We start from the raw sequence: 57,671 nt of genomic DNA, 5'->3' as shown, positions 1-57,671 counted from the left end.
AAAGAAGACTAACTTAAAGTGAGGAAACATTATGTCAAATGCAGTATTAGATGTTAAAGATAAACCGACCCCAGTCCAACTAGTGACATTAAGTTTCCAGCACATGTTCGCCATGTTTGGGTCAACGATCTTAGTTCCTCAGTTGGTTGGTCTTAGTCCAGCGATTGCTCTATTAACGAGTGGGATTGCTACACTGTTCTTCTTATTAATTACGAAATTTCAAGTACCTGCTTATTTAGGGTCATCATTTGCCTTTATTGCGCCGATTTTACTAGCGGCAGGTGGCTTAAATAAAGATGGTTCCAGTGTAAATCCTGGTCATGCAATGATTGGTGCTATGGCAGTAGGGATTACATATGGCATCGTATCCCTTATCATCTGGAAAAGCGGCTATAAATGGATTATGAAAATTTTACCACCAATTGTGGTGGGCCCTGTCATTATGGTAATAGGTCTTGGACTATCAGGGACAGCGGTCAATATGGCGATGAATGTAGATGGGAAATATAACTTTTTACACTTCTCAGCAGCGCTAGTGACTTTATTTACAGCCATTATTTTCACGATTGCCTTTAAAGGCATTTTAAGCACAATGCCAATCTTAATTGGCTTAATCGTAGGATATGTTTACTCAATGATGATCGACATAGTTGATTACTCACCAATTGCGAAAGCTGATTTCTTTGCACTACCTGACTTCTTAATCCCAGGTGTGCACTATGAGTTTGAAATCACAACAACGCTGCTCCTAACAATGGTGCCAATCGTTATCGTAACGATTTCCGAGCATATTGGTCACCAGTTAGTATTAGGTAAAGTGGTCAATCGAGATTATATTAAAGAGCCAGGCTTACATCGTTCGTTATTAGGGGACGGTCTTGGTACATTTATTAGTGCACTAATCGGTGGTCCGCCGAAAACAACTTACGGTGAAAATATCGGTGTCCTTGCGATCACTCGAGTTTACAGTGTGTATGTCATTGCAGGTGCAGCAGTCGTAGCCATTTTACTGTCATTCTTCGGGAAAGCAATGGCAGTTATTGCAACAATTCCAACAGCTGTACTTGGTGGGGTTTCCATCTTACTCTTCGGTATAATTGCAGCAAGTGGATTACGAATGTTAGTGGATAACCATATCGACTTTGGTAATAGTCGTAACTTGGTCATCGCCTCAGTTATTTTGGTCATCGGTATCGGTGGTGCGAAGTTCGTTGTTTCAGAATCACTAAGTATCGAAGGTATGGCATTAGCAGCGATTATCGGTGTTCTTTTAAATGCCATCTTACCAGGTAAAAAAGAAGCGGATATACCAATACCGTACAATCAAAATAAAAATTCATAAAAGTACCTTTTAATGAATTGTCCAGAGAGGCAAAAAAAGGGAAGTTGTAGACAGTCTAAAAGTAGGAATGGATCCTGCTGTAGTTTGTCGCGCCTCCTTATGCCTCGTTGATGACATCAACGGGGCTTTTATTTTAGAAAACGTTTCATAACGTTCATGAAACACACCCTACGGAGGTTACAATGAAGAACTTATTATCGATGGAACATTTAACAATTGAAGAAATTAACCACATTCTAGATCGTGCGCAAGCCTTTGAGAATGGTGAGGCATCATCGTTATCTCGCCCATACAACGTTGCAAATTTATTTTTTGAACCAAGTACGCGCACGAAAACAAGCTTTGAAATGGCAGAGCGCAAAGTTGGCTGTACCGTTATCCCGTTTGACGGTAGCTTTTCGAGCGTCTCTAAAGGAGAGACATTGTACGATACGGTAAAGACGTTAGAAATGATTGGTATAGACGCAGTAGTCATTCGCGCAAAGGAAGATGCGTATTACAATGAACTACTTGAAGGCATCGATGTGTCAATTATTAACGGAGGTGACGGCACTGGTCAGCATCCGTCTCAATCACTATTAGATCTTTATACAATCAAAAAAGAGTTTGGTTCTTTTGAAGGGTTAAATGTGACAATCGCTGGAGATATATGCCATAGCCGTGTAGCGAAATCGAATGCGTTAGCGTTACAACGACTAGGGGCAAATGTTCATTTCCTTTGTCCGGAAGAGTGGCAAGGAAGTTTCGAAGCGCATCATTCTTGGGATGATTTAATCGAAATAAGCGATGTGATTATGTTACTTCGTGTGCAGCATGAACGTCATAAAGTAAATAAAAGCTTCTCAAAAGAGGGCTATCATGAAGAGTACGGTTTAACAGTTGAACGTGAGAAACAAATGAAAGAAAAGGCAATTATCATGCATCCAGCACCGGTCAATCGTGATGTAGAAATTGCTTCGGAGCTAGTAGAATGCGAGCGTTCTAGAATTTTCGAGCAAGTTCGAAATGGTGTTTATACACGAATGGCTATTGTAGAAACAATTTTAAAGGGGAGAGAGTAACATGACAAAAGTTCTTCAAAATGTACAAATGGTAAATGAACAAGGCGAGCTACAAACAGTAAATATCGCGATGGTAGAAGGCAAAATTACTGAAATAGGTCAAAATGTAACTGTAGCAGGCGCAGAAGTAATCGAAGGAAATGGTTTAGTTGTTGCACCAGGCTTTGTGGATGTTCACACACATTTACGTGAGCCGGGCTTTGAACATAAAGAAACAATTGCTACAGGTTCAGCATCAGCAGCAAAAGGCGGCTTCACAACAATTTGCGCGATGCCAAATACAAAACCAGTACCAGATTCAGTAGAAAATATGCAGCTAATTAACGGTCTTATTAAAGAAAGTGCAGCAATTCGAGTACTTCCATACGGCTCATTAACAAGGGACATCTCAGGTGAGGTTCGTACAAATATTGAAGAATTAAAAGCACATGGAGCAGTCGCATTTTCAGATGATGGTGTTGGGATCCAACTTGCATCAACAATGTATGAGCAAATGAAGGATGCAGCACAGCACGATGTGGTTGTTGTCGCACACTGTGAAGATAACTCATTAATTTACGACGGCGTAATGCATGAAGGAAAACGTAATAAAGAGCTTGGTTTACCAGGAATTCCATCGATTTGTGAATCCGTTCAAATTGCCCGAGATGTTCTACTGGCAGAAGCAGCTGGAGCACGCTACCACGTATGTCACGTATCAACGAAGGAATCTGTACGTGCAGTACGAGATGCGAAAGCAGCAGGAATACGTGTCACAGCAGAAGTTTGCCCACACCATTTATTACTTGAAGAAATGGATATTCCATCGGATGATGCAAACTGGAAAATGAATCCTCCGTTACGTGGGATTGATGATAAAGACTCACTTCACGCAGCGCTGCTAGACGGCACGATCGATTGTATCGCTACAGACCATGCTCCACATACAGTAGAAGAAAAATGCTGTGGTATGGTTGGTGCACCATTTGGCATTGTAGGCTTCGAAACAGCATTCCCACTGCTTTACACGCAGTTTGTAGAAACCGGAAAATGGACTTTAAAACAGTTGATTGACTGGATGTCTGTAAAGGCAGCTCAAATTTTTGATCTACCATATGGCACATTAGAAGTTGGAGCTTCAGCAGATATGATTTTAATAGATTTAAATAAAGAGCAAACAATTGATGCAGAAGGCTTTGTATCAAAAGGACGCAATACACCATTCAATGGTTGGACTGCAAAAGGATGGCCGGTCCTTACAATTTTTGAAGGCAATATCGTATACCAGGAGGTAGAGTAATGAAAAAACGTTTACTTATTTTAGAAGATGGCACAGTATTTACAGGTACAGCGTTCGGTAGTGAGCGCGCTTCACAAGGTGAGGTTGTATTCACAACAGGGATGACAGGTTATCAGGAAACAATTTCAGATCCTTCATTCTACGGACAAATTGTAACGTTAACTTACCCTTTAATCGGTAATTACGGTATTAACCGTGATGATTTTGAATCAATCTCACCAGCTATTCGTGGATTTGTAGTCCGTGAATTAGCAAAAACACCTTCAAACTTCCGCTGTGACTTAACAGTAGATGAGTACTTAACATCCAAGGATATCCCAGGGATTGAAGGAATCGATACACGAAAATTAACACGCATTATTCGCAGTAAAGGTTCAGTAAAAGCTATTTTAACAGCGGCTGATGAAGAAGTGAATGTAGATGAAATCGTAGCGAAATTACAGGTAACACCTGAGATTACACATCATGTTCGTGAAGTATCACCGAAAGCAGCTTACCCATCACCTGGTCGTGGCAAACGCGTCGTATTAATTGACTATGGTATGAAGCACGGTATTCTTCGTGAGTTAAACAAACGTGATTGCGACGTACTCGTTGTCCCTTACAATACTTCAGCAGAAGAAATTTTAGCGTGGCTTCCAGATGGCATTATGCTGTCAAACGGTCCAGGTAACCCTGAAGATGTAGCAGAAAGCGTTGAAACAGTACGCAATTTAATCGGAAAAGTGCCAATGTTCGGTATTTGCTTAGGTCACCAAATCTTCTCGCTAGCATGCGGTGCGCGAAGCTATAAACTACCATTCGGTCACCGTGGTGGTAACCATCCAGTAAAAGATTTACGCACAGGCCGTACAGACTTAACATCTCAAAATCATGGTTATGCAATCGACATCGATTCATTAAAAGATACAGATTTAGAAATTACACATATTGCATTAAATGATGGTACTTGTGAAGGTGTACGTCACAAGAAATATCCAGTCTTCACAGTGCAATATCACCCAGAAGCATCACCAGGTCCAGAGGATTCAAATCACTTATTTGATGAATTTATCGAAATGATGGAAGTAGAAGCAGGGAAGGGGAAACAACATGCCTAAACGTACAGATATTAAAACTATTTTAGTAATCGGATCAGGTCCAATCGTGATCGGACAAGCAGCAGAATTTGACTACGCAGGAACACAAGCTTGTCTTTCTTTAAAAGAAGAAGGTTACCACGTTATTTTAATAAACTCAAACCCTGCAACAATTATGACAGATACAGAAATTGCAGACAAAGTATATATTGAGCCAATTACACTTGAGTTTGTATCAAGAATTCTACGTAAAGAGCGTCCAGATGCCATCCTACCAACACTTGGTGGTCAAACTGGTTTAAACATGGCCATCGAATTAGATAAATCAGGAATTTTAGATGAGCTTAATATTGAAATTCTTGGTACAAAATTAGAAGCTATCCATAAAGCGGAAGACCGCGATCTTTTCCGTAATTTAATGTATGAGCTAGGTGCTCCAGTACCTGAATCAGATATTATCCATAACTTAGACGAAGCGAAAAACTTTGTAGCGAAAATTGGTTACCCAGTAATTGTTCGTCCTGCCTTCACACTTGGTGGTACAGGCGGCGGTATTTGCTACAACGACCAAGATCTAGAGGAAATCGTTACATCTGGTCTAAAATATTCACCAGTAACACAATGTTTACTAGAAAAATCGATTGCTGGTTATAAAGAGATTGAATATGAAGTAATGCGTGATGCTGCTGACAACGCCATCGTTGTATGTAACATGGAAAACGTTGACCCAGTTGGGATTCATACAGGTGACTCAATTGTAGTAGCACCTACACAAACACTTTCAGATCGTGAAAACCAAATGCTACGTAATATCTCTTTAGATATTATCCGTGCACTGAAAATCGAAGGTGGCTGTAACGTACAGTTAGCACTTGATCCATATAGCTTCAATTACTATGTGATCGAAGTAAACCCTCGTGTATCGCGTTCATCAGCATTAGCGTCAAAAGCAACAGGTTATCCAATTGCTAAGCTAGCAGCAAAAATCGCAGTTGGTTTAACATTAGATGAAATCAAAAACCCTGTAACAGGTTCTACGTATGCTTGCTTCGAGCCAGCTCTAGACTACATCGTTGCGAAAATTCCACGCTGGCCATTCGATAAATTCGAATCAGCAAAGCGTAATCTTGGTACACAAATGAAAGCGACTGGTGAAGTAATGGCACTTGGTCGTACATTTGAAGAAGCTATGCTAAAAGCAGTGCGCTCTCTTGAAACAGGTCAAGTTCATTTAGAGCTGAAACACGCAGAAGAAAATACGGATTCTTGGATTGAGAAACGTATCCGCAAAGCAGGTGATGAGCGTCTATTCTTCATCGGTGAAGCACTTCGTCGCGGTGTAACAATTGAGCAAATCCATGAATGGTCTGCCATTGACTTATTCTTCTTAAATAAATTCAAAAACATCGTAGATATGGAGCAAACACTTGCTGACAATAAAAACGATAAAGAAGTGATGCGTACAGCAAAACGTCTAGGCTTTGCAGATAAGAAAATTGCCGAGCTTTGGGAAACAACACCAGAAGAGATTTATGCATACCGTAAAGAAAATGGCATTATCCCTGTATATAAAATGGTTGATACTTGTGCAGCTGAGTTTGAATCTGAAACACCATACTTCTATGGCACATATGAAGATGAAAATGAATCGATTAAATCCGATAAGCCATCAGTAGTGGTACTTGGATCTGGTCCAATCCGCATTGGTCAAGGGGTAGAGTTCGACTACGCAACAGTACACTCAGTATGGGCAATTCAAGAAGCTGGCTACGAAGCAATTATAATAAACTCGAACCCAGAAACAGTATCAACTGACTTCTCGATTTCAGATAAATTATACTTCGAGCCATTAACAATCGAAGATGTAATGCATATTATCGACCTTGAGCAACCAATTGGTGTAGTTGTACAATTTGGTGGTCAAACAGCTATTAATCTAGCTGATAAATTAGCTGCCAATGGTGTGAAAATCCTAGGTACAACACTTGAAGATATCGACCGTGCAGAAAACCGAGACAAATTTGAGCAAGCATTACGTGACTTGGACATTCCACAACCACAAGGTCAAACAGCTGTATCTACGGAGGAAGCTCTTGCGATTAGTGAACGTTTAGGCTTCCCTGTACTAGTTCGTCCTTCATACGTGCTAGGTGGTCGTGCGATGGAAATTGTCTACAACCAAGAGGAATTAAAACACTATATGGAGAACGCGGTTGAAGCATCTCCAGATCATCCAGTATTAGTAGACCGCTACTTAACTGGTCAAGAAATCGAAGTAGATGCCATTTGTGACGGTGAAAATGTATTAATCCCAGGTATTATGGAGCATATCGAGCGTGCAGGGGTTCACTCTGGTGACTCTATCTCTGTATACCCTCCACAAAAATTAACACAAGCGCAAAAAGATACGCTAGTGGATTATACAACTCGCCTTGCAAAAGGTCTTGGCATCATAGGCTTAATGAACATTCAATATGTTATTTCTAAAGGCGAAGTATTTGTCATCGAGGTAAACCCTCGTTCATCTCGTACAGTACCGTTCTTAAGTAAAATTACAAACATTCCGATGGCGAATATTGCAACGAAAGCAATTCTTGGGAAATCAATCGTAGAGCAAGGCTATCCAACAGGCTTAGCGCCAGAGCAAAATGGTGTCTTCGTAAAAGTACCAGTATTCTCATTCGCTAAATTACGTCGTGTTGACATTACACTAGGGCCTGAAATGAAATCAACAGGTGAAGTAATGGGTAAAGATGCAACATTAGAAAAAGCACTATACAAAGGCTTAGTTGCAGCAGGTATGGAAATTCGCACAGAAGGCACAGTATTGTTCACAGTGTCCGATAAAGATAAAGAGGAAGCAATTGCACTTGCAAAACGCTTCTCAACAGTAGGCTACCGTATTGTCGCTACTGAAGGTACAGCTCAAGCGTTCGAAGTGGCTGGTGTACGCACAGATGTAGTTGGCAAAATCGGTGCAAAAGGTGAAACGTTAATCGATTTAATTCAAAACGGTGAGGCACAGCTTGTTGTCAACACATTAACGAAAGGGAAGCAACCGGCACGTGATGGCTTCCGAATTCGCCGCGAGTCTGTAGAAAACGGCGTACCTTGCTTAACTTCATTAGACACAGCAGAAGCGATGGTTCGTGTTATTGAATCAATGACATTCACAGCAGAACAAATGCCAAAAGCGGAGGTAGTACATTAATATGATTCGTCAAGAGAAAATGACGGTCGTCTCTCAAAAGCAAATCGCGACAAACATTTTCGAATTGACACTTCGTGGAGAACTGGTTCAGGATATGACACCTGGCCAGTTTGTCCATGTAAAGGTGTCAGATTCAATGGAGCCGCTTTTACGTCGACCAATTAGTATTGCAAACATAGATAAAGACAACAACGAATTTACAATGATTTATCGCGCGGAAGGTCGCGGAACTAAAGTGTTAGCGACAAATCGTGAAGGGCAGCTTGTCAATGTCCTTGGTCCGATCGGTAATGGGTTCCCAGTAGAAGCAGTAAAAGAGGGAGGCACAGCTCTACTAGTTGGTGGAGGCATCGGAGTACCTCCATTACACGAGCTTTCCAAGCAATTGAACGCACGTGGTGTAAAAACAATTCATGTCCTTGGCTTTCAAACGGAAGATGTATGCTTCTATGAGGAAGAATTCAGTGCCCTTGGAGAAACGCATTATGTAACGGTTGACGGCTCTAAAGGAACAAAAGGCTTTGTGACAAATGTTTTAGAATCTCGAGCACCAGAGTTCGATGTCTTTTATTCTTGCGGTCCTCTACCGATGTTAAAAGCACTTGAAGGCTTCTATCCAGAAAAAGAAGGTTATTTATCATTTGAAGAGCGTATGGGCTGCGGTATAGGTGCTTGTTTCGCATGTGTATGTAAAACAACAGATCAAGTAGCAAAAGACTATGTCAAAGTATGCTCTGACGGTCCAGTTTTCCCGAAAGGTACGGTGGCATTATGAGTCGTTTAAACATTCAATTACCAGGTTTAGATTTAAAAAATCCAATAATGCCAGCTTCCGGCTGCTTTGGCTTTGGACGTGAATATGCACAGCTTTATGATTTATCAAAGCTTGGCGCTATTATGATTAAAGCTACGACTGTGGAAACACGTCCTGGCAATCCAACTCCACGTGTCGCAGAAACAGCGGCAGGGATGTTGAATGCCATTGGTTTACAAAATCCCGGCATCGAAAAAGTAATGAACGAAGAATTAAAGTTTCTAGAAGCATATGATGTGCCAATTATTGCAAATGTTGCTGGTACAGAGACAGCTGACTACGTAGAAGTAGCGCAACGCATTTCTACTGCATCTAATGTGAAAGCATTAGAGCTTAACATTTCTTGCCCAAACGTTAAATGTGGTGGTATTCAATTTGGTACAGACCCTGCAACTGCACGTGAGCTAGTGGCAGCTGTAAAAGCTGTTTCCGAAGTGCCTGTATACGTGAAATTGTCTCCTAACGTAACGAATATCGTAGAAATTGCACAAGCTGTTGAAGCGGGCGGTGCAGATGGCATTACAATGATCAATACACTAATCGGTATGCGTCTAGACGAGCGTACAGGTAAGCCAGTGATTGCCAATGGGACAGGCGGCTTATCAGGTCCTGCCGTAAAGCCAGTGGCGATTCGTATGGTCTATGAGGTGTATAAGGCTGTCAATATTCCGATAATTGGGATGGGTGGAGTGTCAGAAGCGCAGGATGTTATAGACTTTATGTCGGCTGGTGCATCTGCAGTTGCTGTAGGAACAGCAAACTTTGTAGATCACTTCGTTTGTCCAACTATAATTGATGAACTACCAGCAAAGCTCGATCAATTAGGAGTAGAGCATATTTCAGAAATTATCGGAAGGAGCCACCGTTCATGAATACAAAACCAATACTTGCACTAGATTTCCCTGGAGATACAGAAGTAGTCAACTTTCTAAAGCATTTTAATGAGCCTCTCTTCGTGAAAATTGGTATGGAATTATATTTGCAGGAAGGTCCAGATATTGTCCGAAAAGTAAAAGATCTAGGTCATGATATTTTCCTTGATTTAAAGCTACACGATATTCCTAATACAGTGGGCTCTGCTATGAAAGGTCTAGCAAAATTAGGTGTAGATTTAGTCAACGTTCATGCGGCAGGCGGACGTCCGATGATGGAGGCAGCACTTGAAGGGCTTGAAGCGGGTACTCCTGCAGGGCGTGAACGTGCGGCATTAATTGCCGTAACACAGCTGACTTCAACAACAGAAGAGCAAATGCAAGCAGAGCAAAAAATTGCTTTATCTCTACAGGAATCTGTATTACATTACGCAAGCTTAACCAAACAGGCTGGCTTAAATGGTGTTGTCTGCTCCGTACATGAAGCAAAAGCGATTGCTGAAGTGTGCGGTGAAGATTTCTTACGTGTGACACCTGGTATTCGATTAGCAGGTGGCGACGCACACGATCAAAAACGCATCGCAACACCAGACGGCGCAAAACGTGACGGTTCTTCGTTAATCGTCGTTGGACGCGCCGTTACAGGTGCACAAGATCCAGTAGCAGCATATAAAATCGTAAGTGAATTATGGGAGGCATAAATATGACATTACAAAATGAAATCGCACACGCTATGTTAAAAGTAGGCGCAGTCGAACTAAATCCAACAGAACTATTCACATGGGCATCAGGCATCAAATCCCCAATTTACTGTGACACACGCCTAACAATTTCTGACCCTGTAATTCGTAAGCAATTAGCAAACGGTCTAGCATCTCTTATTAAAGAAAACTTTGGACCAACAGAAATCGTAGCAGGTACAGCAACAGCAGGCATTCCACATGCCGCTTGGGTAAGTGATATTTTAGGTTTGCCAATGGTTTATGTACGCTCTAAAGCAAAAGAGCATGGCCGTGGTAACCAAATCGAAGGAAAATACGTAGCAGGTCAAAAAGTCGTAGTAGTAGAAGATATCGTTTCTACAGGCGGCTCATCGATCACAGCAGTAGAAGCCTTACGCGCAGCAGGCTGTGAAGTACTAGGCGTTGTATGTGTCTACACATACAATCTTCCACGTGCTGAACAAGCATTTGAAGAGGCAGGCATTCAATATGTATCGCTAACAAATTTCGATTATTTAATTGAAGCAGCAAATGAATCAGGTGCTATTCAAGAAGACGACATTCCATTCTTAAAAGACTGGCATGGAAAGTTAAAAGCAGGCGAGCTTTAATGAAAAAAAGGGTGGTATGATAATTTATTCATACCACCCTTTCATTTGTTGAAACGCTATTGAAATTAAGGTGTCCTGTTAAATAAAGTTAGTCCTTGATCAAAACGAGGGGTTGATTTCCGTTAGGTTCGGCGCATTGTTGATGTTGATCATTAATTTAGTTTTATCGAAACACTTTCAAGAATTATCGACCAAATTTTGAAGTTTATCACCCAACTTTTCATTTTTATCGACATCCACCGTCCAAAGAGCAAAATAGGATTCATACACAAAACTGTGTGTGAATCCTTTTAAATTTACAGTAGCGGAGAAATGAGTCGCATAAGAGATTCGAGCATGCGTTTTTGAATACTTCGCTTTTGAAATGTTGCCCATGTAGTTTCTATGGAGTCTTTAAAGTCTTGTTCAAAATCATTTTTAATATCTAGAACCGTGTTAGATTCATATAAGACTGCAATGAGTTCATAATTTAGCTCAAAACTACGAATATCCATATTTGCTGTACCAATTGTTGCAACTTCATCATCAACAAGTACAATCTTAGCATGCATAAAAGCATCTTTAACGCGGTAAATGGAGACACCTGCTTTTAAAAGTGGTGTAAAGTATGATTGGGATGCTTGATCACTAATGATACTATCGCCTTTCCCGGGATATAAAATACGGACATCTACGCCAGAAAGTGCGCTCAAACGTAGTAATGTTAATGTTTCCTGATCAGGAATGAAGTATGGAGTAGCAATCCAAATGGATTTTTTTGCAGAGCCCATAATTTTCAATAAAGCATTCCGAATACTTGTATCTTCTGAGCTAGGTCCACTTGCAACGATTTGTACGGCACCTTCTGCCTGATGAGTTCCTTGACTTGGAAAGTATGAGTTATCCATAAATTGATTCCAAGACTCAGTATTTAAACTACTAGTGGCATAGAGATAATCTTCTAAGAAAATGGACTGTAGTTTATATAATGCTTTTCCTTCTATTTTTAAATGGCTATCACGCCAAATAGGAAACTTCTTCGAACGACCAAGATATTCATCCCCGACATTGAGTCCACCTGTAAACCCAATTGCCCCATCTACAATAACAATTTTACGGTGGTTACGATAATTGACGGTTTCTAATAGCCAAGGTGAAAGAATAGAATCAAACTCGACTACTTCAATTCCTGCTTCTTTCATTGGTTGTAAGAAACTCCTACGTAATTTACTACTTCCAAGTCCATCGTAAAGAAAGCGTATGATCACACCAGATTTTGCTTTTCTTATTAAGGCATCTCGAATTGAAGTGCCGATTTCATCTGATCGATAAATATAGTATTGAATATGAATATGATGTGTAGCATTTTCAATCGTTTGTAGGATTTCAGTAAATGTTTCATCTCCGTTTGTTAAGAGTTTTGTTGCTGTCTCATTAGCAAGAGGACCGCCGCCAAATTTTTGGATAACTTGTGCTAAATAGGTGGATCGTTCATTTAAAGGGCAAGAGGGTTCTAAATTAAAACTTCTTCCTGCTAAAAGTTCACGGAATAACTTTCTTTTTTCTTCTGAACGAGATAAATGTTTCTTTCTTCTCCAGCGACTTCTTCCGAATAGTAAGTACAGAAGTAAACCGATAACAGGGAGAATGGTTAATACTAAAAACCAAGCCAATGTACTTTGCGGGGAACGATTTTCAATAAAAATAATGAAGGCAATCCCGATAAGTGTGATAGGCCAAAGTAAGCCGATTAAGGTAGATAAGGGAATAATGGACTTATTTAAAAATATGAGCATAATTGCTGCTATTGTAAATACAAATAGCAATTGGACAACGCGATTTTTCATATGTATACATTTCACCTATTCTTTCTTACATATAATCAAGAGAAAGTTGTACTTTAATAGCTTTATGATAAAATGTATTCTTTTTTTTTACAATATAGACATTTCTGCACTCTTTTATTGTTGGTAATGAGAAATCAATATTGCTAATTTAAAATGCCTCCACTACTGCAATATCAAAAAAAAATTATATTGATCATTCTGAATCTTTTAGCTCAATTATGCCTTGGTTTAATTAGGTGTCCGTAATCGGATTTGTGCTTGTACAAAGACCCCCTTTCTTTTTTATGGTGCCCAAAAGTTTGCAACATACTGATATTTGGTAAGTTAAATAACATGAAATTGGCTCATCAGAGGGGCCTCCTTTAAAAGCGGAAAAAGTTTCAGAAGTTAAGACAAATGATTGCCAAAGAATTTAAATATTCCTACCAAAATCAATGATGACATTCTTCAATACATTTGGACGAGATTAATGATTCGTTTAAAGGTATTTTTATAGATAAATTATGTAGTAGTAAAATCATACTTTAATTCAATGTTAGATTTATTTTAATTTCAATATTATTGATTTTAAGGTTCTTAATAATGTTAATAGTATGATAATGATGTTAAAGAACAATTTATGAACATTATCCATATCTCGTATTTTTGAAATTTTAAATGCTATAATGCCAATAATAACAACATTTGGTATTTTCGGAATTTTGAGTGTTGTTAATTTATTTGTGCTAGGAGGTGGAGAAATATGGCCAATGTAAAAGAATTACCAGAAGAAGTTATGCAAGAGTTAGAAGCATGTGCTTGCGGATGTGGCATGTTAACAGGTAAAGGTGGTGGATGATAAAATGAAATTTTAGTAAAGTGGAAGTAAATGACAAAAGTGAAAGAATAGCCTGAGGAAGTTGTGCAAGAATAATTATAAACATCCCACTTAAATGGTTAATGAAGAATAAATATAAAAATAATAATTACTACTATTTATTCAATAGTAGTAATTATTATTTATTAAGGGAATTTAGTTAGAAAATTTTAGGGTTTTAAAAGTGATGTATGACTTAAAATAGAAATTTCTGTGTAACTTACTCTTGATGAGTCCAATCAATTAATATAATAAATATTTTTAGAGGGAGAGAATCTGTGTGAAATTGTCCAATGATTTATTAGTAGTAAATAAAAATCAAGATTTTTTAATTTATAATTCAGAGTTTAATAAGGCTTTAATAATTAATAAAAAAACTTATGAAACATTATTTAATAATCAAAATGAACAAATTGATAGTACTAAATTATCCTTTTTAAGTGAGGGAGAAGTAAATATTTTAATTAAGAATGGAATTATAATTAAAAATCAACAAGAATATGAAGAGAACAAGTATATTAAAATTCTTAATAAGAGAGATAATAACGTAGGAATTAATGTTGTATATTTTCATGTTACTCAAAGGTGTAATTTAAAGTGTTCATATTGTTATAACAAAAACAACCTTAATAAACAGGATTTATTAACTACAAATGAAGTAAAAGAAATTTTGTTTAATCTTGCTGAAATAGGGGTAAAAGTAATTAATTTTACAGGTGGAGAAATTCTCTTAAGAAGAGATATTGAACAAATATGTGAATATGCTAAATCGTTAAATTTGCATATAGAAATTTTATCTAACGGTATGCTACTTAATAAAAGAATGGGGTTATTAAATTATGTAGACAAATTTATTATTAGTCTAGATACGTTAAATGAAAAAAATAATCTAAGAGAGGGATTAAATACTTCACTTCTTTTAAGTAACTTACAGAATATCCCACTGGAACATAAACAAAAATTTTCAGTACGCTCGGTATCTTCAAATAACAATGAAAATGACTGGAGAGAGGTGAAGGTGTACGCGGAAAATGTATTAGGAATGAATCACATTTTAGTACCTTTTATTCCGAATAAGGTTGATGAAATGGCTTATACACCAGATTTGAATTGTTTTCCATTAGATAATGAAGATTGTACTTTGAATAGTAGTCTTTGTGGTGCGTCGTATAAAATAATCGCTATTGATTCTGATGGTTCTATTTATCCTTGTCAAACTCTAATAAATCCTAAATATAAGATTGCTAATATAAAAGAAACAGATTGGCTTAAAAAATTGAAAAATTCTACAATTACTGCTCAATTCCAAAATAGAACTGTATTAAACATTAAAGGTTGTGAAACTTGTAGTATTAAATATTTATGTGGTGGTGGGTGCAGTGCCATCTCAGATAATTTTTTTGGTGATATAAATGTAAGTAACGAAGTATTATGTGATTTTCAAAAAAGAATAGCGATGAATAAACTTGAAAATTTATTAATAAAATATGCATGATACAATTAGAAGTATTTTGGAGAAATATTATTTATATAAATATCGCTATTCTGAAAATAATGACCCTATTCAAAATATATTTATCCAAAATGATAAATACTTGAAAATATCTGAAAACAATAATTTTTTTTGGAATTTTTTAGACTTATTGGCGATTGATTATAGAGTAGAAGACACAGAAGTTTATATTATTAAAAACCATTCAAATTATAGAGAATTAGTGGAAGGTTCAAGAATTCTTTCAATCAATAAAAGTAATAATATATTGTATGAACTTATTTCTCAAAAAAATTTTTATGATATTGTTATAGAAGATAAAAGTATGAATAGAAAAAATATTAGATTAAAAAATCCTATTATTAAGGAAGATCAAATAATTAATAACATTAAATTATATGGAAATGATCTTGTAGTTAAATTTCATGATTTAAACGATATAAGTTATATAAATGATTTATTTAACAAAATAGATTCAGTTGATTTATTCGTCTTGGATGTAAGAGATAATCAAGGTGGCTCTTTTACAAATGCAATAAGATTTTTAGAGTATTTTATTAGAAAAGGGCATGCAATTACTTTTTTGGAAGGTAAAAATTCAGAATATAAAGTAACTTCTAAACAAAATAAAAAAATAAATTTTAAAAATTTGGTTATTATTTTTAATGAATTTACAATAAGCTCTGCTGAGGTAATTATTAAATCATTAATTACTGAATTCCCTAATACTGTTTTAATAGGGGAACAAACAGGTGGAAAAGATATTGTAACAAATATATTTTCTTGCGAAGAATATTTTATTAAAGTTCCACAATTTAAATACAAGTTTAATAATTATTTAGATAAAAGTCCAAAAATAGAACCTAATTTCGATTTCGGAAATATAAAAATCAAAAAAAAGTTAAAGGAGCTAGGTTTGATAAGTGAAAAATTTGATTAAAGATAACATAGGATTTGTTATAGTTACTCTCTTTTTGACAATCTTCACGGCTTTATTGACAGTTTCTGTACCTTTACTATTATCTAATGTGTTCAAAAAGAATTATCAACTGAATTATCAAACGTTACTATGGATAATTGTATTCATGATAATAACATATACTATTCAAATATTCATGGTAATTATAAGAGAGAATTTTGCTAAAAAATTCAATTCTAATTATGCAAAAAATCTTTACGGTGAATTGCATAAAATGAAATACGATTCTATTTTATCTAAAGAACCTACTTATTTAATCGAAAGAATAGGACAATCTATAGATTTTTTTTACATGTTTATTTCTAATAGTTTGGTGGGAATTATAAGTAATAATATTATTATTATTATTGCTCTTTTTCTTATATTTAAAATAAATTTGATGTTGGGGATTCTACTACTACTTTTAATACCATTAAATTATTTAGGTTTTAAAGCAATAAATAAAGAATTGCATAAAAAGAGTATGATAATGCAAAAGGAAACAGCGCAAGGATATAAAGAGCTAGTATCCATTTTTAAAAATGTTGATATGGTAAAACAAGAACGTAATATAAATCGCATTAATAATTTGATTGAACCGTCTTTAGAAAAGATTTATCATACAAGAGCCAAGGTTAATAAGTTCGGGCAAAGCAGCAGTCTTATAATCAAGTTAATTAATAATTTTGTGCAAAACTTGTTATTTTTCATCTTAGCTTTTATGATTTATACAAATCAAACATCTGTTAATGATTTAATAATAGTAAGTATTTTACTACCCATTTTCTTCACAGCATTACAAGGATTTACAAATGTGAACTTAGAATTTAGAGATATTCAAGTTTCTAAAGAATTTATAATAGAAGAACTTTTAGCGGAAAAAGAACAAGATGGTAGTGAAAAATTAAATCAAATAAAATCTATATCTTTTCATTCTGTTAAGTCAAATATAGGTAAAAAAACATTTGTATATAATATTAAAGGTGATTATGTAAAAGGAGATATTGTTTTTGTAAAAGGTGCTTCTGGGGCTGGAAAAAGTTCTTTAATGAAATTGTTATTGAAATTTAGAGAATCTGAGGGAATTTTTATTAATGGTTTACCTATTAATAAAATAGAGAATTATAGTTTGAGGGATAAAATTTTTTACCTCTCTCAGGATACAGCAATCCTGCCTTTTAGTATGAAAGAAAATATTCTATTTGGGAAGAAAGATTCTAATATTGATTGGAGTAAAATACAAAATTCGAAATTGCTAAAATCTATTCTTACAAATGGTAAATCGTTAGATATGAAAATCTATGAGTATGGAACAAATTTGTCAGGTGGAGAAAAACAAAGGATAATGCTTTCTAGGCTATTAGTAGAAGATTTTGATGTTATTATCTTGGATGAAGTAACAAGTAATATTGATAAGGAAAGTCAAGAGTTAATTTATAAAACATTATTAAATGATTATAAAGAAAAAATAGTCTTTATTATATCGCATGACTTATATAACGAGAAGTATTGTAACAAAACAATTAATATATCTCCCAATAGGAATTGAATGATTAGGTTTGATGTTTTCAAGTATTCTTTCCCTTTTGAGTGGATAGTTTCTGTATAAGCCCAACGTTCCCTCCGGCGAATTTTTTCAGCTTTTCCTTGGTATGATCCAATATTGATATTCGAATAATCTTATTTTCCAAGGACTTCAATAAAACACTCCAAGCAAAAAAAATTATAGCTGGGACAAAGAGTTTCAACCAACAAAAATACCGAACTATCCAATAAAACGCTCATGAAGTGTTTCGGAATAGTTCGTTTTTTTATTTGTCGTGTTTTGTTAATTTAGAGATTATTTGCCTTTGTTGTCCCAGTCTCATTTTTATTTTCACGAATTAATATGCAGTGTAAGCAACATTTTTGCTATTTACTCCAAATTCTTTTGAATTGGCGATATTAGTACTAGTACAGAATCAGAATTAATTCGTTGTTGATTTTTGATGAACAGCGACGGTATTATATCTGTTTAGGAAAAGTGTTTCTTGGATATATTTTGTTGATTTTTTCCCTTTTTAGTAATTCACTTTCTGTTCCTGTTGGCGTTTTATCCTTGTCACACTAGTTCCATTATGTAATATTTTTTCTTTACTCCACTTAAGTGCCTCTCATTGGGCGATTACAGGTATAAAGCCCTTTAGATATTTATTGCACTCTTATGTCCATTGCTAATTTACTTTTGTTAATATTCATATTTAAATGCTCCATTACTTGTTTAAAATTTGCTAAATCTGAAAGACCATAATTTAAAATTCTGTCTCAATCTCTAATTGAATATGTATACTAACACCTCAGTAATAGTGTGAAATGGAAGGTATTTTTGTACATCTTTATTCAAGCAGGAATGAATGTACGTAATAAAATTAACATTTACCTTCTAATGTAATATTAATCACTAAATACTTCCTTTTAAATTTATGATTAATCTATTTTAAATAGTCTTTTATTTATAATTTTTAGAATATATTACCGTTGCTTTCACATATACTATTTTAAATGCTAATTATTTTTTAGATAAGAATATAATCAAGATGTACGTAAATGGTTAGGTAAAAAGAAATACAAAAAAACGCTTTTTTAATATATTGAAATGGTTGTTTGATTTTTAACACTTTAAACGAGAAAACTATTTGTAAAAAACAAATAGTTAGAAATTACATATACTTTTTTATATAAGAAATAGTAATTATTAACTGTTATGTTAAATGTAATCTCGGAATTCACATGATATTTTAGTAATAAAGTAAACAGGATCAATCTGAAAATATTATATTTAAATAACAAAAACAGAAGAGGATAGGTATAAGGTTAAAAAAAGGGCAAACAATTAAGTAAAGAAAAAGTTAAGTTTATTAAATTATTTTGTAAAGATGTATGGAGTTGATTTGTTTGTATCTTTGTAATATTTAGAAAAATACACTTGTTTTATGTATTATTTCCATATAAAATAATATCACAGTTAATTTTCAGATAATTCAATCATAGGATTGAATGTGTGGAAAAGTAAAAAAATGGTAAATGTGTTAACTGAATATTATTGGAGGTGTTAATAAATCTTTCAATAAAATATAATTCTGAAATAAATTTCATAGCGTTGTAAAAACATTTTTCAAAATATTGAATATAGGAGGGGGAGATTGTTTGAATACAGCAAATGACCTATTAACAATTAGAAATCTCACTACAAGTTTCCGTATTAAAGAAACTTACCACGCTGCTGTAGATGATGTCTCACTTTCGCTTAAAAAGAATGAAGTATTAGCAATCGTTGGGGAATCGGGTTGTGGTAAAAGTACATTAGCGACTACCATTGTAGGCTTGTACAATCCTGTTAATACAAAAGTTAATGGTGAGATCCTTTATAACAATCAGAATTTAACGAATCTGAATGACGAACAATTTAATAGTTTACGTGGTAATGATATTGGTTTTATTTTTCAGGATCCCCTTTCAGCCCTTAATCCATTAATGCGGATTGGAGAACAAATTGAAGAGGGACTAATGTATCATACAAAACTATCAAAGCAACAGCGTGAGGAGAGAGTATTAGAATTATTGAATCAAGTAGGCATTGCTAAACCAGAGCGTGTAGCAAGGCAATTCCCTCATCAATTGTCCGGGGGGATGAGACAGCGTGTCATGATTGCCATCGCATTGTCGTGTAAACCATCTATTTTAATTGCCGATGAACCAACAACAGCATTAGATGTAACGATCCAAGCTCAAATACTTGATTTACTAAAAGCATTACAGTTAGAAACCGAAACAGGTATTATCTTAATTACGCATGATTTAGGCGTCGTGGCAGAAATGGCTGATCGAGTTGCAGTAATGTATGCAGGTGAAGTAGTAGAAGAAGCACCTGTTCAAGAATTATTTACGAACGCTAAACATCCGTATACTCGTTCGTTATTGAATTCTATTCCACAAACACATACTGAAAATGAAAGACTTGAAGTTATTCGAGGTATGGTGCCATCGCTGGTGAATTTACCACGGGAAGGTTGCCGATTTTCAGCTCGAATACCCTGGATTGATGCATCTGCACACGAAAGAAAACCACAATTACATGAAATTGCACCAGGACATTTTGTTAGATGTACCTGCTGGAAACACTTTCGATTAGAGGGTGGAGAAGGAAGTGGAACTGTATGAGCTTTATGCAAATTAGTGATTTAAATGTTCATTACCCAATTCGAGGTGGCTTTTTTAATACAGTAGTCGATAGGGTCTATGCGGTTGATGGCGTCACAATGGAATTTGAAAAAGGGAAAACATACGGTTTAGTAGGAGAATCCGGTTCTGGAAAATCGACAACAGGTAAGGCCATTATAGGTCTAGAAAGAATCACGTCGGGTCAAATTTTTTATGAAGGTGAGAATGTTACAAACAAGCGCAGAAACCGTAATTCAGCTTACAACAAAGATATTCAAATGATTTTCCAAGATTCTCATTCGAGTATGAATCCTCGAAAGCGTGTTTTAGAAATTTTAGCAGAGCCTATTCGTAATTTTATGAGGCTTAGTGATCAAGAGGAACGTAAGCGCATAAAAGAGTTACTAGCGATAGTAGGAATGTCTGAAGATGTATTGTTAAAGTACCCACATGAATTTTCAGGTGGTCAAAAGCAACGTCTTGGAATCGCTCGTGCGGTTGCTTGTAATCCGAAAATGATTATTGCTGATGAACCAGTATCTGCACTAGATTTATCTGTACAAGCACAAGTACTGAATTTTATGAAAGACATTCAGAGTGAATTTGGACTTAGTTATTTATTTATTTCGCATGACCTAGGTGTCGTGAAGCATATGTGTGATCACGTAGCTATCATGTACAAAGGACGCTTTGTGGAAACAGGCACTCGAAAGGATATATACACGAATCCACAACATATTTATACAAAGCGCCTGTTATCAGCTATTCCTAATATTGAGCCCGAAACACGTTTAGAGCGTAAAATAATACGTCAAAATGTCGAGGCCAATTATCAACAGGAACAGCATAAATATTATGACGAGCATGGCAAAGTATACCCATTAAAATCTATTTCGGATACGCATAAAGTGGCGATGTCCGACATTGAACGGGGGGGTATATAAGATGTGGAAAACAATAGTTAGACGTGCGTTATTGATGATTCCTCAGATGTTTGTATTAAGTCTTTTTATCTTCATATTGGCAAAACAAATGCCAGGAGATCCATTTACGGGGCTTATTACACCAGAGACAGACCCTTCAAGGCTTGAGGAGCTTCGTCAACAAGCAGGTTTCTATGACCCTTGGTATGTTCAATATTACCACTGGATCGCAAACGCTTTTCAAGGTGATTTCGGAAAAAGCTATACATATAAAATTGCAGTTTCCACACTTATTGGTGAGCGCGGATTAAATACATTCTGGCTTTCATTACTCAGTGCAATTTTTGTATATTTGATTGCGATTCCATTAGGGGTGTTGGCAGGTCGCTACCAAGAATCATTTTTAGATAAATCTATCACCCTATATAGTTTTATAAGTTATGCAATACCAACATTTGTATTATCGCTCATTTTCGTATTTATTTTCGGATACAGACTCATGTGGTTCCCGACTAGCGGAACTGTGGATGTGGGACTTGAACCGGGTACAATGGCTTATTATTGGAGTAAAATCTATCATATACTTTTACCTGCTATTACGTATGCTATTTTGGGTACAACAGCCATTATTCAATATTTACGCTCAGAAATAATAGATGCAAAAACACAGGATTATGTGAAAACGGCTCGAAGCAAAGGTATCCCAATGAGAAAAGTCTACACTAGACATATTTTCCGTAATTCCTTACTACCAATCGCAGCCTTTTTAGGGTTTACAATTACAGGTTTATTAGGTGGCTCTATTTTCATTGAAACAATTTTTGGTTTCCCAGGAATGGGTCAGTTGTTTATCAATTCAATCATGAGTCGAGATTATAGTGTTATTACGGCACTAGTTATGCTTTATGGCTTCTTAACATTATTAGGTAGTCTATTGTCTGATATTATTATGAGCATTGTTGATCCACGTATCCGCATAGACTAACGACTAAAATAATGTTTAAGGAGAGGTGAATTCAAATGGAACAACACAATAATGAAACAGTCAAGTTTGATAACTCTCCACCGACGGGGATACAAGTCGTTTTACGAGAGTTTAAAAAAGATAAATTAGCAATGATATCCTTTTTCGGGATAACTTTTCTAATCATTGCATTTTTAGTCGCTGCCATGTTTTTAAATCAAGAAGAAATTTTAAAGATTAAACTGTTAGAGCGCTACACTGAACCTGGTGTAAATGGTTATACACTAGGAACAGATGAAGCAGGTCGTGATATGCTAGGGCAGCTAGTAATAGGTGCAAAAAATTCTATTTTAATAGCATTTGCAATTACGATCATTACTAGTGTCGCAGGAATAGGTCTGGGTATTATCATGGGGTATTACGGTGGATTAATTGATAATTTGTTTATGCGAATCACTGAATTCTTTATGACATTACCTAATCTGATGGTCATCATTGTTTTTGTTACCATAATTCCAAAATATGGTGTTCTTGAATTGATTTTAATCATAAGTTTATTTCAATGGATGAGTACCGCACGTTTAGTCCGAAGTAAAGCACTATCGGAGGGGCGAAGAGATTATGTAAATGCTTCTAAAACAATGGGGACAAGTGATTTCGCTATTATGTTTAGAGGTATTTTACCAAATTTAAGTTCTATTTTAATCGTTGAATTAACGTTAAACTTTGCTGGTAACGTCGGGATCGAAACAGGATTGTCCTTCTTAGGGTTTGGTTTGCCGCCATCGACTCCGAGTTTGGGTACTCTTGTAAACTATGCGAGAAATCCAATCGTTTTATCAGAAAAATGGTGGGTATGGTTGCCCGCATCAATATTAATTCTAATCTTGATGCTTGGTATAAATTACGTCGGTCAAGCACTTCGTCGTGCAGCTGACGCAAAACAAAGAATTGGATAAAGGGGAGGATATACTATGAAAAAAAATTGGTTATTACTATCTGTTATCTTTACAGTGATGTTTGTTTTAGCAGCCTGCAATAACGATGGTAAAGAGGCAACTAAAACGGATAATGGCAAAGACAAACCGACACAAACAGAACCTAATAAAGAAGATACAGCTTCATTTCCAATGGAAGTAACAAATGAAGGTGACCCTATTAAAGGTGGTACGTTAAAAGTGGCGCTTGTAACGGACACTCCTTTTAAAGGAGTTTTCATTCCAGAGTTATCTGATGATGCTTACGATAGTTCAATCTTGGATTATGCAAAAAATGAAATTTTTGAATTGGATGGGGATTTCCGAGTAAAAGATACAGGTATTGCAAAATTAGAAGTTGATAAGGACAATAAGAAGGCGAAGATTACTATTCAAGGCGACGTAAAGTGGTCTGATGGTAAACCTTTGACAGCTGAAGACTTAATTTTCCCATACGAAATTATTGGTCATCCTGATTACGATGGAGTACGTTATAACGACGACTTCAAAAATATTATTGGCGCAGAAGAATATCATGATGGAAAAGCAAAGTCAATTTCGGGTATTAAAAAAATCGACGAAAAATCAATTGAAATTACGTTCAAGAAAGTATCACCAGCTATTTATTCAGTTGGGGATGGGTTATGGGGTTATGCAGCACCGAAGCATCAGCTAGAGTCAATTCCTGTTAAAGATGCCCTAATTGCTTCAGATGCAGTTCGTAAAAATCCTGTAACTCTTGGCGCATTTAAAATTGATAAAATTGTAAATGGAGAGTCCGTTCAGCTTGTAGCGAATGAACATTACTTTAAAGGTAAGCCAAAGTTAGATAAAGTGGTGATCGAAGTCGTTCCTTCAAGTTCAATTGGTGAAGCTATGAAAACTGGTAAATATGATATTGCAGATCATTACCCAACAAATCAATTTGACAATATAAAGGACCTATCAAATATTGCGATTGTAAGCCGTCCAGAGTTGTCATACTCTTATCTCGGGTTTAAAGTAGGGAAATTAGATAAAGCAAGTGGTAAGAATATTTTTGATGAGAAGTCAAAAATGAATGATGTAAACTTACGTCAAGCGGTTGGCTACGCTATGGATATTGAATCTGTTACAGAAAAATTCTATCAAGGTCTACGTGTACGAGCAAACTCATTAATTCCACCAGTGTTTGCATCTTACTATGATGACACGTTAGAAGGCTATCACTATGATCCTGAAAAGGCTAAAGAATTACTAGATAAAGCAGGGTATAAAGATACAGATGGTGACGGAATCCGAGAAGATAAAGATGGGAAAAAATTCACGATTCGTTTAGCAGCAATGTCTGGTTCAGACACAGATGAAGCGATTGCTGAATATTATCGTCAAAACTGGAAAGAAGTAGGGTTAAATGTAGAATTAACTACTGGTCGTTTAATTGAATTCAACAGCTTCTATGATAAAGTACAGGCTGATGATCCAGAAATCGATATGTTTATGGCTGCATGGAAAACAGGTACGAACCCATCTCCGGCAGGTTTATATAGTGAGGGGGCAGAGTTTAACATGAGTCGTTACGTTTCTGCTGATTTAACAAAAATGTTAGAAGACATTGATTCTGAGAAATCAATGGATCCGGAACACCGTGCAAAAGCATTCCGTACATGGCAAGAATATATGAGCGAAACAGCAACGACAATGCCAATGTACTTCCGTACGGAGATGGTTCCAATCAACAAACGCGTGAAAAATTACAATATTGATTACGCAAATACAACAGAACTTCAAACTATTGAATTAACAGCAGATGCTCCATTAAAATAAGCATATTACTGAAAAAACAGTCTTTCTTTGTATATGAGAAAGACTGTTTTTCATAACTAAATAGTTATCAATTTAGTAAAATAATTTAAAAAACAATCGTTGGAAAATTCCAATGGGCGAAGTTAAAAGTGAACACATAACATATACGTATCTATAAGTTACAAGTCTCGAATTACAAAGATGGAAGAAGTGAATTTATGGACGTATAATACATGGCTTTGGACCATGGCATGGATCTGGGAATGCAGAAGCAAATACTGTACTAACACTAATTAAAAATACCGTAAGATATAAAGTAGAAATGAAAAGTTTAATACTCTTTTTCATGTTCAATCTCTCCTTTATGTTTGGCAATTGCATTATAGTATATTAATAGTAATTTTGGAATGTTTTTTGCTGAAAAATCTGTTAATTGGAATATTTCTGAATTATAAGTGTGGTAGATGCCTGAAAAGAACAATGAATTTCATAATAGATTTAGAAGGTATATGTCCAAGCTTTATAGTAAGCTAAAGGATTTATAACATACTAGTATTGATAGGGTATTGAAGCAATAAAAAACTCCCATCACAGTGTGCTTACTGTTGATAGGAGTTAAGGTTATTATCGACTAGCAACCCAAGTTTTCACAAGATCAGCAGTACCATAAACGTAATGCTGCTCGCCAACTTCGTGATATGTTGCGCTATCGTCAACTTCCGTATGCTTGTACGGAATACGTTGACGACGTTTTTCTGACATTGGGTCAGGAAGTGGAATTGCTGATAATAATGATTTTGTATACGGATGAACAGGGTGATTGTAAATATCATCTGCTTTACCGATTTCCATAATTTTACCGCGGTACATAACAGCGATACGGTCGCTGATATACTTAACCATTGATAAGTCATGGGCAATGAAAAGATATGTTAGGCCACGTTCTTTTTGTAGTTGCTTTAATAAGTTAACAACTTGCGCTTGAATAGATACGTCCAGTGCTGATATCGGTTCATCGGCGATAATAAACTTTGGATCTAAGCTGAGCGCACGAGCAATTCCAATACGTTGACGTTGGCCGCCAGAGAATTCGTGTGCATAACGGTTTGCGTGCTCTTTGTTTAAGCCAACAGCCTCTAACAGCTGATTAACTTTTTCACGACGCTCTTTTTTATCTTTGTAAAGACCGTGAATCGTAAAGCCTTCACTAATAATTTCTCCAGCTGTCATACGCGGATTTAATGAAGCGTATGGATCTTGGAAAATCATTTGCATTTCACGATTAAATTTCTTTAAATCATTTTTAGATTTTTTCCCTTGGACGTTCTCACCATCGAAAATAATTTCACCATCTGTGATGTCGTACAGGCGGATAATGGAACGACCAGTTGTCGATTTACCACAGCCGGATTCTCCAACAAGACCAAGTGTCTCACCTTCGTATACATCGAAGCTAATACCATCGACAGCTTTAATAGGGTTACCTGCTGAACCGAAATGCTGCTTTAAATTTTTAATTTCAAGAATTTTTTTTGTGCCCGATTTAGTCATTTGATTGTGCCTCCTTTGCTAAATATCCTTCAATACGTTTAGCAACCGCATCAGGAAGCGGGATTTTTGGTGCGTCAGGATGCATCAACCAAGTTTTTGCAAAGTGCGTTTCACTTACTTGGAACATCGGTGGTTCTTGCTCATAGTCAATAGCCATTGCAAATTCGTTACGAGCGGCAAACGCATCGCCCTTTGGAGGGTTAGTAAGATCTGGTGGTGAACCAGGAATCGTGCGTAGTAGCTCATCATTATCGTTATCTAAGTCTGGCATTGAACCAAGCAGACCCCATGTATACGGATGCTTAGGATTATAGAAAATATCATTAACAGTACCATATTCGACGATTTGACCTGCATACATAACTGCAACTCGGTCGGCAATGTTTGCAACTACACCTAAATCGTGAGTAATGAAAATGATAGATGTTTTCGAATTTTTTTGGATTTCTTTCATTAGCTCTAAAATTTGCGCTTGAATTGTAACGTCTAATGCTGTTGTTGGTTCATCGGCAATTAGAAGCTTTGGATCAGCTGCAAGTGCGATGGCAATTACAACACGTTGGCGCATACCGCCTGAAAATTCATGCGGATATTGAGTATAACGTTTTTCAGGGAAGGGGATACCTACCTGCGTTAAAAGTTCGATTGCACGTTTTTTAGCATCAGCTCTTGATACTTTTTTATGTTGTAAAATAACTTCAGTTATTTGACGTCCGACCTTCATCGTCGGGTTTAAGCTTGTCATTGGATCTTGGAAAATCATTGCAATTTCATTTCCGCGTACTTTTGACATTTCTTTATCACTTAAAGGAACTAAATCACGACCGTTAAATAAAATTTGTCCTGACTCATAAATACCAGGTGGCTGTGGAATTAGTTTCATCAATGCGTTACTCGTAACACTCTTACCAGAACCGGATTCACCAACGATTGCTAGTGTTTCACCTTCTTTTAAGTCAAAGTTTACACCACGAACAGCATGAACAAGTCCTGCGTACGTTTTAAAGTTTATTTTTAAATCTTTTACTTCTAAAATTGTTTTACTCATTTTCGGCCACCTCCTTATTTACGTAGTTTTGGATCTAATGCATCACGCAAGCCATCACCAACTGCGTTAAACGCAAAGATTGTTAGTGAAATGAACAATGCAGGGAATATTAAACGCCAAGGAGCATTTGCAATTGCACCATTACCTTCAGAAGCCATTGTTCCCCAAGATGCAAGTGGAGCAGGAACTCCAAGCCCTAAATAACTAAGGAAAGACTCTGTAAAAATAGCGGATGGTACTGTTAATGTCATTGTTACTAAAATTACACCAAGTGCATTTGGCACTAAATGTTTTAAAATTAAATGCCCTGTGCGTGCACCTAAAGTACGAGCAGCAAGTACATATTCTTGGTTCTTAATAGCTAAAACTTCACCGCGAACAATACGAGCCATTTGAATCCAACCTGTAATAGATAATGCGATAATCATTGGTACAATACCTGGTTTTAATACTACTAAAAGTACAATAACAACTAAAAGGTAGGGTATAGCTGTTAGAACATCTGCAATACGCATCATTATATTATCAACACGACCGCCTGCTAAACCAGAAATACTTCCCCATAATACGCCAATAATCAAATCAATAATGGCAGCAGCAAAACCGATGAGTAAAGAAATACGAGCGCCAGCCCATACTCGAACGAAAATGTCACGACCTAAATCATCTGTACCAAACCAAAATTCTGCCGATGGTGGAGCATTATACGAACCTAGTTGCTCACTATAGTGGTATTGTGAAAACATTGGCACAAAGGTAGCCATTAACACAATACCTATTAAAGCGATTAAACCAAAAATCGCCATTTTATTATGGGAAAAACGAAGAAATACTTCCTTCCAAAAGGAGACAGATTTATCAGCTAATTTATCAGTTGCTTCATGATTTCCGCCAATGATTTTAAACTTATCTTTTTCGATTTGTTGTTGTGTCATTACTTTTTCGCTCCTTTCAGCTTAATTCGCGGATCGATTACACTATATAAAATATCTACGATGAATACCGCAAATAAAAGAATGATTGCGTAGAACACGGTTGTCCCCATAACAACTGTATAGTCACGGTTCGTAATACTTTGTACAAAGTGCTTACCTAAACCAGGAACCGCAAAGATTTGCTCTACAATGAAGCTTCCTGTAACAACACCGGCTGTTAATGGACCTAAATGGGTAACAACTGGTAAAAGGGCGTTGCGTAAAGTATGGCGGAAGACGACTGTCCATTTGCCTAAACCTTTTGCACGAGCCATTTTTACATAATCGCTATTGTTTTGTTCAAGCATACTTGAACGTGTCAGTTTAGCGATAAAGCCCATATGCGAAAATGCAATAGCTAAGGCTGGCAATATACTATAACTAAAGCCTTTCCATCCACTAATCGGGAATAACTGAAGTTTGTATGCAAGGAAATACTGCATGAGACCAGCTAAAATGAAAGATGGAACGGAAATTCCGAGCACCGCAAAGGTCGTTGCCAAATAATCTGGGAACTTATTATGATAAAGCGCTGCCACTACACCGATTAATACACCAAATCCAATAGCTAGCAGCATAGCTTCAATCCCTAAAGTTAAAGATACTGGGAAGCCTTCTGCAATCATATCATTAGTAGAACGCGCTTTATATTTCATAGATTCACCGAAATCAAAAGTGGCCGCATCGATTAAATAATCTTTGTACTGAATATACCAAGGGTTATTTAATCCATACGTTTCGTTTAACTTTTCCTCTATTTGAGGAGGGAAATTACGTTCAGATGCAAATGGGTTACCAGGAGCGAGACGCAATAGGAAAAACGTAGCCGTTACGATGACGAAAAGCGCGAGAAGTATATACATCAGCCTTTTCAAAATATATTTAATCACATAAAACTCCTCCTTCTACTTGTCAATTATCTGACAAATAAGTGCCTTCGTATTTTAAAAAGAGCTGACTCGCGCCGAAGTGGCCACGAGGCAGCTCTCCGCTTAGAGCTTAAAAAGAAATCATTATTTCATCTTTACATATTTAAGATGAATATCACCAGTTGGATTTGGATCTAAGTTTTCGATATCATCATTAACTACTGACAAGTTAGTGTAGTAGTAAATAGGTGCAACTGGGAGTTCTTTCATAATGACTGCTTCTGCTTGCTTTAAGTAGTCAATACGTTTAGCTTCATCTACTTCAGCAATAGCTTTATCTAAGAAGCCTTTGTATTCAGCGCTTTCCCATCCTGTATCGTTATTACCGTTTTTAGCAGTATCGAACATTTCAAGGAATGTATATGCGTCTAGATAGTCAGCTACCCAACCCATACGAGCTACTTGGTAGTCACCAGTGTTGATTTTTTCTAGATAAACTTGCCATTCTGAATTATCTAACTGAGAAGTAATACCAAGTTTTGTTTTCCATTCTTCTTGAATAAATTGAGCGATTGCAGCATGTGCTTCAGAAGTGTTGAATGAAATATTCACTTGAATATCTTTAGGGTCTTTAATGCCAAGTTCTTTCATACCAGCTTCAAGAGCAGCTTTTGCTCCATCAACATCGTTATCTTTCATGTAACCACGGTCATCTTCAAAATTAGGAACTGCTATAGGTACCATTCCTGTAGCTGGTTTTTGTTCACCTTTAGTTACGTTGTCAATTAATTTTTGACGATCGATTGCTAGAGTAAGAGCTTTACGGATATTTGCGTTAGACATAACTTTGTCTTTTGTATTGAATTTGTACCAATAAATAGATGCTTGGTCTTTGATTCTTAAAGATTTATCTTTTTTGAACTCATCAATAGCATTAAGATCTACTGTTTGGAATGGTGCACCGATATAGTCAAGCTCGCCACCTTTATACTTAGTAGCAACAGTTGCTTCTTTTTCAACCATATCAATATTTACAGTATCAAGATCAACATTTGATGCATCCCAATAATCTGCATTTTTTGCAAGAACGATAGATTCATTATGTTTCCAATCGCTTAATTTATAAGGACCATTTGTTACGAAGTTCTCACCTGCGTCTGTGTACCATTCTTTATTAGCTTCAGTCACTTTTTGGTTAACTGGTAAATAAGTTTTGAATCCTGTTAATTCTAAGAAATACGGAGTTGGATTTTCTAAAGTTACGACTAAAGTTTTGTCATCTTCAGCTTTGATACCAACAGCATCAATAGAACCTTTTCCTTCGTTGTATGCTTGAGCCCCTTTAATTGGGTAGAAAATAGAAGCATACTCAGAAAGATTTTCTGGATTTAACGCCCATTTCCAAGAATATTCGAAGTCACCTGCTACAACTGGATCGCCATTTGACCATTTTGCATCACGTAATTTGAACGTATAAGTCTTTTTATCTTCACTTATAGTCCAATCCTCAGCCATACCTGGAGTAGGTTTACCATCAATGTCTGAAACAGTCAGACCTTCAAGAACGTTAATTAGGATTGCGCTAGATGTAGTATCTGTTGCAAGTTGTGGGTGTAAAGATGGTGGTTCTGAAGCGATTGCTAAGTTAATTTCTTTAGCTTTTGAACCAGAATCTTTTTTGCCGTCTGAAGATGAAGAATTATCAGACTTTTCACCACCGAAGCCACATGCAGCTAATACCAGTGAGAATACTGCAAGGACAGTTAATAATAAAAACTTTTTGTTTTTAACCATGTGAATCCCCCTTATACAATTTTAAGCCTTTTGTGAAGCTCTTATTTAATATACCAAAAAATCATTGTGTACAAAATAAAAAAGATTCAAATTTATATAGTATTATCTGACATTTGAGAAGATAATAAATTTTTTCTATTCATCACATTAAAGGATAAAAGCGCTTTCATAACAATAATTTGATATTAATTCGTTCTGAATATCAAAAAAAGAATAAAAATACAGAAATGACTTACTATATCGAAAATTCATATTGTTTAGATAATATTATTGTTATAGTAAAAATGAGTCAAAAGTCATGTATTGATAACATGGGTGGTTGGTGTCGATTTGTAGAAGATTATCGCAAAATCGAGTAATTTCGATTCTTGGCGAGGTGTTTTTTTGCAAATTATAATCTCGAAGGATGAATATTTTTATCTATTAATGATATATAAGAAACTTGTTTTGTATTTTTTTAAGAATATCCAGTATAAGAGAGAACAAAGAAGAGGTAGAGTATATGTATGACAAAATGTGCCACTCTTAAAGAATAAATGTACGTTAGTTAATGAAAATATGTTTTTTTGAAATAATTTACACATTACTGGAATATTCAATATTGTATAAAAAAACGTTGCATGGAATCAATTATATGTGTGTAGGGTTGAGTTTATACTAAATGAAAAAAATACATAATTATCATTACTTTTATGCTGTTGTTTTATGGAGAAGTCCATTTGTCTTGCTTAGGAGGAAAGCTTCTTCATATAGTTACTAAAAATTACGTAAGTGGAAAATTACTTTGTCTATATACGTGGTTAATTCTACCATATTTTAATTGCTAAATGGAGGTTTTCCTAAAAATAAACAGCAAAGTGATTTGAATCAATAATTATAGATGGACGATTTCTTAAGTAAGTAGTGGGTAACCAAAGTATTAAACGATATTAGTCACTATTAGTGTCCTCTCGTTGCACTCACGCTTTTGATCAGAAATGCGGACTAGGACAAAAACAAGCAGAGAATAAAAAATTCTCTGCTTGAAATGATTAAAGCTTAAATTGGTTAATTTGGGTTTGTAAGTCTGAGGATTTTTCACTTAAATCTGTAGCAACGTGATTTATTTGTTGCATAGTTGCTGCTTGTTCTTCACTAGCTTCGGCTATGATTTGTGTATTAGCAGCACTTGAAGAAGCACCATGAGCAATTTCTGAAACGGAGGCTGCTACTTGCTCAGCGCTTGCAGAGATTTCTTCAGAAGTAGCTGAAATGTCTTCTATTTGATTTGTCATCTTATTAATCGCTTTTACGATTGCTTCAAAAGAGTTACCAGCATCCCCAATGATTTTTACACCATCTGTAACAGATTGTAGCCCATCTTCGACAGCTTTTTCTACATTTTGGGTATCTTCTTGGATTTCTTGTGTTAAGGTAACAATTTGATTGGCTGATTGCTTTGATTCTTCTGCTAGCTTACGAACTTCGTCAGCTACGACAGCGAAGCCTTTTCCATGTTCACCTGCACGTGCAGCTTCGATTGCAGCGTTTAGCGCTAATAAATTCGTTTGATCTGTAATGGCAGTAATGACTGTAGTTATATTGCCTATTTCTTCTGATTGCTTACTTAGTTTTTGAACGAGATTGTTAATCATTTGGGTAGAATCATAAATTACGTTCATTTGTTGTTGAGCCTCATCAACTGTACTAGTACCGTTACTCGCCAATTCAGTTGTTGTCACTGCGCTTTGGTGGAGTTGTTGAGTAGCCTCTGCTATTCGCTGTACACCTACGGCTGTTTCATCCATAGCATGTGCACTTTCATTGGCAGCAATTGTAGCAGTAGATGCCGCATTTGCCGTCCCGTTAATTCGTACCGTAATTTCATCAGCAGAAGCTGAAATCTCTTCGATAGAGGCGGATAGTTCTTCAGCGGAAGCTGATAAATGTTCCGCATTGCCTTGAATATGTGTTAATAAACCTCGTAAGCTACTTTTCATAACGTTAAAAGTTGTAGATAGTTGTCCAATTTCATCTTTAGATTGATAGGAAATATCTTGATGATATAATTCACCATTCGCAATATTATTGGCAGCAAGAACCATGGATTTTAAAGGTCGTGAAATTGTACGCTGGACATATAACATCAGTGATACTCCAAGTATTACACCAATGATGATAGCGATGATTGAGATTGTTTGTGAAATGGACACTGCTTGTTTAGATTCTTTCGTGACAATATCAAGTTGTTTTTTTTGATAACTTACAATTTTCTCTGATACTGCTAATAAATCTGTATTTGCTTGTTGGACATCGCCATTAACTTTTTGTATCGCTTCTTCTAATTTTCTGGCATCATAAAGTGCTAGTGCTTCTTCAGCGGCTTTGTTAAAAGCTTCATTATATGTATTTAAATCTTTTGCATAAGTCTCCATTTCGGATGAATCAGATTTTTCCATCGTCTCAATTACATACGAATCTAGCATTTTAGAATACTTTGTAAAGTTATCTTTATTAGTTGCTGAGTCTTCGATGAGTATTGCCCGAATGTAAAGACCTTGCATTGCTCGAGCAGTTTGAATATTATTAGCTAATTCTACTAGAGCTACACGATTTTCTAGCGCATTTTCTACCTTCTTATCAATATTTGAGAATTGAATAAACATAATGACCAATGAAATAATTAAGGTCAGGATGATGGTTAAAAAACCAAAGCTTAATTTTTTGCCTACAGACATAAAGTTACGTCCTTTCTGAGATGCTATTTACTTTTTTTACTTAAATTTAGCAATTTAGAAAGGAAGAAGTCAATAACACTCGAAATAAACAGTTCGGAATAATCACAAGTTTTTTTAACGTTACTATAATCAATAGCTGTATAGTACAGATTACGTGGTTATCACCATAAAAAAGGAACACGATACAACTCGTATCGTATTCCAACGCTTTAAGACTGTTTTTTTAATTGTAAAATGACAGTTTCATCTGGATCAATGTATAAAGTTTTTTGTTCAAAGTAAATAACAAAACCAGGTTTAGCACCATTTGGTTTTTTTACTTGACGTATTTCTGTGTAATCTACTGGAACAGAAGAAGAGTCTCTTGCTTTTGAAAAATAGGCAGCAAGCGTTGCAGCTTCTCGTAATGTTGTTTCGTCAGGTTCACTTGTATGGATGACAACATGTGAACCAGGAATGTCCTTCGTATGCAACCAGGTATCTGTACGTTTAGCCATTTTAAATGTAAGCATGTCATTTTGTTTGTTATTTTTCCCAACAGAAATCGCTACACCTGTAGAAGAGACATAACGTTCAGGCTCTGGTTTCGTTTGTTTTTTCTTTTTTCTTGCATGACGTAATTTCAAATAACCTTGTTCTGCTAATTCTTCGCGAATTTCTTCTATATCTCCAGGAGCAGCTTGTTGTACTTGCTGAGCAAGCATTTCAAAATAAGCTATTTCTTCCTTCGTTTTTTCTAACTGTTCTTGCACCATAATAAGGGCATTCTTTGCTTTTGTATATTTTGTGTAATAGCTTTGAGCATTTTCAATAGGTGTTTTACGTTCACTTACTGGAATGGTGATTTTCTCATCTCCAGTTTCACTATAATAGTTAGTGACAGTTACTTCCTTTACACCTTTTTCAAACGCGTAAATATTCGCCATCAGTAACTCCCCATATAATTGGAACTGATCTAGCTTAGATGCGCGTTCGTAGTCTTTATTTAACTTTTTAGTTTTTAATATAAGTTTGTCAATTTCATTTTGCAGCCATCGTTCCAAATCACCAGCCTGCTGTTTGACACGATCACGCTCAGCTCGAGCAAAGAATACGCGGTCAAGAAGCTCATGGACATTCGGATAAATCGTTACATCTCCTTGTAAATGGGTTAGAGCAATTGGGGAGAAGTAAGTTTTATTATTAGCCATTACATACATTGGCTTTGCCCCACCATTAGTAAAGGAAGCTATAAAGTTTTTAAAGCAATTTAAACGATCATCTGTGTCTGTAAATCTGAATAATAATTCCTCAGCATGTATTGGTGAGAAACCAGTAAATTGCGAAACAATTTCCTTAGCCGTTTTTGGTTCTGAGAAAAATAGTGTAATTTGTTCGTCGGTTACTGCTAAAGGGTGCCATTTATTTTGTGCGGGTGGTGCGATATAAGGCTGACCAGGTAATACTGTACGGAAGCTATTTACGGATGGTGGTAAATGCTTTAAGCTGTCGACTATTTTTCCCTGCTCTTTATCTATTAATAATAGGTTACTGTGACGGCCCATAATTTCAGCATGTAACTCCCTTACAATCGGGTCGCCAATTTCATTTTTACTTTCGATTTCTACTATTATAATACGATCAAAATCGTGCTGTTTAATAGAAGAAATAAAACCACCCTCTATATGCTTTCTCAACAGCATACAAAACATTGGGGGTTCTGCTGGATTTTCAATCGAATGCTCAGTAAGGTGAACGCGTGCGTATGAAGAATGAATCGAAAAAAGTAATTTATGATTGCTTCCGTTCGCACGAATATGTAGAACAACCTCTTGAGCGTTTGGTTGATGTATTTTAGTAATCCGACCTGTTACTAATTGTTGTAGGTCGGCTGTCATTGAATAAGTAAATAAGCCGTCAAATGCCATATGAATTCCTCTTTCCAACGATATAAGCATCCTTGGTACTTTCGTATTTTATATTTTAACAGGTGTATTGATTAACCATTTATATTACAAATTACATAGAAGGTGCAGATTTCCGTTACGGGCTACTTGCTTTGTTGCTGACGCTTCGCTTTCGCACAGTTAAACCATTTGTTGCTGACGCTTCGCTTTCGCACAGTTAAACCATTTGTTGCTGTCGCTACGTTAGTACTACGCTTTCGCACGGAAAACATTCGCTCCGTGCAGGGTCTCGTCTGTCTCGCTTTCCCGCGAGAGTCAAGTAGCCCTTCACTACAATCTGCTAAAAATGGGCACATTTAAACAAAATATCAACAAAAAATTGCTCGATAGCATAACAATGCTTTCTTCATCAACACACCTTATAGTTAAATCGATTTATATGCTCATCACCATAGTTTGCGGTTGATTTCCGTTACGGCTGGGGCTTCCTGGGGGCGCGGGTCAACATGATGTAGTCAAGAATGCGTTATCACAGGACGTGATGTTTTTTAGCCTTCGTTCCTCTATTGTTGGACGCACAGCCTCCACTCCAATCAACTTATATGCATGCACACGTAAAATTATGCCGAGGCATAATTGATCTAATGTCATCTCTATCTTTTGGTGATGAGTTTTTTCTTATGTTTATCATAGCATTTTTTAGGTGAATATTAAAATATAGCTTCAATTGTGGTAGAATTAGCTTTTGCTCTATCTTCATTCAGCAGAAAACTCTCGCCTCTGAAGGTGGTGAGATGAATGCGGATGTGGTCCCTTTTCAGTGGATGTCCAAACATCTGTAACTGCCGCTGCGCTTTCGCTACAAAAAACATCTGTAGCTGCCGCTGCGCTTTCGCTACAAAAAACATCTGTAGCTGCCGCTGCGCTTTCGCTACAAAAAACATCTGCTGAATGAAGATAGAGCCTCCGGCGGATGTCATGGATTTTGAAAGGAATGAATAAAGGATGTTAGCCTAAAATCTTCACATCCTGCGAAAACGGCTAACTGACCTGCATCGGTAAAAACGCTACATCCTGTGGCCTTACCGAAATGACCGACATCGTGTCGGCCCTCGTGCAGGCCTAGGCGCAATTCAAAATCCGGACGCATTGTTTATCTGTGCGAAAGCGAAGCGACAGCAACAATTACGCCAGGGCGAAATTGATCTATTTTTTTACGTCATAAATGACAGAGCTTATGTTATAATAATCCCAGTATGCAAAGAAGGGTGTGACGAACCTTGGTGCGTAGTATGACTGGTTTTGGCAGAGGTGTCACAACAACAAAAGACTTTCAATTAACAGTAGAAATGCGCTCGGTCAACCATCGATTTTTAGAAATTAATGCGAAATTCCCGAAAGAATGGCTTGAAGCAGAAATTTTTGCAAAGAAATTAATTTCGAAAGCTTTGTCACGTGGGAAAATTGATGTGATGGTTTATGTTAAGGACTTAGATAACATCGAGCAATCTATTGAAATTAATTGGTCATTAATTGAAGCGTATCGTAAGGCAAAAGAGCAATTAGCAAATAAAGTACCACTAGAAGAAAAATGGACGATGCAAGAGCTACTATCGCTTGAACAAGCGCTTGTACAGGAAAAGCCACAGCTTACACCTGAGGATTTACTTAGTGCTGTTGAAAAGGCTATTATGCAAGCACTGGAACAGCTCATTCAAATGCGTGAGCGTGAAGGGCAAGAATTGCATGATGTTGTTGTACAATATAAAGAACAGTTAAAAGAACAAGTGAATCAGATTCGTTCTTGTGCTTCCCTAGCTGTAGAAAAATATCGTACCCGATTATTGGAACGAGTTACTGAAGTGGCGAATGGAGCTTTGTTAGAAGATCGCCTACTTGCCGAAGTAGCGATATTTGCAGAACGTGTGGATATCACTGAAGAATTGGACCGATTAGATAGTCACTTTAATCAACTAGAAGAAACATTACAAGAAACGATTTCGGTTGGCCGTAAATTAGACTTTTTAATGCAGGAAATACACCGCGAGATCAATACGATTGGTTCAAAAAATCAATCAACAGAGGCGGCCATCGCGGTAGTTCAAGCGAAAACAATTTTAGAAAAGATGCGCGAGCAAGTTCAAAATATCGAATAGCTTGCATGTATCTGTTATAAATTAAGGGAGATATAGAGAATAAATGATAAAAGAACGTGGATTATTAATTGTTCTGTCTGGCCCATCTGGTGTAGGTAAAGGGACAGTGCGAAAAGAATTATTTTCTCAGCCGAATACGAATTATGAGTATTCCATCTCGATGACAACACGAAATCCTCGCGAAGGAGAAGTAGATGGTGTAGACTATTTTTTCAAGACGCGTGAAGAATTTGAAACGTTGATTGAACAGGGTGGCTTATTGGAGCATGCTGAATTTGTAGGGAATTATTACGGAACACCGTTAGCCTACGTAAATGAAACACTGGATGCAGGGCGTGATGTGTTTTTAGAAATCGAAGTGCAAGGTGCTGCACAAATCCGCCAAAAGGCTCCAGATGCATTATTTATTTTCTTAGCCCCACCAAGCTTAACGGAATTAAAGGACCGTTTAGTTGGTCGAGGGACGGAAACAGCAGAGGTTATTGCAAAACGTATAGCAACTGCAAGTGAAGAGCTTGAAATGATGAGCCTTTATGATTACGTAGTTGAAAATGATGAAGTGACAAATGCTTGTGATCGTATAAATGCGATTATTAAAGCCGAGCATTGTCGTAGAGAACGTGTAGAAAAAAGATATTTGTCAATGTTGAGAGGAGAATAAATCTATGTTATACCCATCAGTAGATACATTAAAAAAAGAAATCGATTCAAAATACTCGTTAGTAAGTTTAGCATCTAAACGTGCTCGTCAAATGCAAGAGGAACAAGACACTGAGCGTTTACACAAGTATGTTTCTCATAAGTACGTAGGAAAAGCACTTGAAGAAGTAGCGGCAGGTGTACTTACGAAGGTATCACAGGATGAGTCAACTGTGTACGAAGACGAAATCTAACATTGATGTAAATAGAAAATGTTAACGTCTGCAGTGGATTTTTGATTATACAGAATGCCGAGAGCTCCCGAGGAATTTTCCTTTGGGAGCTTATCATTTGAAAGGACGATTGTGCATGAATAAAAATATTTTACTTTGTGTTTCAGGTGGTATAGCGGTTTATAAGGCTGTCGCTCTAGTTAGCAAGCTATCTCAGGCTGGGGCAAATGTAAAGGTCATCATGACAGCATCAGCAAGACAATTCGTGAATCCATTGAGCTTTCAAGTTATGTCAAAAAATGATGTTTTTTTCGATACTTTTGATGAAAAGGATTCGAGTGTTATTGCCCATATTGATTTGGCAGATTGGGCAGATTTAATTTTAGTTGCACCAGCTACCGCAAATGTTATTGGGAAGTTGGCGAATGGAATTGCGGACGATATGGTAACGACGACCTTGCTAGCAGCAACTGCTCCTGTATGGCTTGCACCAGCGATGAATGTACATATGTATGACCATCCAGCCGTAAAGCGAAATTTGGCTCAGTTACAATCTGATGGTTATCAATTTATTGAGCCTTCAGAAGGATTTTTGGCATGTGGTTATGTTGGTAAAGGCCGTTTAGAAGAACCTGAAAAAATAACAGCAATCGTTCAAGAATTTTTTTCAGAGAAGGCAAAGCCATTAGCTAGTAAAACAGTAGTGGTCACAGCTGGAGCGTTTTATGTACCATTAGATGAGCGTCATGTCATTAGCACGCAGTCGAATAGTAGAATTGGACAGGCGATAGCTAAAGAGGCACAAACACTTGGAGCAAATGTAATCCTGCTAGATGAGAAAGCAACAAGCGTGTATGAGCTTGTTGAACAGCTTGAGGATTATAAAAAACAATATCCATCCGCATTTTTTATCCATGCAGCAAATACGCCTACAACTGAAGAGGCACCGATATTATCCGTAGAAGGAATGACCGCAATAACTTTTGGACAAAAGGTTATTGGTGAACCAATAGTAACAATTATGTCAGACAAGTGGATTGATTTTAGTGACACGGCAGAAGTAAATGGTCAAATGTGGGATGCGACAGATGCCAAGCAATTTGCCCAGGCATTTTGGACATATATATTACAGGGTGAGATGCAATGAGTTTTTTGATTGCAGAGGTTATAGTGGATGTTTCGACTTACCATGTAGATCGTCCGTTTGACTATGAAGTTCCTACAGAATGGGCACATGTTATAGAAATGGGCTGTCGTGTAAAAGTACCGTTTGGGCCAAGAAATGTTCTCGGCTTTGTCGTCGGATTAAAAAATGAAACAGATGTACCATCTAACAAAATAAAGTCTATTGCACAAATTTTAGATATTGAGCCTGTATTAACCGAAGAAATGCTGTTAATGGCTAAATGGCTGAAAAACGAAACGATTTGCTATGAAATTGATGCCTTACAGGTTATGCTTCCGTCAGCGCTTCGAGCGAAGTATGAAAAAATCATTACACTACAAACGGAGAAAGATGTTTTACCAGATGAGGTTAATGCTATTTTTGGCAAGCGACAACAGGTTAATTTCAAAGAATTCGAACGTGCTGAATTACTTCCTTTATTAAAGCAGCTTATAACTGATAAAATGGTCAAAATTGAAAATGTTGTGAAGCAACAAGGGAATGTAAAAGAAATACGTATGGTCAAAATTACAGATCATCAGCAAGATATCGACAAGGCTATGGAAGATGCAGCGAGAGCAGCCAAACAGCGCCAACTGATTGAATGGATGGGCAAACATCTTGGGGAGGTTCTTTTGCCGCAGAAAATCTATGAGGAGACAGGTGCATCTTCCACGGTATTACAGTCAGTTATCGAAAAAGGAGCTGCTCACTTTATACAAGAAGAGGTGTATCGAGATCCCTTTACGAAGGAGGTTTCTCGTACTCAATCTTTACAATTGACGGAAGAGCAGCACATAGCATTAAAGGCTATTACTGGATCGATGGAAGAACAGACAGCAAAAACTTTTTTACTACACGGCGTTACTGGGAGTGGTAAAACGGAGATCTATTTGCAAGCAATTCAAAAGGTGTTAGATGAAGGTAAGGAAGCCATTATGCTAGTACCTGAAATATCATTAACACCACAAATGACAGAGCGTTTTCGTAGTCGTTTTGGTGAGATGGTTGCTGTCATGCATAGTGGCTTATCTGTCGGTGAAAAGTATGATGAATGGCGCAAAATTCAACAAGGTAAGGTAAGCGTTGTTGTTGGAGCTCGTTCGGCAATTTTCGCACCTTTTACAAATTTAGGTCTTATTATTTTAGATGAAGAGCATGAATCAACATACAAGCAAGAAGATTCACCACGTTATCACGCTAGAGATGTGGCAATATGGCGAAGTGAATTTTACAAATGTCCTGTTATATTAGGCAGTGCAACGCCTGCGCTGGAATCATTTGCGAGAGCAAAGAAGGGCGTGTATGGTTTGCTATCATTAAAACAACGTGCTTTGCATCAAGCATTACCGACAGTTTTTATTGCGGATATGCGAGAGGAGCTTCAAAAAGGAAATCGTTCCATGTTTTCCGAGCAGCTTGTTGATGCAATACGTGTAAGACTAGAGAAAAATGAACAGATGGTCATGTTTTTAAATCGTCGTGGCTATTCTTCCTTTGTGCTTTGTCGTGATTGTGGAACGGTTGTACAATGCCCAAACTGTGACATCTCGTTAACATATCATCGGACAACAGAGAAATTAAAATGTCATTATTGCGGTTATGACGAACGTGTTCCTCAAATATGTCCACAATGCCAGAGTGAGCATATCCGTTATTTTGGTACGGGAACGCAAAAAGTCGAGGAAGAAATTTATAAGCTGTTTCCTGAGGCGAGGGTTCTCCGAATGGATGTTGATACAACGAAGCAAAAAGGTGCTCATGAAGAAATTTTGCAGGCATTTGGGGAAGGACAGGCAGATATTTTGCTAGGTACGCAAATGATTGCTAAAGGTCTTGATTTTCCTAATATTACGCTTGTTGGTGTACTTAGTGCTGATACATCTCTGCATCTACCCGATTACCGTGCAGCGGAGCGTACATTCCAGCTATTAACGCAGGTTAGTGGTAGAGCGGGACGTCATGATAAGCATGGTGAGGTTATTATTCAATCGTATACACCAGAGCATTATGCAATTGAGTTGGCAAAAATTCAAGATTACGAACCATTTTACGAACGTGAAATGTTTTTACGCCGTCGCTCTAGCTATCCACCGTATTATTATGTAGCACTTGTTCAAATATCTCATGAAGATGTCATGATGGCTGCAGAGTATGCTGGACGTGCGGCAGATTGGCTAAAGGGAAATTTATCAGAACGAGTTGCCATTATAGGTCCAACAACTGCTAGTATCAGCCGTCTCCAAAATAGATATCGCTATCAATGTTTGATAAAATATAAAATTGAACCAAATCTCATTCCAGTATTACAGCGGCTTCTTGCTATGTATCGCGCGGAATGGATTAAACAGGGTATTTTAATGACGGTAGATTTAGATCCGTCAACTATATAAAATGATTCATCACCAGATCGGACATGACATTTTGTTGAAACGTATGTCATGCGGACAGGTTGATTGTAGTGTGGGCTGGGCGACTCCTCAGGGATCAGCAGTCAGTGAACGAAGGCTAAAAGCATGACATCCTGTGGAAACGCCTTCGTGACCAACTTGGGTGCTGTTGTACTTCCCTTTGGCACATATAAAACATTTGCTGGAAAGCGCCCAGCCAGAACGAAAATCAGCTACGAGTTATGATGCTGAACTTATTAAATGCTTAAAGAGTCGTAGCTAGTGATATGGAGTCCAATTATATAAGGTATAACTTTAAATTAGGCATATTGATTGGTAAATATAGGTTTGTTGTTAGCTGATAGAAGAATTTTTTTGTTGCTATCTTGCTAATATATCCCCATTTTTTACTGATTGAAGCGGAGGGGTACTCGACTCCCACAGGAAAGCGAGTAGCCCGTAGCGGAAATCAAAGCCTTTAAAATAACTAAAATGGATAAAAATAGCTAATCAACAGACTTGACCTTAAATATAGAAAAGAGGAACATAACATGGCAATTAAAAAAGTTGTAGAACATCCAGCAAAGGTATTATCAACACCATGCGCGGAAGTAACAGAAATCAATGAAGAAATTATTACATTACTAGATGATTTATATGACACGATGGTTGAATACGATGGCGTTGGTATTGCAGCGCCTCAAATAAATGTAGGATTACGTGTTGCAATTGTCGAGCTTGGCGAAGAACGAGATGTTTTAGAAATGATTAATCCAACTGTTATTAATACGGATGGAGCTGAAGTAGATATTGAAGGATGCTTAAGCTTCCCAGGATTATACGGTGAGGTTGAACGTCCTGATTATGTGAAGATTGAAGCATGTGACCGTGAAGGGCGTGTATATGAGCTAGAAGCGGGAGGTTTTGATGCACGAGCAATTTTACATGAAATCGACCATTTAGATGGCGTGCTATTTGATTCGAAAATCAAACGCATTTTAACTGAAGAAGAGCTTGAAGCAATGTACGCTGAAGAGGAGGAATAATATGACTTCAATAATTTTTATGGGAACACCGGATTTCTCCGTGCCAATTTTGCGTATGCTACATCATGAAGGTTATGATATTAAAGCTGTAGTTACACAACCAGATCGTCCAGTTGGGCGTAAGCGTGTGCTAACACCACAACCTGTTAAGGTAGCAGCGATGGAGTTAGGTTTACCTGTTATTCAGCCTGAAAAACTACGTGGTTCTGAAGAATTACAGCAAATTATTGATTTACAGCCTGACCTAGTCGTAACAGCTGCTTTTGGACAAATTTTGCCAAAAGAATTGCTAGATGCACCATCGCTTGGATGTATTAATGTCCATGCGTCACTTTTACCGAAGTATCGTGGTGGAGCACCTATTCACCAAGCGGTTATTGATGGTGAAAAAGAAACAGGTGTAACGATTATGTATATGGCGCAAAAGCTAGATGCTGGTGATATCATTTCCCAAAAGGCTATCCTAATTGAAAAGGATGATTATACGGGTAGACTATTTGATAAGCTGAGTGCTGTGGGCAGCGATTTATTAAAAGAGACACTTCCTTCTATTATAAATGGAACAAATAATCGTTCCGTTCAGGATGAAGCACAAGTAACCTTTGCAAGCAATATTTCACGTGAACAAGAACGTATCGATTGGACAAAGGATGCTACTACTTTATACAATCAAGTGCGTGGTCTTCATCCGTGGCCAGTTGCCTATACAACATTTGAAGATGGCAACTTTAAAATTTGGTGGGCACAGGTTGGTAACTCTAAGCATGAAACTGTTCCTGGGACAGTCGTTGCGATTTCAAAGGATCATTTTGAAGTTGCTTCAGGAAATGGTACAACACTTGCCCTGTATGATGTACAACCAGCTGGTAAAAAACGCATGACAGCAGAGGATTATTTACGTGGTACAGGTTCTAAATTACAGATTGGGGACCAATTTAAATGAGTAAAAAAAGTGTAGTAATTTGGGATGGAAATGTGCGTGACGCCGCACTTTCTATTCTGTTAGCAGTAGATAAAAATCAAGCCTATAGTAATTTGCTTTTAAATGAAACGATTAAGCGACATAAAATTGAAGCGAAGGATCGTGCTCTTTTAACAGAAATTACGTATGGCACTCTCCAATATAAAATGACACTTGATTACTATTTAGAGCCATTTATTCGTGGTTCAGTAGATCATTGGGTGCGCTGGCTTTTACGTTTATCTTTATATCAAATGCATTATTTAACACGTATACCACCTCATGCTGCGGTGAATGAGGCTGTAGAAATAGCTAAGCGTCGAGGTCACCAAGGGATAGCTTCAATGGTCAATGGTATTTTACGATCTATTTTACGTCAAGGTGTAGCTTCTACTGATGACATTAAAGACCCGATTGAGCGCCTTGCTATTGAAACGAGTCATCCGGAGTGGTTAGTACAACGCTTTGTCGATAACTATGGTATTGATGTAGCGGCTCAAATGTTACATGAAAATAATATACCTCCAGTACAAACTGTACGTGTAAATACGACGAAAGCAAGCGTCGATCAAGCGATTGCCAGTATAGAAGCAGAAGGTTTAACAGCGAAAAAAAGCGATCTAATGCCTGAATGCTTACATGTAACAAATGGTCAGCCAGCTAGAACAAAGGCTTTCCAAGAAGGGCTTATTACTATTCAGGATGAAAGCTCCATGATTCCAGCAAATGTGTTAAATCCATCTCCTGGCATGCGCGTTTTAGATATGTGTGCAGCACCAGGTGGAAAAACTACACATATAGCTGAGATTATGAAGAATGAAGGGTCGATTTTAGCGACCGACCTTCACCCTCATAAATTAGATTTAATCGACCATAATACGGATCGTCTAGGGATTGATATAGTAGAGACTGCTCCTATTGACGGACGTAAGGCACCGGATTTTCTACAACTAGAATCATACGACGCTATTTTAGTCGATGCCCCTTGTAGTGGTTTAGGTGTTATGCGCCGCAAGCCAGATATTAAATATACAAAACGTGAAGAAGATTTAGAAAACCTTCAAAAAATACAATTAGCGCTATTAGATGCTGCAACAAAAGTATTGAAAATAGATGGCAAGCTTGTGTACAGTACATGTACAGTAGATAAAAGAGAGAATGAAGGTACTGTCGATGCCTTTTTATCAACGCATCCAGAAATGGAAGCTATACAACTAGAATCTTTACCAACAAAATTAGCGGAAAAGCAAGCAAATGGCATGCTTCAAGTCTTTCCACAAGACTTCGGCAGTGACGGTTTCTTCGTTGCCGCCTTTCGTAAAAAAGGAGAATCCAACTAATGGTGGATCAAGAGAAATTTAATGAGCGTATAAACGACTTAGTTGACGAAGCGGAAGACAAGCCTGTTCGACGCGCAAAAAAAGAAAAACCAAATTTAAAGGAATCGGTATACTCATTACAGCCGAAACAACTAGAAGAATGGTTAAAGGAAAATGGTGAAAAGCCGTTCCGTGCGGCGCAAATTTTTGATTGGCTTTATAATAAACGAGTAAAAACATTTGAAGATATGTCTAACCTTTCAAAGGGATTACGTGAAAAGCTTGAAGCAAGTTTTTCATTAACGACATTATCAACAATTATTAAACAGGAATCTAAAGATGGTACGATCAAGTTTTTATTCCAATTACAAGACGGCTATTCTATTGAAACTGTATTAATGCGTCATGAATATGGCAACTCTGTTTGTGTGACGACACAAGTAGGCTGCCGAATTGGCTGTACGTTTTGTGCCTCAACTTTAGGTGGTTTAAAGCGACACTTATTAGCAGGGGAAATCGTGGAGCAAGTTGTAAAAGTACAGCAGACTTTAGATGAAGTGGGCGAACGTGTATCACATATCGTCATTATGGGTATTGGAGAACCTTTCGATAATTATGATGCGATGATGAACTTCTTAAAAGTCATCAATCATGAAAAAGGGTTAAACATTGGTGCTCGTCACATCACTGTATCAACATCAGGAATAGTTCCTAAAATTTATCAATTTGCTGATGAACAGCTACAAATCAACTTTGCAGTTTCCTTACACGCACCAAACCAAGAAGATCGTCAAAAACTTATGCCAATTGCACGTGCTTATAAGTTAGATGAATTAATGGAAGCCGTTCAATACTATACTAAAAAAACGGGCAGACGTGTTACTTTTGAGTATGGTTTAATGTCTGGTGAAAATGATTCAGTTGAAATTGCAGAAGAATTATCTGCTTTAATAAAAGGAATTAAATGCCACGTGAACTTAATTCCTGTAAACTATGTACCAGAACGTGATTATGTTCGTACATCTCGAAGTCAGATTTTTGCCTTTGAAAAAACATTAAAGAAGAATGGTATTAACGTAACGATCCGCCGAGAGCAAGGTGCTGATATTGCAGCAGCGTGTGGTCAATTACGTGCGCAAGAGAGATCTGAAGAGACGAGGTGACCAGTGTTGGAATACACAGTCGAAAGTGATATTGGGTTAAAACGGGCAATTAATGAAGACCGTGCGGGATTTTTTAATCGCCAAGACGGGTTTGCACTAGCACTTGTAGCTGACGGCATGGGTGGTCATAATGCTGGCGATGTAGCGAGTGATATGGCGATGAAACAGATGGAAACCGTTTTTTTACAGGCAGAGGCACATCATTTTGCGTCAACAACATCAAAAAAAGAGTGGTTATTACAAGCAGTCAAGCAATTGAATAAAAGTATATATGACTATTCTTTATCACATGAAGACTGTAAAGGAATGGGCACGACGTTTATTGCAGTGTTAATTGAAAAAAATCATTGCTTTATCGCACATGTTGGTGATAGTCGTGTGTATTATTTCTTTGACGATGGTGCACAACAAATAACAAGAGATCACTCTTATGTAAATGTTCTGGTTGAAAATGGTGAAATTAGTGAAGAGGAAGCGTTGACGCATCCGAAGAAAAATTTCATTTTAAAGGCAGTTGGTACAGAAGAAACGATTGAGCCAGACTTTTATGAAGTTGATTTAGCATCAGAATCGTATTTACTCATTTGCTCTGACGGTTTAAGCAATAAACTTACAGTGTATGAAATGGCATCAATTATTACGTATCCAGATTCAGTAGAAGAAAAAGGACGAAAACTTGTAGAATTAGCAAATGCAAGCGGGGGAGAAGACAACATCTCCCTCGTGCTGCTCACAAGGCAAGATGAGGAGGTGTAAGTATGCTTGTAGGTAAACGAATTAGTGACCGCTATAAAATTATAGGGCTTATAGGTGGCGGTGGTATGTCCAATGTTTATTTAGCGCATGACATGATTTTAAACCGTGATGTAGCGATCAAAATATTGCGTTATGATTTTGCCAATGAGGATGAATTGTATCGCCGTTTCCAACGTGAAGCACTTTCTGCTACAAGCCTTACACATCCGAATATCGTTAGTGTTTATGATGTCGGTGATGATGGTGACCTACATTATATTGTGATGGAATATGTCCAAGGGAAAACATTAAAGCAGTACATACAGGAATTTGCACCAATTTCTCCTGCCAGATGTGTGCATATTATGAAGCAGTTAACGTCAGCAATTGCCAATGCTCATGAAAATCATATTATCCACCGTGACATTAAACCTCAAAATATTTTAATGGATGCAGAAGGTAATGTGAAAATAACTGATTTTGGTATAGCGATGACGCTGAGTGCTACATCATTTACACAAACGAACTCCGTGCTTGGAACGGTGCATTATTTATCGCCTGAGCAGGCTCGTGGTGGTACAGCAACAAACAAATCTGATATTTATGCACTTGGCATTGTTTTATATGAATTATTAACTGGGGAATTGCCATTTTCAGGCGAGTCAGCTATTTCTATCGCACTTAAACATTTACAAGCGGAGACGCCATCAGTTCGTGCCTTCGATGCTACAATTCCACAAAGTGTGGAAAATGTTGTGCTAAAAGCTACAGCAAAAGATGCTTCTCATCGTTATTCAACTGTAGATGAAATGCAAGCAGATTTAGAAACAGTTTTATCGCCGAATCGTATGAATGAACCGAAGTTTGTCATACCGGTAGATAATGATGTGACGAAGGCTATTCCGATTATAAAAGAACCAACTGCACATAAAGACGAAGATTTAACGAAGACAAGAGTAATCGAACCAATTACACAATCAACGCCGAAACCCGAAGCGAAGAAGCCTATTGAAAAGACAGTACCTGTAAAGAAAAAGAAAAAGAAAAAATGGCCAATAGTTGTTGCTGGGTTAGTAATAGCAGCGATCGCCATTTTCCTATTCGTTTTCTTTGGAACAGATCTATTTAATCCAAAAAAGGTACCTGTACCTAGTGTGGCTAATATGACAGTTGAAGAGGCTACTAAGAAATTAGAGGCTGAAGGCTTTACGGTGGGTCAGTCGCCACAGGAGCGTTATGACGAGGACGTCGAAAAGGATAAGGTTATAGAAACTGACCCTACAGAGGGTACGGAGCGTGTAAAAGGCACAGAAGTAGACTTAATCGTGAGTCTTGGGGTAGAAATGACGAAAGTGGAAGATTATAGAGGCCAGCAAATCAGCCAAGTTCAATCAATGCTAAAGGATAAATTTTTAGATTCTGAAGTTAGCTATGTAAATTCAAAAGATCCTGAAGGACAAATTATTGAACAAGAGCCAGCACCACAAGAAGAGGTAGTCGCTAAGAATACAATAATGAAATTTACGGTAAGCGCAGGTGTAAAAATGATTACCGTAGATGATGTTGTGAAGTACACTAAAGCTCAAATGGATGAGTATGTAAGAAGAGAAGGCTTGACATGGCGTGTTGTTCGTGAAGAAAATGATGATACAATACCAGCTGGAAGTGTTAAATCACAATTGACAAGAGCAGGAACGCAGGTTGAAGCGGGCACCGCAATCGCTGTTATTTTAAGTAAAGGACCTGCAGCAAGACCTGATAAAACTTTGGTGATACCTGTGAAAATTGAATATAAGCCAAATGAAGAAGGTTTAGAGCAAACTATTCGAATTGATATTCAAGATAAAAACCATAAAATGTTAACAACAGTTGAAACATTTACTATTACGGCTGATCAAGAGCACCGAATACAGCTTGTTATTGGAGATGGTCAGGATGCAGCCTATAAAATTATTCGTGATTCAGAAATTATAGATGAAAAAACAATCAACTACGATGATGTCAAATAAGGGGGAATTGGATGGCGCAAGGCCAAATTCGTAAAGCATTAAGCGGTTATTACTATGTATATGATGGAGAAGAACTAATTCAATGTCGAGGACGTGGGGTATTTCGCAATCGAGGGGAATCCCCACTCGTTGGCGACATCGTAGAATATACTCTGGAAACAAAAGGCTCGGACGGCACTATTCAAAAAATTATGGAACGCCAAAATGAATTAGTACGTCCCCCTATAGCCAATATTGATCAAGGCATTCTTGTGTTTTCTGTAAAAGAACCTAATTTTAATACAATTTTACTCGATCGTTTCTTAGTTGTTTTAGAGTCATTTTATGTTCATCCGATTATTTGTTTAACAAAGATGGATCTGCTAGAAGATCATGAACGTGAGGAATTGCAAGGCTATATAGCAGATTATGAGCGTATGGGTTATACCGTGCTACAAACCTATAAGGGTGAGGAAGAATTAGTTGAACGACTACAACCTATTTTAAAGGAGAAAACCTCCGTATTAGCAGGGCAATCTGGAGTTGGAAAATCTACACTACTAAATACATTGATTCCAGATTTGAATTTAAAAACAGGCATTATTTCACAAAGCTTAGGGCGTGGTAAACATACAACTCGCCATGTCGAACTAATCGAAGTATGTGACGGTTTATTAGCAGATACTCCAGGATTTAGTTCATTTGATTTTGATGAAATCGAAAAAGAAGAATTAGGCGCATGTTTCCCCGAAATGGCCCGTATGGCAGATGATTGTAAATTTAGAGGCTGTTTACACTTGAAGGAGCCGAAATGTGCAGTAAAAGCAGCGGTGGAGACGGGGGAAATTCGTGACTACCGCTATAAACATTACGAACAATTTTTACAAGAAATTATGGATCGAAAGCCGAGGTATTAATGATGATACAAATAGCACCATCAATTTTAGCAGCCAACTTTGCTAAATTAGGAGAAGAAGTTAAGGAAGTAGAAAAAGCAGGTGCACAGCTTATTCATATCGATGTTATGGATGGTCATTTTGTGCCAAATATTTCATTTGGCTCTATCGTATTAGACGCCATTCGTCCTTTAACGGATTTACCATTAGATGTACATTTAATGATCGAAAATCCTGATCAGTATATTGAACAATTCGCCAAAGCAGGGGCAGACTATATTACGGTGCATGTAGAAGCTTGTCGCCATTTACACCGTACAATCCAATTAATTCGTTCATTTGGAGTCAAACCGGGTGTTGTATTAAATCCACATACACCAATAGAATCCATTCAACACATATTAGAGGATATTGATATGGTGTTGTTCATGACTGTGAATCCAGGGTTTGGCGGGCAAAAATTCATTCATTCTGTAGTGCCAAAAATTGAAGCATTAGCAGCTATTATTAAAGAACGTAATCTTGATATTGCTATAGAGATCGATGGTGGAATTAATGCAGAGACTATTGTTCCTTGTGCAAAAGCAGGAGCAACTATTTTTGTAGCTGGTTCAGCAATTTATAGTAAAGAAGATCGTACAGCGGCACTTCAAGAAATCTTAGCTGCTGGTGAGGCAGCGATTCAAGGATGACTAAAGTCGTTGTTTGTGCAGGTGGACCAAAAGAGGAACTCTGTTCATTTAGTCCGTTTAAAGAGCAAAGTGATGTATTATTTATCGGAGCTGATCGAGGAGCGCTATATTTAATCGAGCAAGACATCACACCACATGCCATAGTAGGAGATTTTGACTCTTTATCAAAAGAGGAATACGAACTGGTGATGGCACATACAAATGATAGACAACGATTCCAAGAAGAAAAAGATGAAACAGATACGGACTTAGCGCTATTAAAAGCCTTGACCTATACACCACTAGAAATTGTTCTTACAGGTGTTACGGGTGGACGTTTAGATCATTATGAGGCGGCAGTTCGTTCGATTTATCGTTTACAAAAAGAGTATCCACACGTAGTATTGAAGATTATTAATCATGCAAATATGTTGCAATTTTTAATGCCAGGCAAGCACATCATAGAAGCAGATAAGCAATATCGTTATTTATCTTTCTTTGCACATGAAGAGCCGATTAAAGATGTTACATTAAGGCAAGTAAAATATGAAACAACAAATGAAGAAATCTCTCTTGGTACATCCCGCTTTACAAGTAATGAAATAATAGGCAATTCAGGGTCTATATCTTTCTCACAAGGCATATGTTTAATGATAAGAAGCATAGATTAGCGTAAGGGGGAGAGAGTCCTGAAAGTATATACATTCCAGCTGCCGAAATTTGTAAGCAGTATTACGCGTACGTGTATCAACATTTTCAAAAAAGATAAGAAAGTAAAAAAATCCGACTAACACTAGTCGGATTTTTTTGTGGTGTTGAAAAAATGGTCAAGGAATTCTTTGTGAATATTGTGGTGGGTAATTTCCGTTCCAGGCTACTCGCTTTGTCGCTGCCGCTTCGCTTTCGCCCCCTCCCTTTGCAGAAGAACTATACTTTATATTATATCGCAACTGCCATTCCTATAGATTTATAAGCGCTTTGTTGAGTTGGACAGCTATATGTAAAGAAAGCCGCTAGCAATTACGTTTCTTTGTCATTGCTTGCGGCTTAGTCATTTTATTGTATTTATAGTAAATCCACTAGTAGGATGATTAAATACGACTTATTCATGTAAATAAATACTCATAAAGGCGGTTGATAGCTTGCCTAGTTATTGAGAAAGAAAAAAATCGATTTGCGCCAAATGCGAAATCGATTTTTTGGAAGCGGCGATTAAACGCGCTCGATTTTACCTGATTTTAATGCACGAGCAGAAACCCATACACGTTTTGGTTTACCGTCTACTAAGATACGAACTTTTTGAAGGTTAGCACCCCAAGAACGTTTGCTAGCGTTCATAGCGTGGGAACGGTTGTTACCAGTACGAGCTTTACGCCCAGTGATTACACATTGTTTTGGCATGTTGTATTCCCTCCTTACTGTCAATGCTGAAAGATTATTATTTCAGTTCGGTATTTCACATACCATAATAATTTAACATACGATGACGTTCAGTGCAATAGTTTTCACATAACCTTTCAAGAAAAAAACCTTTACAGACTAAAAACACTTGTTAAATAATGGGTGATAATTCCTAGATGAAACAATTATTAGGAGAAATAATTGGAAGTTTTCAATTTTATTCCGCCCGATTGGAGAAGGCTCATAATCAGTAGGGGATAAAGAAAACTCACTTCCATAACGTTTTATTTTCCTCGGTAGCCAAGCTTCATGGAAACACGTTTACCAGTTTTCACTAAACGCTCTGTAAGAGTATTAGTATGTTCTGCTGAAGCGTTAAAGCTAACAAAACCTATACTTATTGCACCGACTATTTCATTGAAACCATTTACAATGGATACTGCGATCGAGGATGTTCCAGCCGTTCTTTCCCCATGACTAATGGCAAACCCTTGTAGCCTAATTTGATCGAGCTGTGACTCTAATTCAGAGATTTCTTCATGAGGAATAAGCTGTTCAATAATTTCCCTTGCTTGAGAAATAGGCATTGTGGCTAAAATTGCTTTATTTGCAGCCCCGATATTCATCGGAATACGAATGCCTAACTGATCGTAAATTCGAATCGGGTTAGTTGTACTGTCAATTCTTTCAATGATAATTGTATCTAAACCAGCGGGCTTACTTAAATAGACGCTTTCCTCGACTTCTCTTGCTAAACACTCTAGTTCTGGCCTAATTTTACTAATGTAGTCCATCGTATCATACACTTGTAGGCCAAGTTCCATCCATATTGTACCGAGACGATATTGTTTAGTTTGATCGTCTTGTTCAATCATTCCCTCTTTAATCATCGCTTTTAAAATTCTATGTAGTGTACTAAGTGGTAAATTGCATCTTGCCGAAAGCTCTGAAATGGACAAACTGTTTTCATTTGCTTCAGAAGCCAAAACTTTAGCGATTGTCATAGCTCGTTCTAATAATTGCATTTATAACCCACCTCTCTTTCATTTATTTTATTTTTATTCATTGTCTACGTCTAGATACATAATCGTGGATATTTGTTTTGTTATCCTTAAAGAGAATGAATATATAAATTTTTCTAAATATATTGACATTATATCTTAAAGCACATATATTTTTCATATAAACTTTCCTCTTAACGGAAACGTTTTCCACTACTCGGAAAAGGGGTGAAAGGAATGCATTATTGTTCATCAATGTATGCACCTTTGAGACACGTAATAGTAAAACATCCAAAAGATGCTTTCCGAAACCAAGAACATCTTAGCGATGAATGGAAAACATTTAACTACTTATCGGAACCTAGCTATAATGAGGCTCTTAAAGAATATGCACAATTTATGAGCATTCTAGAAAAGTATGTTGAAAAAATTGATTTTTTACCAGAATCAGATGAAGTAGGGCTCGATTCGCTGTATGCGCATGATCCAGTAAAATTCACACCAAATGGTGCTATTATCTTAAAATCCGGTAAAAAATCAAGACAGCCAGAAGCAGCTGTTTATAAAGAGTTTTTACAGGAAAAGGGTATTCCGGTTATTAGAGAATTGACTGGAGAGGCGGTATCAGATGGTGGCGATATTGTTTGGCTTGATGATCGTACATTTGTTGTAGGTCGAGGGTATCGAACGAATGATGAAGCTATTCGTCAGCTAAAAGACATGACGAAGGATGTGGTCGATGAATTCATTGTTGTGCAGCTACCGCATGATTTAGGTGAAGCAGAATGTTTACACTTAATGTCTTTCATTAGTATGGTAGATAAGGATTTAGCGGTTGTACATTCACGATTAATGCCAGTTTTCTTCCGTCAGCTTCTAATCGACCGAGGTATTCAATTAGTTGAGGTGCCGAAAGATGAGTATGATGCGCTAGGTTGTAACGTTCTAGCACTTGCGCCTAGAGTATGTATTGTTCCAATTGGAAATCCAATGACCAAGCAACAATTACTTCATGCAGGTGTAACAGTTTATGAATATAAAGGAAATGAAATTTCGATAAAAGGAACAGGTGGACCAACATGTTTAACCTGCCCAGTAGTAAGAGAAAAAAAGGAGATGAAGTAAAATGTTTAAAAATGTTATTGTAAAAGACCCAGGAAATAGTTATGTAAATGGTTTAACGACTAGCGACTTAGGAAAACCGATTTTAGAAAAATTATTTGAGCAGCATGAAAAATATGTTGAAGCCTTAAAAAGATGTGGCGTGGAGGTTACACAGCTTCAAGCGAATGAAGCCTTTCCAGATTCAACATTCGTAGAGGATACGGCTGTTTTAACATCTGAATTTGCCATTATCTCAAATCCAGGGGCCGAAGCTCGTAATCGTGAGATTGAGGAGATCGTACCAGCAGTTAAAAAGTTCTATGAAAAATTATATTATATCGATGGCCCTGGAACACTTGATGGCGGAGATGTATTGCAGGCAGAAAAAAATTTTTATGTCGGCATCTCAGATCGTACAAATGAAGAAGGGGCTCGACAATTTAAAGAAATCGTAGAAAAAGAAGGCTATGAGGCAACGATTGTTCCGCTAAAAGAATTTTTCCATTTAAAGACGGGCATCGCGTATGTTGGAGAAAATCGTATGGTAGTAGCGGGGGAGTTTATCGATCATCCTGCATTCGAATCCTATGAAAAAATTATTATTCCAAAAGAAGATGAGTATTCAGCAAACTGTATTCAAGTAAATGATTATGTCATTATTCCAGCAGGCTATCCAGAAACAAATCGTAAATTAAACGATTTAGGCTACCAAACAATTGAGCTTGAAATGTCGGAATTTAGAAAACATGATGGTGGGCTAAGTTGTTTGTCATTACGTTTTTAGTTCAATAAAAAAATACCCAATCAATATCAACTATGTCTCGGCATAATTCCATGACACCCGCTGAAAGAAGTCAAATGTGGATAAATTGATTGGGTACTTTAGTAGAATTGATATCAGAATATTCAATATATTGATTACAACTAGAGAGTGGGGATGGATGTTGAGTAAAGGGGAACAACGGCAAGATCATCAATTAAACCGTTCAATGAAGAGTCGTCATTTATTAATGCTATCGCTCGGAGGAGTTATTGGAACGGGGCTATTTTTAAATGTTGGCTTTACAATTAATCAGGCAGGTCCTGGAGGGGCATTAATTGGTTATTTATTTGGTGGCTTAATATTGTACATGGTTATGAATTGTCTTGGAGAATTAGCGGTGTATATGCCTGTAACTGGTTCTTTCCAAACCTATGCAACACGTTTTATTAGTCCTTCAGCAGGATTTTCTTTAGGATGGATGTATTTTGTCGGATCAGCCGCCACAGCGGGGGTGGAATTTACAGCAGCAGGAATTTTGATGCAGCATTGGTTCCCGCATGTTCCTATTTGGATTTGGTGTGCCGTATTTATGGTCCTGTTATTTACTCTAAATGCATTAACAACAAGAGGCTTTGCGGAAGCGGAATTTTGGTTTGCAAGTATTAAAGTTATTGCGGTGATTGCATTTATCGTTATAGGAGTTGCAGCAATCTTTGGAATGATTCCGTTAGCTGATCGTCCGACACCACAATTTACGAATTTAGCACCATCTGGTTTATTTCCGGCAGGTATTTCAATCATATTTGTCACAATGATGAATGTTATCTTTTCTTATCAAGGTTCTGAACTTGTTGGTATTGCTGCAGGAGAAACTGAAAGTCCGGAAAAAAATATTCCTCGGGCAATAAAGACAATTCTTTTTAGGATTATTGTTTTCTATATTGCTTCTATTATTGTTTTATCTGCGATATTCCCTTCAACGGAGCTTGGACTATTGGAAAGTCCATTTGTCACATTGATGAATTTAGCTGGTGTTCCATATGCAGCTGGCATCATGAACTTTGTTATTTTAACGGCGATATTATCAGTAGGTAACTCGTGTCTTTATGCGTCCACACGTTTATTATGGTCGATGTCAAAAGAGGGAATGGCGCCTAAACTATTTGGACGACTAACGAAAAATAAAGTGCCATTTAATGCACTCGTTTTTACGATGCTTTTCTCGCTGCTTTCTTTATTAACGAGTGTGATGGAAGCAGATGCAGTATTTGTTTTACTCATGTCTATTGCAGGAATTTCTGTAACAATTTCATGGATGGGAATTTGCGCATCTCAATTGATGTTCCGGTATCGTTATGTGAAAGCAGGAGGGGATGTGGCTAATTTAAAATTTAAAACGCCATTTTATCCATTGATCCCGGTGTTCTGTATTATTTTTTGTATGCTAATTCTTGTCTTTTTAGCATTCGATCCAACACAAAGAGCTGGTTTATTATATGGAGTTGGGTTCTTTATTGCTTGCATGATTTTCTATAAATTGAAATTGAGTAAATCAAATACAGTTTCTTCTGAGATTAGCTCGTCACCATGATGTGTGGCTGATGTCCGTTTCCGCCTGAGCGTTTTGTTGCTGTCGCTACGCTTTCGCACAGTTAAAACATTTGTTGTTGCTGTCGCTACGCTTTCGCACAGTTAAAACATTTGTTGTTGCTGTCGCTACGCTTTCGCACAGTTAAAACATTTGTTGTTGCTGTCGCTACGCTTTTGCACAGTTAAAACATTTGTTGTTGCTGTCGCTACGCTTTCGCACAGTTAAAGCATTTGTTGTTGCTGTCGCTACGCTTTTGCACAGAGCAAACCTTCCTAGGGCGTACGATGATCCTGCTATGTCTTAATAAATGTCATCCACAACTTTTGGTGAACACCAATATGAGGAATCGTTTGATTTACATTGAAACGAAATGCTTCGATTTTGAGAAAATGAAGGAGAATGATTATGACTAATTATCTTTGGAATACACCTGAAAAACTACGCGCATTATTATGTGAACTTGTCAGTTGGGTAACTAAACTGTTACAACGAATTTAGACAAAACTATACAAATCTGTATAGAAACATAAATTTATAACAGAATACCCTTCGTATCAAGCGATTGGTGCGAACTCCACGTTAATTGCTTTTAACTCCTAAAGCCTTGTGACCAAAGCGGAGCTGGAAACGGCAGACGT

At 37.0% G+C, this 57,671-nt stretch carries 48 protein-coding genes (1 of these 48 running past the window's edge); 36 read left to right on the top strand and 12 right to left on the bottom strand.

Annotated elements, in window-relative coordinates; genetic code table 11:
* From pyrR to pyrE, 10 genes are all read left to right on the top strand, one after another.
* Positions 1-12, top strand: partial view of a bifunctional pyr operon transcriptional regulator/uracil phosphoribosyltransferase PyrR gene (gene pyrR, locus ABNX05_RS05955; protein WP_349658905.1) — the 3' portion only. The gene continues 531 nt to the left of window position 1, outside the view; the window shows 12 of its 543 coding nt (coding positions 532-543); the start codon falls outside the window, past its left edge; the stop codon is at positions 10-12.
* Positions 13-31: 19 nt separating this feature from the next.
* Entirely contained in the window at positions 32-1,342 is a 1,311-nt protein-coding gene (locus ABNX05_RS05950; RefSeq protein WP_349658904.1) for a solute carrier family 23 protein, read from the top strand.
* 182 nt (positions 1,343-1,524) lie between these two features.
* Positions 1,525-2,403 carry an aspartate carbamoyltransferase catalytic subunit gene (locus ABNX05_RS05945; RefSeq protein ID WP_349658903.1) on the top strand — a complete coding sequence of 293 codons (879 nt, stop codon included), beginning with the start codon at positions 1,525-1,527 and terminating at the stop codon, positions 2,401-2,403.
* Between the two features lies 1 nt (position 2,404).
* Entirely contained in the window at positions 2,405-3,682 is a 1,278-nt protein-coding gene (pyrC, locus tag ABNX05_RS05940) for a dihydroorotase (RefSeq protein WP_349658902.1), read from the top strand.
* A complete protein-coding gene (locus ABNX05_RS05935; protein ID WP_349658901.1) occupies positions 3,682-4,782 on the top strand; it encodes a carbamoyl phosphate synthase small subunit in 1,101 nt (366 codons plus the stop codon). The genes pyrC and ABNX05_RS05935 overlap by 1 nt, the downstream gene beginning before the upstream one ends.
* Positions 4,775-7,972, top strand: coding sequence for a carbamoyl-phosphate synthase large subunit (gene carB, locus ABNX05_RS05930; protein WP_349658900.1), 3,198 nt, complete (start codon positions 4,775-4,777; stop codon positions 7,970-7,972). The genes ABNX05_RS05935 and carB overlap by 8 nt, the downstream gene beginning before the upstream one ends.
* 1 nt (position 7,973) lies before the next feature.
* Complete coding sequence (locus ABNX05_RS05925) at positions 7,974-8,747, top strand: dihydroorotate dehydrogenase electron transfer subunit (protein WP_349658899.1); 774 nt, start codon at positions 7,974-7,976, stop codon at positions 8,745-8,747.
* Positions 8,744-9,658 carry a dihydroorotate dehydrogenase gene (locus ABNX05_RS05920; RefSeq protein WP_197141797.1) on the top strand — a complete coding sequence of 305 codons (915 nt, stop codon included), beginning with the start codon at positions 8,744-8,746 and terminating at the stop codon, positions 9,656-9,658. Before ABNX05_RS05925 ends, ABNX05_RS05920 begins: the two co-directional genes overlap by 4 nt.
* Complete coding sequence (gene pyrF, locus ABNX05_RS05915) at positions 9,655-10,359, top strand: orotidine-5'-phosphate decarboxylase (RefSeq protein WP_349658898.1); 705 nt, start codon at positions 9,655-9,657, stop codon at positions 10,357-10,359. Before ABNX05_RS05920 ends, pyrF begins: the two co-directional genes overlap by 4 nt.
* A 2-nt stretch (positions 10,360-10,361) precedes the next feature.
* Positions 10,362-10,991: an orotate phosphoribosyltransferase gene (gene pyrE, locus ABNX05_RS05910; RefSeq protein WP_349658897.1), complete on the top strand. Its 630-nt coding sequence runs from the start codon at positions 10,362-10,364 to the stop codon at positions 10,989-10,991.
* 296 nt (positions 10,992-11,287) lie between these two features.
* Here the strand turns inward: pyrE and ABNX05_RS05905 are convergent, their stop codons facing one another.
* Positions 11,288-12,817, bottom strand: coding sequence for a cardiolipin synthase (locus ABNX05_RS05905; RefSeq protein WP_349658896.1), 1,530 nt, complete (start codon positions 12,815-12,817; stop codon positions 11,288-11,290).
* A 1,136-nt stretch (positions 12,818-13,953) separates the two neighbouring features.
* Here ABNX05_RS05905 and ABNX05_RS05900 point away from each other — a divergent pair.
* The 8 genes from ABNX05_RS05900 to ABNX05_RS05865 all read left to right on the top strand — a co-directional run bounded on the left by ABNX05_RS05900 (position 13,954) and on the right by ABNX05_RS05865 (position 24,993).
* Positions 13,954-15,168: a radical SAM/SPASM domain-containing protein gene (locus ABNX05_RS05900; protein WP_349658895.1), complete on the top strand. Its 1,215-nt coding sequence runs from the start codon at positions 13,954-13,956 to the stop codon at positions 15,166-15,168.
* Positions 15,161-16,105: a S41 family peptidase gene (locus ABNX05_RS05895; RefSeq protein WP_349658894.1), complete on the top strand. Its 945-nt coding sequence runs from the start codon at positions 15,161-15,163 to the stop codon at positions 16,103-16,105. Before ABNX05_RS05900 ends, ABNX05_RS05895 begins: the two co-directional genes overlap by 8 nt.
* The gene (locus ABNX05_RS05890; RefSeq protein ID WP_349658893.1) at positions 16,089-17,672 is read left to right on the top strand and encodes an ATP-binding cassette domain-containing protein; all 1,584 of its coding nucleotides are present in this window, start codon (positions 16,089-16,091) and stop codon (positions 17,670-17,672) included. The genes ABNX05_RS05895 and ABNX05_RS05890 overlap by 17 nt, the downstream gene beginning before the upstream one ends.
* Positions 17,673-19,309: 1,637 nt before the next feature.
* Entirely contained in the window at positions 19,310-20,323 is a 1,014-nt protein-coding gene (locus tag ABNX05_RS05885) for an ABC transporter ATP-binding protein (protein ID WP_349658892.1), read from the top strand.
* Positions 20,320-21,267 (top strand): ATP-binding cassette domain-containing protein, encoded by a 948-nt coding sequence (locus ABNX05_RS05880; RefSeq protein ID WP_349658891.1) that lies wholly within the window; start codon positions 20,320-20,322, stop codon positions 21,265-21,267. Before ABNX05_RS05885 ends, ABNX05_RS05880 begins: the two co-directional genes overlap by 4 nt.
* Before the next feature lies 1 nt (position 21,268).
* Positions 21,269-22,231, top strand: coding sequence for an oligopeptide ABC transporter permease (gene opp4B / locus ABNX05_RS05875; RefSeq protein ID WP_349658890.1), 963 nt, complete (start codon positions 21,269-21,271; stop codon positions 22,229-22,231).
* A 35-nt stretch (positions 22,232-22,266) separates the two neighbouring features.
* Positions 22,267-23,169, top strand: coding sequence for an ABC transporter permease (locus ABNX05_RS05870; RefSeq protein WP_349658889.1), 903 nt, complete (start codon positions 22,267-22,269; stop codon positions 23,167-23,169).
* A 15-nt stretch (positions 23,170-23,184) separates the two neighbouring features.
* The gene (locus ABNX05_RS05865) at positions 23,185-24,993 is read left to right on the top strand and encodes an oligopeptide ABC transporter substrate-binding protein (protein ID WP_349658888.1); all 1,809 of its coding nucleotides are present in this window, start codon (positions 23,185-23,187) and stop codon (positions 24,991-24,993) included.
* Between the two features lie 195 nt (positions 24,994-25,188).
* On the opposite strand, the gene ABNX05_RS05860 is transcribed toward ABNX05_RS05865, so the two are convergent.
* The 9 genes from ABNX05_RS05860 to ABNX05_RS05820 all read right to left on the bottom strand — a co-directional run bounded on the left by ABNX05_RS05860 (position 25,189) and on the right by ABNX05_RS05820 (position 36,791).
* A complete protein-coding gene (locus ABNX05_RS05860) occupies positions 25,189-25,320 on the bottom strand; it encodes a hypothetical protein (protein ID WP_349658887.1) in 132 nt (43 codons plus the stop codon).
* A 276-nt stretch (positions 25,321-25,596) separates the two neighbouring features.
* Entirely contained in the window at positions 25,597-26,523 is a 927-nt protein-coding gene (locus tag ABNX05_RS05855) for an ABC transporter ATP-binding protein (RefSeq protein WP_349658886.1), read from the bottom strand.
* Entirely contained in the window at positions 26,516-27,571 is a 1,056-nt protein-coding gene (locus tag ABNX05_RS05850; RefSeq protein WP_349658885.1) for an ABC transporter ATP-binding protein, read from the bottom strand. The genes ABNX05_RS05855 and ABNX05_RS05850 overlap by 8 nt, the downstream gene beginning before the upstream one ends.
* Before the next feature lie 14 nt (positions 27,572-27,585).
* The gene (locus ABNX05_RS05845; RefSeq protein ID WP_349658884.1) at positions 27,586-28,506 is read right to left on the bottom strand and encodes an ABC transporter permease; all 921 of its coding nucleotides are present in this window, start codon (positions 28,504-28,506) and stop codon (positions 27,586-27,588) included.
* A complete protein-coding gene (locus ABNX05_RS05840; protein ID WP_079560401.1) occupies positions 28,506-29,435 on the bottom strand; it encodes an ABC transporter permease in 930 nt (309 codons plus the stop codon). The genes ABNX05_RS05845 and ABNX05_RS05840 overlap by 1 nt, the downstream gene beginning before the upstream one ends.
* A gap of 123 nt (positions 29,436-29,558) precedes the next feature.
* Entirely contained in the window at positions 29,559-31,208 is a 1,650-nt protein-coding gene (locus ABNX05_RS05835; protein ID WP_349658883.1) for a peptide ABC transporter substrate-binding protein, read from the bottom strand.
* A gap of 1,031 nt (positions 31,209-32,239) precedes the next feature.
* Entirely contained in the window at positions 32,240-33,925 is a 1,686-nt protein-coding gene (locus ABNX05_RS05830; protein ID WP_349658882.1) for a methyl-accepting chemotaxis protein, read from the bottom strand.
* A gap of 209 nt (positions 33,926-34,134) precedes the next feature.
* Complete coding sequence (locus ABNX05_RS05825; RefSeq protein ID WP_349658881.1) at positions 34,135-35,832, bottom strand: Rqc2 family fibronectin-binding protein; 1,698 nt, start codon at positions 35,830-35,832, stop codon at positions 34,135-34,137.
* Positions 35,833-36,521: 689 nt separating this feature from the next.
* Positions 36,522-36,791 (bottom strand): hypothetical protein, encoded by a 270-nt coding sequence (locus ABNX05_RS05820; protein WP_349658880.1) that lies wholly within the window; start codon positions 36,789-36,791, stop codon positions 36,522-36,524.
* Positions 36,792-37,091: 300 nt separating this feature from the next.
* Here ABNX05_RS05820 and ABNX05_RS05815 point away from each other — a divergent pair, with 300 nt between their 5' ends.
* The 15 genes from ABNX05_RS05815 (at position 37,092) to spoVM (ending at position 51,964) form a co-directional block, all read left to right on the top strand.
* Complete coding sequence (locus tag ABNX05_RS05815) at positions 37,092-37,967, top strand: YicC/YloC family endoribonuclease (RefSeq protein ID WP_349658879.1); 876 nt, start codon at positions 37,092-37,094, stop codon at positions 37,965-37,967.
* A gap of 43 nt (positions 37,968-38,010) precedes the next feature.
* Positions 38,011-38,628: a guanylate kinase gene (gmk, locus tag ABNX05_RS05810; protein ID WP_349658878.1), complete on the top strand. Its 618-nt coding sequence runs from the start codon at positions 38,011-38,013 to the stop codon at positions 38,626-38,628.
* A gap of 4 nt (positions 38,629-38,632) precedes the next feature.
* Positions 38,633-38,860 (top strand): DNA-directed RNA polymerase subunit omega, encoded by a 228-nt coding sequence (gene rpoZ, locus ABNX05_RS05805; RefSeq protein ID WP_053483349.1) that lies wholly within the window; start codon positions 38,633-38,635, stop codon positions 38,858-38,860.
* Between the two features lie 115 nt (positions 38,861-38,975).
* The gene (coaBC, locus tag ABNX05_RS05800; RefSeq protein WP_349658877.1) at positions 38,976-39,986 is read left to right on the top strand and encodes a bifunctional phosphopantothenoylcysteine decarboxylase/phosphopantothenate--cysteine ligase CoaBC; all 1,011 of its coding nucleotides are present in this window, start codon (positions 38,976-38,978) and stop codon (positions 39,984-39,986) included.
* Positions 39,983-42,397: a primosomal protein N' gene (gene priA / locus ABNX05_RS05795; RefSeq protein WP_349658876.1), complete on the top strand. Its 2,415-nt coding sequence runs from the start codon at positions 39,983-39,985 to the stop codon at positions 42,395-42,397. Before coaBC ends, priA begins: the two co-directional genes overlap by 4 nt.
* Before the next feature lie 548 nt (positions 42,398-42,945).
* Positions 42,946-43,440, top strand: coding sequence for a peptide deformylase (gene def / locus ABNX05_RS05790; RefSeq protein WP_349658875.1), 495 nt, complete (start codon positions 42,946-42,948; stop codon positions 43,438-43,440).
* 1 nt (position 43,441) lies between these two features.
* A complete protein-coding gene (gene fmt, locus ABNX05_RS05785) occupies positions 43,442-44,383 on the top strand; it encodes a methionyl-tRNA formyltransferase (protein WP_349658874.1) in 942 nt (313 codons plus the stop codon).
* Positions 44,380-45,741 (top strand): 16S rRNA (cytosine(967)-C(5))-methyltransferase RsmB, encoded by a 1,362-nt coding sequence (gene rsmB / locus ABNX05_RS05780; protein ID WP_349658873.1) that lies wholly within the window; start codon positions 44,380-44,382, stop codon positions 45,739-45,741. The genes fmt and rsmB overlap by 4 nt, the downstream gene beginning before the upstream one ends.
* On the top strand, positions 45,741-46,883 hold the full coding sequence (rlmN, locus tag ABNX05_RS05775; protein WP_349658872.1) for a dual-specificity RNA methyltransferase RlmN: 1,143 nt from the start codon (positions 45,741-45,743) through the stop codon (positions 46,881-46,883). Before rsmB ends, rlmN begins: the two co-directional genes overlap by 1 nt.
* A gap of 6 nt (positions 46,884-46,889) precedes the next feature.
* Complete coding sequence (locus ABNX05_RS05770) at positions 46,890-47,639, top strand: Stp1/IreP family PP2C-type Ser/Thr phosphatase (RefSeq protein ID WP_349659101.1); 750 nt, start codon at positions 46,890-46,892, stop codon at positions 47,637-47,639.
* Positions 47,640-47,641: 2 nt separating this feature from the next.
* Positions 47,642-49,627: a Stk1 family PASTA domain-containing Ser/Thr kinase gene (gene pknB, locus ABNX05_RS05765; RefSeq protein ID WP_349658871.1), complete on the top strand. Its 1,986-nt coding sequence runs from the start codon at positions 47,642-47,644 to the stop codon at positions 49,625-49,627.
* Between the two features lie 11 nt (positions 49,628-49,638).
* Positions 49,639-50,523, top strand: coding sequence for a ribosome small subunit-dependent GTPase A (rsgA, locus tag ABNX05_RS05760; RefSeq protein WP_349658870.1), 885 nt, complete (start codon positions 49,639-49,641; stop codon positions 50,521-50,523).
* Positions 50,524-50,525: 2 nt separating this feature from the next.
* Positions 50,526-51,194 carry a ribulose-phosphate 3-epimerase gene (rpe, locus tag ABNX05_RS05755; RefSeq protein WP_349659100.1) on the top strand — a complete coding sequence of 223 codons (669 nt, stop codon included), beginning with the start codon at positions 50,526-50,528 and terminating at the stop codon, positions 51,192-51,194.
* Positions 51,191-51,844, top strand: a complete 654-nt coding sequence (locus tag ABNX05_RS05750) for a thiamine diphosphokinase (RefSeq protein ID WP_349658869.1) — start codon at positions 51,191-51,193, stop codon at positions 51,842-51,844. Before rpe ends, ABNX05_RS05750 begins: the two co-directional genes overlap by 4 nt.
* An 18-nt stretch (positions 51,845-51,862) precedes the next feature.
* Positions 51,863-51,964: a stage V sporulation protein SpoVM gene (gene spoVM, locus ABNX05_RS05745; protein WP_139376952.1), complete on the top strand. Its 102-nt coding sequence runs from the start codon at positions 51,863-51,865 to the stop codon at positions 51,962-51,964.
* Positions 51,965-52,385: 421 nt separating this feature from the next.
* Here the strand turns inward: spoVM and rpmB are convergent, their stop codons facing one another.
* Together rpmB and ABNX05_RS05735 are read right to left on the bottom strand one after the other, a co-directional pair.
* Positions 52,386-52,574, bottom strand: coding sequence for a 50S ribosomal protein L28 (rpmB, locus tag ABNX05_RS05740; RefSeq protein ID WP_079560418.1), 189 nt, complete (start codon positions 52,572-52,574; stop codon positions 52,386-52,388).
* Positions 52,575-52,858: 284 nt separating this feature from the next.
* Entirely contained in the window at positions 52,859-53,599 is a 741-nt protein-coding gene (locus ABNX05_RS05735) for an IclR family transcriptional regulator (protein ID WP_349658868.1), read from the bottom strand.
* Between the two features lie 213 nt (positions 53,600-53,812).
* On the opposite strand from ABNX05_RS05735, the gene ABNX05_RS05730 reads away from it, so the two are divergent.
* The 3 genes from ABNX05_RS05730 to ABNX05_RS05720 all read left to right on the top strand — a co-directional run bounded on the left by ABNX05_RS05730 (position 53,813) and on the right by ABNX05_RS05720 (position 57,033).
* On the top strand, positions 53,813-54,700 hold the full coding sequence (locus ABNX05_RS05730) for a dimethylarginine dimethylaminohydrolase family protein (protein ID WP_349658867.1): 888 nt from the start codon (positions 53,813-53,815) through the stop codon (positions 54,698-54,700).
* 1 nt (position 54,701) lies between these two features.
* A complete protein-coding gene (locus tag ABNX05_RS05725; protein WP_349658866.1) occupies positions 54,702-55,463 on the top strand; it encodes a dimethylarginine dimethylaminohydrolase family protein in 762 nt (253 codons plus the stop codon).
* 157 nt (positions 55,464-55,620) lie between these two features.
* Complete coding sequence (locus tag ABNX05_RS05720) at positions 55,621-57,033, top strand: amino acid permease (protein ID WP_349659099.1); 1,413 nt, start codon at positions 55,621-55,623, stop codon at positions 57,031-57,033.
* Positions 57,034-57,671 lie beyond the last annotated feature (638 nt).

The organism is Lysinibacillus zambalensis (genome assembly GCF_040183165.1).
In the GTDB taxonomy this organism is placed as follows: Bacteria; Bacillota; Bacilli; order Bacillales_A; family Planococcaceae; genus Lysinibacillus; species Lysinibacillus zambalensis.
This window is presented reverse-complemented; position numbering and strand designations above follow the sequence as displayed.

Excerpts from the sequence above, each read along its gene's own strand:
- ABNX05_RS05950 (WP_349658904.1), top strand. The coding sequence starts at position 32 with ATGTCAAATGCAGTATTAGATGTTAAAGATAAACCGACCCCAGTCCAA.
- ABNX05_RS05945 (WP_349658903.1), top strand. The coding sequence starts at position 1,525 with ATGAAGAACTTATTATCGATGGAACATTTAACAATTGAAGAAATTAAC.
- pyrC (WP_349658902.1), top strand. The coding sequence starts at position 2,405 with ATGACAAAAGTTCTTCAAAATGTACAAATGGTAAATGAACAAGGCGAG.
- ABNX05_RS05935 (WP_349658901.1), top strand. The coding sequence starts at position 3,682 with ATGAAAAAACGTTTACTTATTTTAGAAGATGGCACAGTATTTACAGGT.
- carB (WP_349658900.1), top strand. The coding sequence starts at position 4,775 with ATGCCTAAACGTACAGATATTAAAACTATTTTAGTAATCGGATCAGGT.
- ABNX05_RS05925 (WP_349658899.1), top strand. The coding sequence starts at position 7,974 with ATGATTCGTCAAGAGAAAATGACGGTCGTCTCTCAAAAGCAAATCGCG.
- ABNX05_RS05920 (WP_197141797.1), top strand. The coding sequence starts at position 8,744 with ATGAGTCGTTTAAACATTCAATTACCAGGTTTAGATTTAAAAAATCCA.
- pyrF (WP_349658898.1), top strand. The coding sequence starts at position 9,655 with ATGAATACAAAACCAATACTTGCACTAGATTTCCCTGGAGATACAGAA.
- pyrE (WP_349658897.1), top strand. The coding sequence starts at position 10,362 with ATGACATTACAAAATGAAATCGCACACGCTATGTTAAAAGTAGGCGCA.
- ABNX05_RS05905 (WP_349658896.1), bottom strand. The coding sequence starts at position 12,817 with ATGAAAAATCGCGTTGTCCAATTGCTATTTGTATTTACAATAGCAGCA.
- ABNX05_RS05895 (WP_349658894.1), top strand. The coding sequence starts at position 15,161 with ATGCATGATACAATTAGAAGTATTTTGGAGAAATATTATTTATATAAA.
- ABNX05_RS05880 (WP_349658891.1), top strand. The coding sequence starts at position 20,320 with ATGAGCTTTATGCAAATTAGTGATTTAAATGTTCATTACCCAATTCGA.
- opp4B (WP_349658890.1), top strand. The coding sequence starts at position 21,269 with ATGTGGAAAACAATAGTTAGACGTGCGTTATTGATGATTCCTCAGATG.
- ABNX05_RS05870 (WP_349658889.1), top strand. The coding sequence starts at position 22,267 with ATGGAACAACACAATAATGAAACAGTCAAGTTTGATAACTCTCCACCG.
- ABNX05_RS05865 (WP_349658888.1), top strand. The coding sequence starts at position 23,185 with ATGAAAAAAAATTGGTTATTACTATCTGTTATCTTTACAGTGATGTTT.
- ABNX05_RS05860 (WP_349658887.1), bottom strand. The coding sequence starts at position 25,320 with ATGAAAAAGAGTATTAAACTTTTCATTTCTACTTTATATCTTACGGTA.
- ABNX05_RS05855 (WP_349658886.1), bottom strand. The coding sequence starts at position 26,523 with ATGACTAAATCGGGCACAAAAAAAATTCTTGAAATTAAAAATTTAAAG.
- ABNX05_RS05850 (WP_349658885.1), bottom strand. The coding sequence starts at position 27,571 with ATGAGTAAAACAATTTTAGAAGTAAAAGATTTAAAAATAAACTTTAAA.
- ABNX05_RS05845 (WP_349658884.1), bottom strand. The coding sequence starts at position 28,506 with ATGACACAACAACAAATCGAAAAAGATAAGTTTAAAATCATTGGCGGA.
- ABNX05_RS05835 (WP_349658883.1), bottom strand. The coding sequence starts at position 31,208 with ATGGTTAAAAACAAAAAGTTTTTATTATTAACTGTCCTTGCAGTATTC.
- ABNX05_RS05830 (WP_349658882.1), bottom strand. The coding sequence starts at position 33,925 with ATGTCTGTAGGCAAAAAATTAAGCTTTGGTTTTTTAACCATCATCCTG.
- ABNX05_RS05825 (WP_349658881.1), bottom strand. The coding sequence starts at position 35,832 with ATGGCATTTGACGGCTTATTTACTTATTCAATGACAGCCGACCTACAA.
- ABNX05_RS05820 (WP_349658880.1), bottom strand. The coding sequence starts at position 36,791 with ATGACATCCGCCGGAGGCTCTATCTTCATTCAGCAGATGTTTTTTGTA.
- gmk (WP_349658878.1), top strand. The coding sequence starts at position 38,011 with ATGATAAAAGAACGTGGATTATTAATTGTTCTGTCTGGCCCATCTGGT.
- rpoZ (WP_053483349.1), top strand. The coding sequence starts at position 38,633 with ATGTTATACCCATCAGTAGATACATTAAAAAAAGAAATCGATTCAAAA.
- coaBC (WP_349658877.1), top strand. The coding sequence starts at position 38,976 with ATGAATAAAAATATTTTACTTTGTGTTTCAGGTGGTATAGCGGTTTAT.
- priA (WP_349658876.1), top strand. The coding sequence starts at position 39,983 with ATGAGTTTTTTGATTGCAGAGGTTATAGTGGATGTTTCGACTTACCAT.
- def (WP_349658875.1), top strand. The coding sequence starts at position 42,946 with ATGGCAATTAAAAAAGTTGTAGAACATCCAGCAAAGGTATTATCAACA.
- fmt (WP_349658874.1), top strand. The coding sequence starts at position 43,442 with ATGACTTCAATAATTTTTATGGGAACACCGGATTTCTCCGTGCCAATT.
- rsmB (WP_349658873.1), top strand. The coding sequence starts at position 44,380 with ATGAGTAAAAAAAGTGTAGTAATTTGGGATGGAAATGTGCGTGACGCC.
- rlmN (WP_349658872.1), top strand. The coding sequence starts at position 45,741 with ATGGTGGATCAAGAGAAATTTAATGAGCGTATAAACGACTTAGTTGAC.
- pknB (WP_349658871.1), top strand. The coding sequence starts at position 47,642 with ATGCTTGTAGGTAAACGAATTAGTGACCGCTATAAAATTATAGGGCTT.
- rsgA (WP_349658870.1), top strand. The coding sequence starts at position 49,639 with ATGGCGCAAGGCCAAATTCGTAAAGCATTAAGCGGTTATTACTATGTA.
- rpe (WP_349659100.1), top strand. The coding sequence starts at position 50,526 with ATGATACAAATAGCACCATCAATTTTAGCAGCCAACTTTGCTAAATTA.
- ABNX05_RS05750 (WP_349658869.1), top strand. The coding sequence starts at position 51,191 with ATGACTAAAGTCGTTGTTTGTGCAGGTGGACCAAAAGAGGAACTCTGT.
- rpmB (WP_079560418.1), bottom strand. The coding sequence starts at position 52,574 with ATGCCAAAACAATGTGTAATCACTGGGCGTAAAGCTCGTACTGGTAAC.
- ABNX05_RS05735 (WP_349658868.1), bottom strand. The coding sequence starts at position 53,599 with ATGCAATTATTAGAACGAGCTATGACAATCGCTAAAGTTTTGGCTTCT.
- ABNX05_RS05730 (WP_349658867.1), top strand. The coding sequence starts at position 53,813 with ATGCATTATTGTTCATCAATGTATGCACCTTTGAGACACGTAATAGTA.
- ABNX05_RS05725 (WP_349658866.1), top strand. The coding sequence starts at position 54,702 with ATGTTTAAAAATGTTATTGTAAAAGACCCAGGAAATAGTTATGTAAAT.
- ABNX05_RS05720 (WP_349659099.1), top strand. The coding sequence starts at position 55,621 with ATGTTGAGTAAAGGGGAACAACGGCAAGATCATCAATTAAACCGTTCA.